At 66.7% G+C, this 57,158-nt stretch carries 54 protein-coding genes and 1 tRNA gene (1 of these 55 running past the window's edge); 14 read left to right on the top strand and 41 right to left on the bottom strand.

Annotated elements, in window-relative coordinates; genetic code table 11:
* The 22 genes from H0X91_RS24665 to H0X91_RS24560 all read right to left on the bottom strand — a co-directional run.
* A protein-coding gene (locus H0X91_RS24665; RefSeq protein WP_006484867.1) for a DUF2818 family protein crosses the window boundary here: on the bottom strand, positions 1–163 show its 5' portion. The gene continues 134 nt to the left of window position 1, outside the view; only the first 163 of its 297 coding nucleotides appear in the window; the start codon lies at positions 161–163; its stop codon lies beyond the left edge, outside the window.
* Entirely contained in the window at positions 163–1,617 is a 1,455-nt protein-coding gene (gene nuoN, locus H0X91_RS24660) for an NADH-quinone oxidoreductase subunit NuoN (RefSeq protein ID WP_171983970.1), read from the bottom strand. The genes H0X91_RS24665 and nuoN overlap by 1 nt, the downstream gene beginning before the upstream one ends.
* Before the next feature lie 36 nt (positions 1,618–1,653).
* On the bottom strand, positions 1,654–3,144 hold the full coding sequence (locus tag H0X91_RS24655) for an NADH-quinone oxidoreductase subunit M (protein WP_006484881.1): 1,491 nt from the start codon (positions 3,142–3,144) through the stop codon (positions 1,654–1,656).
* 16 nt (positions 3,145–3,160) lie between these two features.
* Entirely contained in the window at positions 3,161–5,215 is a 2,055-nt protein-coding gene (gene nuoL, locus H0X91_RS24650) for an NADH-quinone oxidoreductase subunit L (protein WP_006478273.1), read from the bottom strand.
* A 17-nt stretch (positions 5,216–5,232) separates the two neighbouring features.
* Complete coding sequence (nuoK, locus tag H0X91_RS24645; RefSeq protein WP_006478272.1) at positions 5,233–5,538, bottom strand: NADH-quinone oxidoreductase subunit NuoK; 306 nt, start codon at positions 5,536–5,538, stop codon at positions 5,233–5,235.
* 18 nt (positions 5,539–5,556) lie between these two features.
* Complete coding sequence (locus tag H0X91_RS24640; RefSeq protein WP_006484877.1) at positions 5,557–6,207, bottom strand: NADH-quinone oxidoreductase subunit J; 651 nt, start codon at positions 6,205–6,207, stop codon at positions 5,557–5,559.
* Positions 6,208–6,312: 105 nt separating this feature from the next.
* Positions 6,313–6,801, bottom strand: coding sequence for an NADH-quinone oxidoreductase subunit NuoI (gene nuoI / locus H0X91_RS24635; protein ID WP_006484869.1), 489 nt, complete (start codon positions 6,799–6,801; stop codon positions 6,313–6,315).
* 10 nt (positions 6,802–6,811) lie between these two features.
* Positions 6,812–7,879 (bottom strand): NADH-quinone oxidoreductase subunit NuoH, encoded by a 1,068-nt coding sequence (gene nuoH / locus H0X91_RS24630; protein ID WP_006484885.1) that lies wholly within the window; start codon positions 7,877–7,879, stop codon positions 6,812–6,814.
* Positions 7,880–10,210: an NADH-quinone oxidoreductase subunit NuoG gene (nuoG, locus tag H0X91_RS24625; RefSeq protein WP_058901652.1), complete on the bottom strand. Its 2,331-nt coding sequence runs from the start codon at positions 10,208–10,210 to the stop codon at positions 7,880–7,882.
* Between the two features lie 82 nt (positions 10,211–10,292).
* Positions 10,293–11,603 carry an NADH-quinone oxidoreductase subunit NuoF gene (nuoF, locus tag H0X91_RS24620; RefSeq protein WP_006478267.1) on the bottom strand — a complete coding sequence of 437 codons (1,311 nt, stop codon included), beginning with the start codon at positions 11,601–11,603 and terminating at the stop codon, positions 10,293–10,295.
* Entirely contained in the window at positions 11,600–12,085 is a 486-nt protein-coding gene (gene nuoE / locus H0X91_RS24615; RefSeq protein WP_006478266.1) for an NADH-quinone oxidoreductase subunit NuoE, read from the bottom strand. The genes nuoF and nuoE overlap by 4 nt, the downstream gene beginning before the upstream one ends.
* A gap of 172 nt (positions 12,086–12,257) precedes the next feature.
* Positions 12,258–13,511 carry an NADH-quinone oxidoreductase subunit D gene (locus tag H0X91_RS24610; protein ID WP_006478265.1) on the bottom strand — a complete coding sequence of 418 codons (1,254 nt, stop codon included), beginning with the start codon at positions 13,509–13,511 and terminating at the stop codon, positions 12,258–12,260.
* A gap of 9 nt (positions 13,512–13,520) precedes the next feature.
* The gene (locus tag H0X91_RS24605; RefSeq protein WP_006478264.1) at positions 13,521–14,123 is read right to left on the bottom strand and encodes an NADH-quinone oxidoreductase subunit C; all 603 of its coding nucleotides are present in this window, start codon (positions 14,121–14,123) and stop codon (positions 13,521–13,523) included.
* A gap of 21 nt (positions 14,124–14,144) precedes the next feature.
* Entirely contained in the window at positions 14,145–14,624 is a 480-nt protein-coding gene (locus tag H0X91_RS24600) for a NuoB/complex I 20 kDa subunit family protein (RefSeq protein ID WP_006398799.1), read from the bottom strand.
* Between the two features lie 62 nt (positions 14,625–14,686).
* Positions 14,687–15,046: an NADH-quinone oxidoreductase subunit A gene (locus H0X91_RS24595; RefSeq protein ID WP_006398798.1), complete on the bottom strand. Its 360-nt coding sequence runs from the start codon at positions 15,044–15,046 to the stop codon at positions 14,687–14,689.
* 153 nt (positions 15,047–15,199) lie between these two features.
* Positions 15,200–15,284: transfer RNA gene (locus H0X91_RS24590), tRNA-Leu, on the bottom strand.
* Between the two features lie 111 nt (positions 15,285–15,395).
* A complete protein-coding gene (secG, locus tag H0X91_RS24585) occupies positions 15,396–15,773 on the bottom strand; it encodes a preprotein translocase subunit SecG (protein ID WP_012492733.1) in 378 nt (125 codons plus the stop codon).
* A 72-nt stretch (positions 15,774–15,845) separates the two neighbouring features.
* Complete coding sequence (gene tpiA / locus H0X91_RS24580) at positions 15,846–16,601, bottom strand: triose-phosphate isomerase (RefSeq protein WP_006484882.1); 756 nt, start codon at positions 16,599–16,601, stop codon at positions 15,846–15,848.
* Positions 16,602–16,741: 140 nt separating this feature from the next.
* The gene (locus tag H0X91_RS24575; protein ID WP_059721339.1) at positions 16,742–17,761 is read right to left on the bottom strand and encodes an NAD(P)H-quinone oxidoreductase; all 1,020 of its coding nucleotides are present in this window, start codon (positions 17,759–17,761) and stop codon (positions 16,742–16,744) included.
* A gap of 148 nt (positions 17,762–17,909) precedes the next feature.
* On the bottom strand, positions 17,910–20,057 hold the full coding sequence (gene pnp, locus H0X91_RS24570; protein ID WP_034178497.1) for a polyribonucleotide nucleotidyltransferase: 2,148 nt from the start codon (positions 20,055–20,057) through the stop codon (positions 17,910–17,912).
* Between the two features lie 290 nt (positions 20,058–20,347).
* Positions 20,348–20,617 (bottom strand): 30S ribosomal protein S15, encoded by a 270-nt coding sequence (gene rpsO / locus H0X91_RS24565; RefSeq protein WP_006398792.1) that lies wholly within the window; start codon positions 20,615–20,617, stop codon positions 20,348–20,350.
* 107 nt (positions 20,618–20,724) lie between these two features.
* Positions 20,725–21,984 carry a branched-chain amino acid ABC transporter substrate-binding protein gene (locus tag H0X91_RS24560; protein WP_043205563.1) on the bottom strand — a complete coding sequence of 420 codons (1,260 nt, stop codon included), beginning with the start codon at positions 21,982–21,984 and terminating at the stop codon, positions 20,725–20,727.
* Positions 21,985–22,149: 165 nt separating this feature from the next.
* Between H0X91_RS24560 and H0X91_RS24555 the strand changes: the two genes are divergently transcribed.
* From H0X91_RS24555 to H0X91_RS24545, 3 genes are all read left to right on the top strand, one after another.
* Positions 22,150–22,662, top strand: a complete 513-nt coding sequence (locus tag H0X91_RS24555) for a hypothetical protein (RefSeq protein WP_006484895.1) — start codon at positions 22,150–22,152, stop codon at positions 22,660–22,662.
* Positions 22,663–23,045: 383 nt separating this feature from the next.
* Positions 23,046–23,687, top strand: coding sequence for a carbonic anhydrase (locus tag H0X91_RS24550; RefSeq protein WP_006497012.1), 642 nt, complete (start codon positions 23,046–23,048; stop codon positions 23,685–23,687).
* 40 nt (positions 23,688–23,727) lie between these two features.
* Entirely contained in the window at positions 23,728–25,278 is a 1,551-nt protein-coding gene (locus H0X91_RS24545; protein WP_006493526.1) for a SulP family inorganic anion transporter, read from the top strand.
* Between the two features lie 71 nt (positions 25,279–25,349).
* Here H0X91_RS24545 and H0X91_RS24540 read toward each other — a convergent pair whose 3' ends face one another.
* From H0X91_RS24540 to H0X91_RS24515, 6 genes are all read right to left on the bottom strand, one after another.
* The gene (locus tag H0X91_RS24540) at positions 25,350–26,894 is read right to left on the bottom strand and encodes a 2-isopropylmalate synthase (protein WP_006491031.1); all 1,545 of its coding nucleotides are present in this window, start codon (positions 26,892–26,894) and stop codon (positions 25,350–25,352) included.
* A 323-nt stretch (positions 26,895–27,217) separates the two neighbouring features.
* Positions 27,218–28,090 (bottom strand): CDP-diacylglycerol--serine O-phosphatidyltransferase, encoded by an 873-nt coding sequence (gene pssA, locus H0X91_RS24535; RefSeq protein WP_006491034.1) that lies wholly within the window; start codon positions 28,088–28,090, stop codon positions 27,218–27,220.
* A 15-nt stretch (positions 28,091–28,105) separates the two neighbouring features.
* The gene (locus H0X91_RS24530; RefSeq protein WP_006491035.1) at positions 28,106–28,750 is read right to left on the bottom strand and encodes a phosphatidylserine decarboxylase; all 645 of its coding nucleotides are present in this window, start codon (positions 28,748–28,750) and stop codon (positions 28,106–28,108) included.
* A 127-nt stretch (positions 28,751–28,877) separates the two neighbouring features.
* On the bottom strand, positions 28,878–29,894 hold the full coding sequence (gene ilvC / locus H0X91_RS24525; RefSeq protein ID WP_006491032.1) for a ketol-acid reductoisomerase: 1,017 nt from the start codon (positions 29,892–29,894) through the stop codon (positions 28,878–28,880).
* Between the two features lie 105 nt (positions 29,895–29,999).
* The gene (ilvN, locus tag H0X91_RS24520) at positions 30,000–30,491 is read right to left on the bottom strand and encodes an acetolactate synthase small subunit (protein ID WP_006398781.1); all 492 of its coding nucleotides are present in this window, start codon (positions 30,489–30,491) and stop codon (positions 30,000–30,002) included.
* Between the two features lie 111 nt (positions 30,492–30,602).
* Entirely contained in the window at positions 30,603–32,366 is a 1,764-nt protein-coding gene (locus tag H0X91_RS24515) for an acetolactate synthase 3 catalytic subunit (RefSeq protein ID WP_012492736.1), read from the bottom strand.
* A gap of 354 nt (positions 32,367–32,720) precedes the next feature.
* Between H0X91_RS24515 and H0X91_RS24510 the strand changes: the two genes are divergently transcribed.
* From H0X91_RS24510 to H0X91_RS24460, 11 genes are all read left to right on the top strand, one after another.
* The gene (locus H0X91_RS24510) at positions 32,721–33,284 is read left to right on the top strand and encodes an RNA polymerase sigma factor (RefSeq protein WP_006491033.1); all 564 of its coding nucleotides are present in this window, start codon (positions 32,721–32,723) and stop codon (positions 33,282–33,284) included.
* Positions 33,281–33,700 carry a DUF3619 family protein gene (locus tag H0X91_RS24505; protein ID WP_006497015.1) on the top strand — a complete coding sequence of 140 codons (420 nt, stop codon included), beginning with the start codon at positions 33,281–33,283 and terminating at the stop codon, positions 33,698–33,700. The genes H0X91_RS24510 and H0X91_RS24505 overlap by 4 nt, the downstream gene beginning before the upstream one ends.
* 26 nt (positions 33,701–33,726) lie before the next feature.
* Positions 33,727–34,494, top strand: a complete 768-nt coding sequence (locus H0X91_RS24500) for a DUF3106 domain-containing protein (RefSeq protein ID WP_020979871.1) — start codon at positions 33,727–33,729, stop codon at positions 34,492–34,494.
* Positions 34,495–34,500: 6 nt separating this feature from the next.
* On the top strand, positions 34,501–35,007 hold the full coding sequence (locus H0X91_RS24495) for an RDD family protein (protein WP_006488204.1): 507 nt from the start codon (positions 34,501–34,503) through the stop codon (positions 35,005–35,007).
* 226 nt (positions 35,008–35,233) lie between these two features.
* Positions 35,234–36,172: a UDP-2,3-diacylglucosamine diphosphatase gene (locus H0X91_RS24490; RefSeq protein ID WP_080331294.1), complete on the top strand. Its 939-nt coding sequence runs from the start codon at positions 35,234–35,236 to the stop codon at positions 36,170–36,172.
* 28 nt (positions 36,173–36,200) lie between these two features.
* Positions 36,201–37,235 carry a glycosyltransferase family 4 protein gene (locus tag H0X91_RS24485; RefSeq protein ID WP_006488194.1) on the top strand — a complete coding sequence of 345 codons (1,035 nt, stop codon included), beginning with the start codon at positions 36,201–36,203 and terminating at the stop codon, positions 37,233–37,235.
* Positions 37,232–37,765 carry a diacylglycerol kinase gene (locus tag H0X91_RS24480; protein ID WP_006488206.1) on the top strand — a complete coding sequence of 178 codons (534 nt, stop codon included), beginning with the start codon at positions 37,232–37,234 and terminating at the stop codon, positions 37,763–37,765. The genes H0X91_RS24485 and H0X91_RS24480 overlap by 4 nt, the downstream gene beginning before the upstream one ends.
* Positions 37,766–37,966: 201 nt before the next feature.
* Entirely contained in the window at positions 37,967–38,725 is a 759-nt protein-coding gene (locus H0X91_RS24475) for a TetR/AcrR family transcriptional regulator (RefSeq protein ID WP_006488215.1), read from the top strand.
* Complete coding sequence (locus tag H0X91_RS24470; protein ID WP_006497020.1) at positions 38,722–39,303, top strand: TIGR00730 family Rossman fold protein; 582 nt, start codon at positions 38,722–38,724, stop codon at positions 39,301–39,303. The genes H0X91_RS24475 and H0X91_RS24470 overlap by 4 nt, the downstream gene beginning before the upstream one ends.
* Before the next feature lie 22 nt (positions 39,304–39,325).
* On the top strand, positions 39,326–40,087 hold the full coding sequence (locus H0X91_RS24465) for an SDR family oxidoreductase (RefSeq protein WP_006488202.1): 762 nt from the start codon (positions 39,326–39,328) through the stop codon (positions 40,085–40,087).
* 233 nt (positions 40,088–40,320) lie between these two features.
* Complete coding sequence (locus H0X91_RS24460) at positions 40,321–42,213, top strand: ArnT family glycosyltransferase (protein ID WP_043205566.1); 1,893 nt, start codon at positions 40,321–40,323, stop codon at positions 42,211–42,213.
* A 171-nt stretch (positions 42,214–42,384) separates the two neighbouring features.
* On the opposite strand, the gene H0X91_RS24455 is transcribed toward H0X91_RS24460, so the two are convergent.
* The 13 genes from H0X91_RS24455 to kdpF all read right to left on the bottom strand — a co-directional run bounded on the left by H0X91_RS24455 (position 42,385) and on the right by kdpF (position 56,974).
* The gene (locus H0X91_RS24455) at positions 42,385–43,002 is read right to left on the bottom strand and encodes a DUF924 family protein (RefSeq protein WP_006488213.1); all 618 of its coding nucleotides are present in this window, start codon (positions 43,000–43,002) and stop codon (positions 42,385–42,387) included.
* Positions 42,999–43,730 carry an alanyl-tRNA editing protein gene (locus tag H0X91_RS24450; protein WP_006488196.1) on the bottom strand — a complete coding sequence of 244 codons (732 nt, stop codon included), beginning with the start codon at positions 43,728–43,730 and terminating at the stop codon, positions 42,999–43,001. The genes H0X91_RS24455 and H0X91_RS24450 overlap by 4 nt, the downstream gene beginning before the upstream one ends.
* A gap of 109 nt (positions 43,731–43,839) precedes the next feature.
* Positions 43,840–44,250, bottom strand: coding sequence for a group II truncated hemoglobin (locus H0X91_RS24445; RefSeq protein WP_006488211.1), 411 nt, complete (start codon positions 44,248–44,250; stop codon positions 43,840–43,842).
* Between the two features lie 43 nt (positions 44,251–44,293).
* Positions 44,294–46,909: an ABC transporter permease gene (locus tag H0X91_RS24440; RefSeq protein ID WP_058901661.1), complete on the bottom strand. Its 2,616-nt coding sequence runs from the start codon at positions 46,907–46,909 to the stop codon at positions 44,294–44,296.
* Positions 46,906–47,523, bottom strand: coding sequence for a DUF4126 domain-containing protein (locus H0X91_RS24435; RefSeq protein WP_006483514.1), 618 nt, complete (start codon positions 47,521–47,523; stop codon positions 46,906–46,908). The genes H0X91_RS24440 and H0X91_RS24435 overlap by 4 nt, the downstream gene beginning before the upstream one ends.
* A 217-nt stretch (positions 47,524–47,740) precedes the next feature.
* Positions 47,741–48,061 (bottom strand): quaternary ammonium compound efflux SMR transporter SugE, encoded by a 321-nt coding sequence (gene sugE / locus H0X91_RS24430; RefSeq protein ID WP_006497024.1) that lies wholly within the window; start codon positions 48,059–48,061, stop codon positions 47,741–47,743.
* A 153-nt stretch (positions 48,062–48,214) separates the two neighbouring features.
* Positions 48,215–48,496 (bottom strand): DUF333 domain-containing protein, encoded by a 282-nt coding sequence (locus tag H0X91_RS24425; protein ID WP_062884407.1) that lies wholly within the window; start codon positions 48,494–48,496, stop codon positions 48,215–48,217.
* Positions 48,497–48,646: 150 nt separating this feature from the next.
* Positions 48,647–49,345, bottom strand: a complete 699-nt coding sequence (gene kdpE, locus H0X91_RS24420; protein WP_006483513.1) for a two-component system response regulator KdpE — start codon at positions 49,343–49,345, stop codon at positions 48,647–48,649.
* The gene (locus tag H0X91_RS24415) at positions 49,338–52,181 is read right to left on the bottom strand and encodes a DUF4118 domain-containing protein (protein WP_084750497.1); all 2,844 of its coding nucleotides are present in this window, start codon (positions 52,179–52,181) and stop codon (positions 49,338–49,340) included. The genes kdpE and H0X91_RS24415 overlap by 8 nt, the downstream gene beginning before the upstream one ends.
* 152 nt (positions 52,182–52,333) lie before the next feature.
* The gene (gene kdpC, locus H0X91_RS24410) at positions 52,334–52,915 is read right to left on the bottom strand and encodes a potassium-transporting ATPase subunit KdpC (protein WP_084750500.1); all 582 of its coding nucleotides are present in this window, start codon (positions 52,913–52,915) and stop codon (positions 52,334–52,336) included.
* 25 nt (positions 52,916–52,940) lie between these two features.
* Positions 52,941–55,025 (bottom strand): potassium-transporting ATPase subunit KdpB, encoded by a 2,085-nt coding sequence (gene kdpB, locus H0X91_RS24405; protein ID WP_034201499.1) that lies wholly within the window; start codon positions 55,023–55,025, stop codon positions 52,941–52,943.
* A 54-nt stretch (positions 55,026–55,079) separates the two neighbouring features.
* Positions 55,080–56,885: a potassium-transporting ATPase subunit KdpA gene (gene kdpA, locus H0X91_RS24400; protein WP_006481875.1), complete on the bottom strand. Its 1,806-nt coding sequence runs from the start codon at positions 56,883–56,885 to the stop codon at positions 55,080–55,082.
* Positions 56,882–56,974 carry a K(+)-transporting ATPase subunit F gene (gene kdpF, locus H0X91_RS24395; RefSeq protein WP_006752209.1) on the bottom strand — a complete coding sequence of 31 codons (93 nt, stop codon included), beginning with the start codon at positions 56,972–56,974 and terminating at the stop codon, positions 56,882–56,884. Before kdpF ends, kdpA begins: the two co-directional genes overlap by 4 nt.
* Positions 56,975–57,158: the final 184 nt, after the last annotated feature.

Below are 57,158 nucleotides of genomic sequence, written 5' to 3'. Positions count from 1 at the left end.
GCGCGCCGACGATGAAGTACAGCACGATCAGCTCGCCGATCCGCACCCACGCGTTCTTCTTCGTCGCGCCGAACGGCACGACGGCGAAGAGGCGTTGGTTCAGGAACGGCAGGTTGGCGCAGACGAGCGCCAACAGCACGATGAACCAGCCGGCTGCCGACATTACAGCGGCAGCGTGTGACGGATTGCCTGCAGGCAGGCGGTCAGCAGCGGGCTCGGGATCAGGCCGAGCACGACGACCGCCAGGCCGTTCAGCACGAGGATCGTGCGCTTGCAGAAGTCGCCCGAGATCGGCGTCGAATCCTGCGGCGCATCGAAGTACATCAGCTTCACGATGCGCAGGTAGTAGAACGCGCCGAACAACGACGTGATCACGGCCAGCACGGCCAGCCACGTGAGGCCCGCGTTGACGGTCGCCTCGAGCACGGCCAGCTTCGCGTAGAAGCCGACGGTCGGCGGGATGCCGGCCAGCGAGAACATCATGACCATCATCACGAACGCGAACACCGGGCTGCGCTTGTTGAGGCCCTTGAAGTCGTCGATCGTTTCCGCTTCGAAATCGCGGCGCGCGAGCAGCATCACCACGCCGAACGAGCCGAGCGTCGTGATCAGGTAGACGATCGCGTAGAACATCGCCGAGCTGTAGGCGTTCGCCGGTGCCGCCGCGTCGCCCTTCACGATGCCCGCGAGCAGGCCGAGCAGCACGAAGCCCATGTTCGAGATCGCCGAGTACGCGAGCATCCGCTTGATGTTGCGCTGGACGATACCGGTGATGTTACCGACGATCAGCGACAGCGCGGCCAGGATCACGAGCGCGGTCTGCCAGTTCTGCGCGAGCGGCAGCAGGCCCATCACCAGGAAGCGCAGGCCCCACGCGAACGCGGCAACCTTCGGGCCGCCGCCGACGAACAGCGTCATCGCGGTCGGTGCGCCCTGGTAGACGTCAGGCACCCACATGTGGAACGGTACGGCGCCGAGCTTGAACGCGATACCGGCGACGATGAAGATCACGCCGAACATCAGCACGGCCGCGTCGGTGTTGCCGCCGACCGCCTTGTACACTTCGCCGAGCTCGAGCGAGCCTGTCGCGCCGTAGAGCATCGAGATGCCGTACAGCACGAAGCCCGACGCGAGCGCGCCCAGCACGTAGTACTTCATCGCGGCTTCGCTCGACTGCGCGGCATCGCGACGCAGCGCGATGACCGCATACAGCGACAGCGACATCAGTTCGAGACCGAGGTACAGCGTCAGGAAGTTGTTGCCCGACACCATGACCAGCTGACCGAGCAGCGAGAACATGCCGAGCAAGAACACGTCGCCGCGGAACATGTCGCGGTCTTCGAGGTACTTGCGCGAATAGACGAGCGAGACCGCGAAACCGAACGACACGACCGCCTTCATCATGCTCGCGAACGAGTCGACGACGACCATCTTCGAGAAGAAGTAGTACTGGTGCGGGTCGAGCGCCTGGACCGCGAACCACACGCCGGCGACGACCGACGAGACGACCGCGATCAGATAGGTCAGGCGGCGGCCGGAAGCACCGGTAAAGGTGTCGTTCAGCCATGCGACGACGATGGCGGCCATCACCAGCGCGTCAGGCAACAGGACATTCATAGGAGCGTTCATGATCTTGATTTCCTCCGCTCGCGATTACTGGGCCAGCGGCAGCTTCGACTGCGCGACGTGGGAGAGGAGGTTTTCGACGGAAACGTGCATCACGTCGGTGAAAGGCTTCGGATACAGGCCCATCAGCAGCGTGAACGCGGCGAGCACGGCCAGCATCAGGAATTCGCGACGGCCGATGTCCTTCAGCTTGGCAACGTGATCGTTCGCGACCGCGCCGAAATACACACGCTTGTACATCCACAGCGTGTAGGCCGCGCCGAGGATCAGCGTGAATGCCGCGCCGAATGCGATCCAGAAGTTGTACTGGACGGCCGCGAGAATCACCATGAACTCGCCAACGAAACCCGACGTACCCGGCAGGCCGCAGTTGGCCATCGAGAACAGCATCGCGAATGCCGCGAACTTCGGCATCACGTTGACGACGCCACCGTAATCGGCGATCTGGCGCGAGTGCACGCGGTCGTACAGCACACCGATGCAGAGGAACATCGCGCCCGACACGAAGCCGTGCGAGATCATCTGGATGATCGCGCCTTCGACGCCGAGCTGGTTGAAGATGAAGAAGCCGAGCGTGACGAAGCCCATGTGCGCGATCGACGAATACGCGACCAGCTTCTTCATGTCGGCCTGCACCATCGCGACGAGGCCGATGTAGATCACCGCGATCAGCGACAGCGTGATCACGACGGGTGCCAGGAAGTGGCTCGCGTCAGGCGTGATCGGCAGCGAGAAGCGCAGGAAACCGTACGCGCCGAGCTTCAGCATGATCGCGGCCAGCACGACCGAGCCGCCCGTCGGCGCTTCCACGTGCGCGTCCGGCAGCCACGTGTGCACCGGCCACATCGGCACCTTCACCGCGAACGCGAGGAAGAACGCAATGAACAGCAGGATCTGTGGCGTCATCGCGATCTTCGCGTTCTGCCACGTCGCGAGGTCGAACGAGTGCGTTTCCGTGTACAGGTAGATCAGCGCGACCAGCATCAGCAGCGAGCCGGCCAGCGTGTACAGGAAGAACTTGAACGCCGCATACACGCGGTTCGGGCCGCCCCACACGCCGATGATGATGTACATCGGGATCAGGGTCGCCTCGAAGAATACGTAGAACAGCAGGCCGTCGGCCGCCGAGAACACGCCGATCATGATCCCGGACAGGATCAGGAACGCCGCGAGGTACTGCGCGACGTTCTCGGTGATCACTTCCCACGCGGCGATCACGACGATCACGGTGATCAGCGCGGTCAGCACGACGAACCACATCGAGATGCCGTCGACGCCGAGGTGATACGCAATGTCGAAGCGTTCGATCCAGGTCGACTTCTCGACGAACTGCAGCGCAGCCGTGCTCGAGTCGAAGCCCGTGATCAGCGGGATCGTGACCGCGAGGCCGAGCAGCGCACCGATCAGCGCAACCCAGCGGGCCGTCCCCGGATTTTTGTCGTTACCTACCGCAAGCACGAGGAGGCCGAAAACGATCGGCAGCCAGATCGCGGTACTGAGAATCGGAAAAGCGTGCATTAGTTGTCCCCCCGCCTTATTTGCCGCCGAGCGTTACAAACAGGGTCAGGAGCCCCAGCATGCCGATGATCATGGCGAACGCGTAGTGATAGATGTAACCGGATTGGAGGAAGCGGATCACGCCGGCGAACCAGCCGATGAACCGGGCGCTGCCGTTGACGAGGCCGTCGATCACGACGACGTCGCCCTCCTTCCACAGGCCGCGGCCGATCGCCACCGAACCGCGGGCGAACACCACTTCGTTGATCTTGTCCATGTAGTACTTGTTGTCCAGCAGCGTGTAGATCGGGCCGAACGCGCGGCGGATCGACGCCGGCAGCTCCGGACGCTTCAAGTACAGGAACCACGCGACGACGACACCGGCGAGCGCCAGCCACACCGGCAGGCCCGACACCGAATGCAGGCCCATGCCGACCCAGCCGTGGAACTCTTCGGCCATCTCGGCCAGCGCCGGATGGTTTTCGCCGATGAAGATCACCTTGTCGAATGCAACGCCGTGCTGGAAGAAATCGCCGAACAGCATCGGGCTGATCGCGATCGCGCCGATGATCACCGACGGGATCGCCAGCAGGACCAGCGGCACCCACACGACCCACGGGGTCTCGTGCGGCTCGTGCGCGTGGTCGTCATGACCGTGGCCATGGCCGTGGTCGTCGTGGCCGTGCGCGGCCGCCATGCCCATCGGCGATTCCGGATGCTTCGGCTTGCGGAAGCGCTCTTCGCCGTGGAACACCAGGAAGTACATGCGGAACGAGTACAGCGCCGTGACGAACACGCTCGCGACGACCGCGAAGTACGCGAAGCCCGAACCCGGCAGGTGCGACAGCTTCACCGCGTCGATGATCGAGTCCTTCGAGTAGAAGCCCGAGAAGAACGGCGTACCGATCAGCGCGAGCGAGCCGACGAGCGACGTGATCCACGTGATCGGCATGTACTTGCGCAGGCCGCCCATGTTGCGCATGTCCTGGTCGTGGTGCATGCCCATGATCACCGAGCCGGCGCCGAGGAACAGCAGCGCCTTGAAGAACGCGTGCGTCATCAGGTGGAACACGGCGACCGGGTAAGCGGACACGCCGAGCGCGACGGTCATGTAGCCGAGCTGCGACAGCGTCGAGTACGCCACCACGCGCTTGATGTCGTTCTGGACGATGCCGAGGAAGCCCATGAAGAGCGCCGTGATCGCGCCGATCACCGTGATGAAGGACAGCGCGGTATCCGACAGCTCGAACAGCGGCGACATGCGCGAGACCATGAAGATGCCGGCCGTGACCATCGTCGCCGCGTGAATCAGCGCCGAGATCGGGGTCGGGCCTTCCATCGAGTCCGGCAGCCACACGTGCAGCGGGAACTGCGCCGACTTACCCATCGCGCCGATGAACAGGCAGATACAGGCAACGGTCAGCAGGCCCCAGTCGGTGCCCGGGAAGTGCAGGCTCGCGAGTTCCGCGCGCTTCGCGAACACTTCGCCGTAGTTCATCGAGCCGGCGAACGCGAGCAGCAGGCCGATGCCGAGCAGGAAGCCGAAGTCGCCCACGCGGTTCACGAGGAACGCCTTCATGTTCGCGTAGATCGCGCTCTCACGCGTGAAGTAGAAACCGATCAGCAGGTACGACACCAGACCCACCGCTTCCCAGCCGAAGAACAGCTGCAGGAAGTTGTTGCTCATCACGAGCATCAGCATCGAGAACGTGAACAGCGAGATGTACGAGAAGAAGCGCTGGTAGCCGTCCTCTTCCGCCATGTAGCCGATCGTGTACACGTGCACCATCAGCGAGACGAAGGTCACGACGACCATCATCATCGCGGTCAGCGAATCGACGAGGAAGCCGACTTCGAGCTTCAGCGAGCCGACGTTCATCCATTCGTAGACGGTCGCGTTGAAGCTCGCACCGCCCATCACGTCGAAGAAGACTTTCGCCGACAGGAGGAACGCGATCAATACGCCGAGGATCGTGATCCGGTGTGCGCCCTTGCGCCCGACTGCGTTCCCGAACAGCCCCGCAATCAGCGAGCCGGCCAGCGGAGCGAGCGGAATCGCCAGCAGCAGGTTTTCATTGAGTGTCGTTGACATAACAGCGTTGCCTGAAATTAACCTTTGAGCTGATCGAGATCCTCGACATTGATCGTGTCGAGCTTACGGAACAGGGTCACCAGAATCGCGAGACCGATCGCGGCTTCCGCTGCGGCGACGGTCAGCACGAAGAACACGAAGATCTGGCCGTGCACGTCACCCAGATAGTGCGAGAACGCGACGAAGTTGGTGTTCACCGCCAGCAGCATCAGTTCGATCGACATCAGGATGATGATGACGTTGCGGCGGTTCAGGAAAATCCCGACGATCGCGATCGCGAACAGGATCGCGCCGAGCACAAGGTAGTGAGCAAGAGTCAGCATGGTTTTCTTTTCCTCCGCTTAGCCGTTGGTGCCCGAACCGGCTTCGCTTTGCGCCGCTTCCGGCTGCGGCTTGTCCGCTTCCATCTTCACGAGGCGCACGCGGTCGTTGCGGCGCACCTTGACCTGATCCGACACACGCTGGCGCTTGCTGTCCTTGCCCTTGCGCTCGGTCAGCCCGATCGCGGCGATGATCGCGACCAGCAGCACGAGGCCGGCGATTTCGAACGCGAAGATGTAGTCGGTGTAGATCACCTTGCCGATCAGGCGCGTGTTCGACCAGTTGGCCATCTCGCCCGTCGCCATCGCATGCACGGTGTGCGTGTCGCCGTAACCGCGCCACAGGATCAGCGCGGTTTCGATCACGATGATCGCGCCGACCACGGTGGCCATCGGTACGAAGCGCTTGAAATCGCGGCGCAGGTAGTCGATGTTGATGTCCAGCATCATCACGACGAACAGGAACAGCACCATCACCGCGCCCACGTAGACCAGCACCAGCAGGATCGCGAGGAACTCCGCCTCCAGCAGCATCCAGATCGCGGCGGCGTTGAAGAACGCCAGCACAAGGAAAAGCGCAGACGCCACCGGGTTGCGCGAAGTGATCACCTTCAGCCCTGATACCACCAGGAGCAGCGCGAAGATGTAGAACAGTACGGTCGTGAATTCCATGATTACCGGTTCATCGTTAGGCCATAGTCAGGCGCGGCTTGCGGGACGCCCGCACCCGTCGCGGCGGCTCGGCCCGTTCATGCCGGGCCGGCACTGCAAACACAATCAACGATACGGCGCGTCGGCAGCCTTCGCCGCGGCGATGTCCTTCTCGTAGCGGTCGCCCACCGCGAGCAGCATATCCTTCGTGAAATACAGGTCGCCGCGCTTTTCGCCGTGGTACTCGAGAATCTGCGTCTCGACGATCGAATCGACCGGGCAGCTCTCTTCGCAGAAACCGCAGAAGATGCACTTCGTCAGGTCGATGTCGTAGCGCGTCGTGCGGCGCGTGTTGTCCGCGCGCGTTTCCGATTCGATCGTGATCGCCAGCGCGGGGCACACGGCCTCGCACAGCTTGCACGCGATGCAGCGCTCTTCGCCGTTCTCATAGCGGCGCAGCGCGTGCAGCCCGCGGAAACGCGGCGAAATCGGGGTCTTCTCTTCCGGGAACTGCACGGTGAACTTGCGCTTGAACGTGTAACGACCGGTCAGCGCGAGCCCCTTCAGCAGCTCGGTCAGGAAGAAAGTCTTAAAGAAGTGTTGGATAGCCGTCATGATTTCGTCCTTACTTCACCCAGATGTTCAGCGGCGACATCATCCAGCAGCCGACCACGACCACCCAGATCACCGTGACCGGCAGGAACACCTTCCAGCCCAGACGCATGATCTGGTCGTAACGGAAGCGCGGGAACGTCGCACGCACCCAGATGAACACCGACAGCAGTGCGAAGACCTTCAGCACCAGCCAGAAGATGCCCGGGATGAACGACAGGAATTCGAACGGGGCGTCCCAGCCGCCGAGGAACAGCGTCGCAGCCAGCGCCGAAATCACGATCATGTTGATGTACTCGGCGAGGAAGAACAGCGCGAACGCCATACCCGAGTAATCGATCATGTGACCCGCGACGATCTCCGACTCCCCTTCCACCACGTCGAACGGGTGACGGTTCGTTTCGGCGATGCCCGAGATGAAGTAGACGACGAACGCCGGCAGCAGCGGCAGCCAGTTCCACGACAGGAAGTTCACGCCGTGGCCGGCGAAGAAGCCGTGCTGTTGCGAGCCGACGATTTCCGACAGGTTCAGGCTGCCGGCCGTCATCAGCACCAGCACCAGCGCGAAGCCCATCGAGATTTCGTACGACACCATCTGTGCCGCGGCGCGCATCGCACCGAGGAACGCGTACTTCGAGTTCGACGCCCAGCCGGCGAGAATCACCGCGTACACGCCGATCGACGAGATCGCCATCGCGTACAGCAGGCCCGCGTTCACGTTCGCGAGCACGGCTTCGGCCTGGAACGGGATCACCGCCCACACGGCGAACGCCGGCACGACGGTCATGATCGGCGCGATCAGGTACAGCCAGCGGCTGGCGGCGGTCGGCTGGATGACTTCCTTCAGCAGCAGCTTCAGCACGTCGGCGATCGGCTGCAGCAGGCCGCCGGGGCCGACGCGGTTCGGGCCGAGACGTACGTGCATCCAGCCGATCAGCTTGCGTTCCCACAGAATCAGGTACGCGACGCACAGCAGGATGACGACGGAGACGACGAGGATGCGCACGACTGCCCACACCGTCGGCCACGCGAAGCCGAGAAGCTGGGCCCCGCCCGCGTTGATCGTATCGAACAAGCTCATTTACGCCTTCTCCACCACCAGTTCACCGGACAGGCTGCCGAGCGCTGCGCCGGCAGGCGTCGCCGCCGACACGCGAACGACCGTCTCCGCAAGATTCGCGTCGCGCACGGCCGGCAACTGCACCGCACGCTCGCCCTGGCGCACGCGCACCGCGTCGCCTTCCTTCAAGCCCAGCTTGTCGAACAGCGCGGCCGGCAGGGCTGCGACGTTCGCCGCCTTCGCGGCGGCCGTCAAGTGCAGCGCACCTGCTCGGCGCACGAGTGCGTCGGCGTGATAGATCGGCACATCGGCCAGGCGCTCGAAACCACCGTTCGCGGCGTTCGCCGTGGCACGGGCCGGCGCGACCGACGTCTGGTTCGACAGGCGACCCGCGACGCCGGCGTCGCCGAGCGCGGCGACACGCACTTCTTCCGCGGTCTCGTATTCGAAGTTCGGCAGACCGAGCAGGCTGCCGAGCACGCGCAGCACCTTCCACGCCGGACGCGTGTCGCCGAGCGGGCGCACGACGCCGTTGAAGCTCTGCACGGTGCCTTCCGCGTTGACGAACGTACCGGCCGTTTCGGTGAACGGCGCAACCGGCAGCAGCACGTCGGCGTAGTCGAGGCCGTGCTTGAACGGCGACATCACGACGACCATCTCCGCCTGGTTCAGCGCGGCCAGTGCCTGCGCCGGGTCGGCCGTATCGAATTCCGGTTCGACGTTCAGCAGCACGTAGCCCTTGCGCGGCTGCGCGAACGCTTCGCGTGCGTTCAGGCCACCTTCGCCCGGCAGTGCGCCGACCACGTGCGCGCCGACCGTGTTCGCCGCTTCCGTCAGGAAGCCGAACGTGGCGCCGGTGTTGTCAGCGATCCACTGGGCGACGGCGTGCAGCTTCGCGAATTGCGGATGACGGACCGCGACGTTGCCGAGCAGCACCGCGCGGCGTTCGCCGTTCGCGAGCGACTGCGCGACAGCCTGGGCGGCCGGCGATGCCGTGACGCCCGCGAGCGCGTCGGGCAGCGCGACGCCGCGCAGTTGCGCGACGGCCGCGGCGATGCCGGCCAGCTCGTCGAGCCATGCGGACGGCGCGGCGACGATGCGTTGCGCGGTCGGGATCAGCGAATCGTCGCCGGTCGCGTGCAGGAAGTGCAGCTTCGCACCGTTCTTCGCAGCCTGACGCAGGCGCGATGCGAACAGCGGGTGGTCGCGGCGCAGGAACGACCCGACGACGAACGCGGCGTCCACGTTCGACAGATCGGCGATCGGCATGCCGAGCCACGGCGCGCCCTGGACCGGTGCCGAGAAATCCTGCTGACGCAGACGGAAGTCGACGTTCGGCGTTTTCAGTTCGTTGGCGAGCTGCTTCACGAGGAACAGCTCTTCGGCCGTGCTGTGCGCGCTCGCGAGCATCGCCAGCGCGTTCGCGCCGTGATCCGCGGCGATGCCCTTCAGGCCCTTCGCGACGTATTCGAGCGCGGTCTGCCAGTCGGTCTCGATCCACTGGCCGCCCTGCTTCAGCATCGGCTTCGTCAGGCGCTCTTCACTGTTGAGGCCTTCATACGAGAAGCGGTCCTTGTCCGAGATCCAGCATTCGTTGATCGCTTCGTTCTCGAACGGCAGCACGCGCATCACGCGGTTGTTCTTCACCTGCACGACGAGGTTCGCGCCGACGGAATCGTGCGGGCTCACCGACTTGCGACGCGACAGTTCCCAGGTACGGGCGCTGTAGCGGAACGGCTTGCTGGTCAGCGCGCCGACCGGGCACAGGTCGATCATGTTGCCCGACATTTCGGAGTCGACCGTCTTGCCGACGAACGTCGTGATTTCCGAATGCTCGCCGCGGCCCAGCATGCCGAACTCCATCACGCCGGCGATTTCCTGGCCGAAGCGGACGCAGCGCGTGCAGTGGATGCAGCGCGACATTTCTTCCATCGAGATCAGCGGGCCCACGTTCTTGTGGAACACCACGCGCTTTTCTTCCGAGTAGCGCGACGACGACTTGCCGTAGCCGACCGCCAGATCCTGCAGCTGGCATTCGCCGCCCTGATCGCAGATCGGGCAATCGAGCGGGTGATTGATGAGGAGGAATTCCATCACCGACTGCTGCGCCTTCACAGCCTTGTCGGACTGCGTGCGGACGATCATGCCGGCCGACACGGGGGTCGCGCAGGCAGGCACGGCCTTCGGCATCTTCTCGACTTCGACGAGACACATCCGGCAGTTGGCCGCAACCGACAGTTTCTTGTGATAGCAGAAGTGAGGAATGTACGTATCCGCCTTGTGCGCAGCCTGGATCACCATGCTGCCTTCGGGCACCTCGACCTTCTTGCCGTCTATTTCAAGTTCAACCATGATGGTGAATGGTCCTTAACCTATTTCCGCCCGTTCGCGCCTTCGCCCGACCGTGCGCTCAAATTCCGCAACCGGGTGCGCTTCAGGCTGCCGCCGCGTGCGCGTGGCCGCCGACCATGCAGTGCTTGTGCTCGACGTGGTACGCGAATTCGTCCCAGTAGTGCTTCAGCATCCCGCGTACCGGCATCGCCGCCGCATCGCCGAGCGCACAGATCGTGCGGCCCATGATGTTCTCGGCCACCGAGTTCAGCAGGTCCAGATCTTCCTGGCGGCCTTCGCCGTGCTCGATACGGTTCACGACGCGATACAGCCAGCCGGTGCCTTCACGGCACGGCGTGCACTGACCGCACGATTCCTCGTAGTAGAAGTACGACAGGCGCAGCAGCGAGCGCACCATGCAGCGCGTCTCGTCCATCACGATCACCGCGCCGGAACCGAGCATCGAGCCCGCCTTCGCGATCGAGTCGTAGTCGAGATCGGTCTGCATCATGATGTCGCCCGGGATCACCGGCGCCGACGAACCGCCCGGAATCACGGCCTTGATCTTCTTGCCGCCGCGCATCCCGCCGGCGAGCTCCATCAGCGTCGCGAACGGCGTGCCGAGCGGCACCTCGTAGTTGCCCGGGCGCTCGACGTCGCCCGACACCGAGAAAATCTTCGTGCCGCCGTTGTTCGGCTTGCCGATCTCGAGGTAATTCTGCGGCCCGATGGACAGCAGGAACGGCACCGCGGCGAACGTCTCGGTGTTGTTGATCGTGGTCGGCTTGCCGTACACGCCGAAGCTCGCCGGGAACGGCGGCTTGAAGCGCGGCTGGCCCTTCTTGCCTTCGAGCGACTCGAGCAGCGCCGTTTCCTCGCCGCAGATGTACGCGCCGTAACCGTGGTGCGCGTGCAGCTGGAACGAGAATTCCGAGCCCATGATGTTGTCGCCGAGGAACCCGGCGGCGCGTGCCTCATCGAGCGCGGCTTCGAAGCGTCGATACACTTCGAAGATTTCGCCGTGGATGTAGTTGTAGCCGACGGTGATGCCCATCGCGTACGCGCCGATGGCCATGCCTTCGATCAGCGCATGCGGGTTCCAGCGCAGGATGTCGCGATCCTTGAACGTGCCCGGCTCGCCTTCGTCCGAGTTGCAGACGAGGTACTTCTGCCCCGGGAACTGGCGCGGCATGAAGCTCCACTTCAGGCCGGTCGGGAAGCCCGCACCGCCGCGACCGCGCAGGCCCGACGCCTTCACGTCGGCGATCACCTGCTCGGGCGGAATCTTTTCTTCGAGAATGCGGCGCAGCTGCTTGTAGCCGCCGCGCGCAACGTAGTCTTCGAGGTGCCAGTTCTCGCCGTTCAGACCAGCGAGGATCAGCGGTTTGATGTGACGGTCGTGGAGGGACGTCATTTCGAGAGCTCCTCAAGCAGCTGGTCGATCTTCTCGCGGCTCATGAAGCTGCACATTCTGTGATTGTTCACCAGCAGCACCGGCGCATCGCCGCACGAGCCCATGCATTCGCCTTCCTTCAGCGTGAACTTGCCGTCGGGCGTGGTCTCGCCGAAGCCGATGCCCAGCTTCTGTTTCAGGTAGTCGGCAGTCGCTTCCGCGCCGCCGTGCGGGCCGAGCTGGCACGGCAGGTTCGTGCAGAGCGTGATCTTGTGCTTGCCGACCGGTTTGAGCTCGTACATCGTGTAGAACGTCGCGACTTCCTGCACGGCAACGGCCGGCATGCCGAGATAGTCCGCAACGAACTGCATCAGTTCGGGCGACAGCCAGCCGTGCTCTTCTTGAGCCACGGCCAACGCCGACATCACGGCGGACTGTTTCTGATCGGCGGGATACTTCGTCAACGCTCGATCGATTTCCTTCAGGCCTTCAGCTGAGATCATTTTCAGACACGACTCTTTCAATTCCTACCGAACGAACAACCTGCCGCACACTGGGGTGCATGGACGGCAGACCTGGCGCTCACTCTGTTGACAGCTTGCGAAGCCGCGCCGGTTCAGCGCGCATCGCGTGTGACTTACTGCTCGCCGCCCGCGCTCGCGGGCGGCGCAACCATTAGCGATCGATTTCGCCGAACACGATGTCCTGCGTACCGATGATCGTGACGGCGTCGGCGATCATGTGACCGCGCGCCATTTCGTCGAGCGACGCCAGGTGCGCGAAACCCGGTGCGCGAATCTTGAGGCGATACGGCTTGTTGGCGCCGTCCGACACGAGGTAGATGCCGAATTCACCCTTCGGATGCTCGACCGCCGCGTACGCTTCGCCTTCCGGCACATGGAAACCTTCGGTGAAGAGCTTGAAGTGGTGAATCAAGTCTTCCATGTTGGTCTTCATGCCGACGCGCGACGGCGGGGCAACCTTGTGATTGTCCGTCATCACCGGGCCCGGATTCTTGCGGAGCCACTCAATACACTGTTTCGCGATGCGGATCGACTGGCGCATTTCTTCGACGCGCACCAGATAGCGGTCGTAGCAATCGCCGTTCACGCCGACCGGCACGTCGAAATCCATCCGATCGTACACTTCGTAGGGCTGCTTCTTGCGCAGGTCCCACGCGATGCCCGAGCCGCGCAGCATCGGGCCCGTCAGGCCCATCTGCAGCGCACGTTCCGGGCTCACCACGCCGATCCCGACCAGACGCTGTTTCCAGATCCGGTTGTCGGTCAGCAGCGTTTCGTATTCGTCGACGCACTTCGGGAAGCGCGTGAAGAAATCGTCGATGAAGTCGAGCACCGAACCACTGCGCGCTTCGTTCATCTTCGCGAGCGCCTTCTCGTTGCGAATCTTCGACGCCTTGTATTGCGGCATTGCGTCAGGCAGATCGCGATAGACGCCGCCCGGACGATAGTAGGCCGCGTGCATCCGGGCGCCGGACACCGCTTCGTACACGTCCATCAGGTCTTCGCGCTCGCGGAACGCGTACAGGAACACGGCCATCGCGCCGACGTCGAGTGCGTGCGCGCCGATCCACATCAGGTGGTTCAGCACGCGCGTGATTTCGTCGAACAGCACGCGGATGTACTGCGCGCGCTCCGGCACTTCGATGCCGAGCAGCTTTTCGATCGCGAGCACGTAGCCGTGCTCGTTGACCATCATCGACACGTAGTCGAGACGGTCCATGTACGGCACGGACTGGATGAAGGTCTTGGATTCCGCGAGCTTTTCCGTCGCGCGGTGCAGCAGGCCGATGTGCGGATCGGCACGCTGGATGACTTCGCCGTCGAGCTCGAGCACGAGGCGCAGCACGCCGTGCGCTGCCGGGTGCTGCGGGCCGAAGTTGAGCGTGTAGTTCTTGATTTCTGCCATGACGCCCCCTTAATGTTTCAGACCGCCATAGCGATCCTCGCGGATCACGCGCGGCGTGATTTCGCGCGGCTCGATCGTCACCGGCTGGTACACGACCCGCTTCTCTTCCGGGTCGTAACGCATTTCGACGTAGCCCGACACCGGGAAGTCCTTGCGGAACGGGTGACCGATGAAGCCGTAGTCGGTGAGGATGCGGCGCAGGTCGGGGTGGCCTTCGAACACGATGCCGTACAGGTCGAACGCTTCGCGCTCGTACCAGTTCGCCGAGGTCCAGATGTCGACCAGCGACGCCACGATCGGCAGATCGTCGTCCGGCGCGAATGCGCGCAGGCGCAGGCGCCAGTTGTTCGTGACCGACAGCAGGTGCGACACGGCCGCGAAGCGCGGGCCGTCGTAGGCGCCGTCGCCGAAGGTCTGGTAGTCGACGCCGCACAGGTCGATCAGTTGCTCGAAACGGAGCTTCGGATCGTCGCGCAGCGTCTTTGCGACTTCGAGGTAATCGCTCGCCTTCACGACGAGCGTCAGTTCACCGATCGCTTCGGTGAGGCTCACCACGCGCGCGCCGAGCGCGGCTTCGAGGTTTGCCTTGAGGGTCTCGATTTTGCTTGCCATATTGAGGGGACGCTCGGGGCTTTATTGACGGGCGATGGTATTGGTGCGGCGGATCTTCGCCTGAAGCTGGATCACGCCGTAGACCAGCGCCTCGGCCGTGGGCGGACAGCCCGGCACGTAGACGTCGACCGGCACGATCCGGTCGCAGCCGCGGACCACCGAGTACGAGTAGTGGTAGTAACCACCCCCGTTTGCGCACGACCCCATCGAGATCACCCAGCGCGGCTCGGCCATCTGGTCGTACACGCGGCGCAGCGCGGGCGCCATCTTGTTGCACAGCGTGCCGGCCACGATCATCACGTCCGACTGACGCGGGCTCGGACGGAACACGACGCCGAACCGGTCCAGATCGTAACGGGCCGCGCCCGCATGCATCATCTCGACGGCGCAACACGCGAGCCCGAACGTCATCGGCCACAGCGAGCCGGTACGCGTCCAGTTGATCAGCTTGTCAGCCGTCGTGGTGACAAACCCTTCCTTCAAGACCCCTTCGATACTCATTTGCTTTCCACTCCAGACGAGCGACCGAGCGTGGCCGCCCATGCAAACCGGCGATTAACCCATCACTCCCAGTCGAGGCCGCCTTTCTTCCAGATATAGGCAAAGCCCAGCAGGAATTCGAGCAGAAAAATCATCATTGCGATGAAACCCGGCCAGCCGATGTCCCGGAGCGCGACGCCCCACGGAAACAGGAATGCGGTTTCGAGATCGAAGATGATGAACAGGATGGCGACGAGGTAATACCGAACGTCGAATTTCATCCGGGCGTCTTCAAAGGCTTCGAAGCCGCACTCGTACGGTGCGTTCTTCTCGACGTCCGGCTTGTTGGGACCAAGGAGCTTGCCGATGCTGACCAGCGCTATACCTAAACCAGTGCCCACGAGGAGGAACAACAAGACGGGGTAATAGGCTGCGAGGTTCAAGGCAATCCTCTATCGGTTGGTTCTGAGCGTCCGGAGAATACCACTTCCGGCGGAAGGAATCATTTCGGAGTACAGGCGATCGCAAGACAACCGCAAGCACACCCCAGAAATGAAAAATGCCAGCCACTAGAAGCGGCTGGCATTGAGTAACTTTGGTGCCGACGGCGAGACTCGAACTCGCACAGCTTTCGCCACTACCCCCTCAAGATAGCGTGTCTACCAATTTCACCACGTCGGCACTGCATGCAACTCGGGTTGTGCTGCTCGTTTCCCGCGAATCGCTTCAAGAATTAAATTCTAACCCGAGTTCCAGATTTGTTCAACGCACAAACGCAAAAAATTTAACTTTTTATTTCGGGACATCCTGGCCCGGCACGCTTGCGGCCGAACCGGCGGCAGCGGACGCCGCGACGGCCGGTGCCGACGCTGCAGGTGCCGATGCCGGCGCGGTCACGGCCGTGCCGAGCACGCCCGCCGACGGCGTCGACTTGTACGAACCGAGGTACGTCAGTGCGAGCGTCGCGACGAAGAAGATCGTCGCGAGAATGCCCGTCGTACGCGACAGGAAGTTCGCCGAGCCCGTCGCACCGAACAGGCTGCCCGACGCGCCGCTGCCGAACGCGGCGCCCATGTCGGCCCCCTTGCCGTGCTGCAGCAGCACGAGCCCAATCACACCGAGTGCAGACAGCACCTGCACCACAATAATCAGCGTCTTGAATAACAGCATCACACCCACCCGATTGGATCGGGCGACCGGACCGACCGGCCGCCGTCATGGTTCAATTCGATCTCGGACCGCTCAACGCGCGGCCCGGCAGATCGCCAGGAAATCTTCCGCCTTCAGCGACGCGCCGCCGATCAGGCCGCCGTCGATGTCCGGCTGCGCGAACAGCTCTTCCGCGTTGTCCGGCTTCACGCTGCCGCCGTACAGCACGGACACGTCCGCCGCCCCCTTTGCCGCAAGACGCGTACGCAGGAACGCGTGCACGTCCTGCGCCTGCGCCGACGTCGCGCTCTTGCCCGTGCCGATCGCCCAGACCGGCTCGTACGCGACGACGATGCGCGCGGCCTCGTCAGCCGTCAGCACGGCCAGCACCGCGTCGAGCTGCGCACCGACGACCTGCTCGGTCGCACCCGACTCGCGCTCGTCGAGCGTCTCGCCGACGCACACGACCGGCGTGAGGCCCGCCGCGAGCGCGCGCTGCGTCTTCGCCGCGACCGTCTCGCTGCTTTCGCCGTGATACGCGCGACGCTCCGAATGGCCGACGATCGCGTACCGCGCGCCGAACTCCGCCACCATCGCGGCCGCCACTTCGCCGGTGAACGCGCCTTGCTCGTGCGCGGACACGTCCTGCGCACCGAACGCGACACGGCCACCGCCGAGTTGCGCCTGAACCTGCGCGAGATACGGGAACGGCACGCACACGCCAATCGACGTTTCAGCCGCCACCGCGCCCGCACCCTGCACCACTTCGTTCAGCAGCGCCTGGTTGCCGGCCAGCCGGCCGTGCATCTTCCAGTTGCCGATCACTCGCTTTGTTCGTTGTTTCGACATCGTGTCCGTCTCGTCACTATCTTGTCATTAACGTGCCGGAACCCGGCCGTCAGGTTGGATCTGGCGAAGCAAACCCGCGATTTTACTGCGCGGGGCTTGAACCGGTCAAACCGCGCATGTCAAGCCCGCCGCACGGGGCGTCAGGCGTTCGACCCCCAATCGAGCACGATCTTGCCGGTATGCTCGCTGCTTTCCATCAGCGCATGCGCCTGCGCGGCGTCCGCGGCGGGCAGCACGCGATAGATCACCGGCTTGATGCGGCCGTCGGCGAGCAGCGGCCATACGCGCGCCTTCAGCTGCGCGGCGATACGGGCCTTGAATTCGACCGGGCGCGGGCGCAGCGTCGAACCGGTGATCGTCAGCCGGCGGCGCAGGATCTCGCCGAGGTTGACGTCGGCCTTCGCGCCGCCAAGCAGCGCGATCAGCACGAGACGGCCGCCGTCCGCGAGCGCGGACAGCTCGCGCGGCACGTACGAGCCCGCCACCATGTCGAGGATCACGTCGACGCCGCGATCGTGCGTCAGCGACTTCACGACTTCGACGAAGTCTTCGGTCTTGTAGTTGATCGCGCGCTCGGCGCCGAGCGCCTCGCACGCACGGCACTTGTCGGCGGTGCCGGCCGTCGCGAACACGCGAAAACCGAGCGCATGCGCGATCTGGATCGCCGTCACGCCGATGCCGCTGGAGCCGCCCTGCACGAGCAGCGTCTCGTGCTCGCCGCCCTCGCCCGCGCCGAGCTGCGCACGGTCGAACACGTTGCTCCACACGGTGAAAAACGTTTCGGGCAGCGACGCGGCCTCGATATCGGTGAGGCCGCCCGGCACCGGCAGGCACTGCGGCAGCGGCGCGACCGCATATTCGGCATAGCCGCCGCCCGCGAGCAACGCGCACACGCGGTCGCCGAGCTTCAGGCCGAACGGGTTCAGCACCGCATCGGACAGATCGCCGCCGACGATCTCGCCCGCGACCTCGAGGCCCGGCAGATCCGACGCACCCGGCGGCGGCGCATAGGCGCCCTTGCGCTGGAACACGTCGGGCCGGTTCACGCCGGAAGCCGCCACCTTGATCAGCACCTCGCCGCGCTTCGGTTCGGGGCGCGGACGCTCCGCGAGCTTCAGCACGTCGGGGGCGCCGAATTCGGTGATTTCGATGGCTTTCATGGTGAAAATCGCTCCAGGATCGGAATCGGATGGCACGCCCGCGCGCACGGCGTGGACGCCTCGCCGGCGCTGCTGCGCCGCACAACGATGCTACAGAAAAAACGGCCGGCACGCTTTCGCACTGCCGGCCGTTGATCCGCCTGTCCGCTTACTGCTGCGGCGGCGTATCCGACTGCGCTGCAGCCGCTGCTTCATTCAGCAGCGCCTTGGCCGACAGACGCACGCGCCCCTTCTCGTCCGTCTGGATCACCTTGACCTTCACCTGCTGACCTTCCTTCAGGTAGTCGTTGATGTCCTTCACGCGCTCGTTGACGATTTCCGAGATGTGCAGCAGGCCGTCCTTGCCCGGCAGCAGGTTCACGATCGCGCCGAAATCGAGCAGCTTGAGCACCGTGCCTTCGTACACCTGGCCGACTTCGATCTCGGCCGTGATCTGCTCGATGCGCTTCTTCGCTTCGGCCATGCCGTCGCTGCTCGTGCTCGCGATCGTCACGACGCCGTCGTCCGAGATGTCGATGGTCGTGCCCGTTTCTTCCGTCAGCGCGCGGATCACCGAACCGCCCTTGCCGATCACGTCGCGGATCTTTTCCGGGTTGATCTTGATGGTGATCATGCGCGGCGCGAATTCCGACAGTTGCGTGTTCGCACCCGACACCGCCGAGGTCATCTTGCCGAGGATGTGCATGCGGCCTTCCTTCGCCTGCGCGAGCGCGACCTGCATGATTTCCTTCGTGATGCCCTGGATCTTGATGTCCATCTGCAGCGCCGTCACGCCTTGCTCGGTGCCGGCCACCTTGAAGTCCATGTCGCCGAGGTGGTCTTCGTCGCCGAGGATGTCGGTCAGCACCGCGAACTTGTTGCCTTCGAGGATCAGGCCCATCGCGATACCCGCGACGTGCGCTTTCATCGGCACGCCGGCGTCCATCAGCGCGAGGCAGCCGCCGCACACCGATGCCATCGACGACGAACCGTTCGATTCGGTGATTTCCGACACGACGCGGATCGAGTAGCCGAATTCGTCGGCGCTCGGCAGGCACTTGACCAGCGCGCGCTTGGCCAGCCGGCCGTGGCCGATTTCGCGGCGCTTCGGCGAACCGACGCGGCCCGTTTCGCCGGTCGCGAACGGGGGCATGTTGTAGTGAAGCATGAAGCGCTCGCGGTATTCGCCTTCGAGCGCGTCGATGATCTGCTCGTCACCCTTCGTGCCGAGCGTCGCGACGACCAGCGCCTGCGTCTCGCCGCGCGTGAACAGCGCCGAGCCGTGGGTACGCGGCAGCACGCCGGTGCGGATTTCGATCGGGCGCACGGTGCGCGTGTCGCGGCCGTCGATGCGCGGCTCGCCGTTCAGGATCTGCGAGCGGACGATCTTCGCTTCGATGTCGAACAGGATATTGCCGACGGTGGCCTTGTCGGCCGCGACCGTGCCGGCCGCCAGCGCGTCTTCCTCGAGCTTCGCCGAGGTCGCCGCGTAGACTTCCTTCAGCTTCGCCGAACGTGCCTGCTTGTCGCGCAGCTGGTAAGCGGCGAGCAGATCGTTCTGCGCCAGCTCGGTCACGCGTGCGATCAGCGCCTCGTTCTTCGGCGCCGGCTGCCAGTCCCACTCGGGCTTGCCGCCGTCGCGCACCAGTTCGTGGATCGCGTCGATCGCGATCTGCATCTGCTCGTGGCCGAACACCACCGCGCCCAGCATCACGTCTTCCGACAGTTGGTCGGCTTCCGATTCGACCATCAGCACGGCGCGCTCGGTACCCGCGACGACGAGGTCGAGGCTCGATGCCTTGATCTGGTCACGCGTCGGGTTCAGCACGTACGCGTTGTCGATGTACGCGACGCGTGCGGCGCCGACCGGGCCGTTGAACGGCAGGCCCGACACGGCGAGCGCAGCCGATGCGCCGATCAGCGCGGGGATGTCCGCCGGGATTTCCGGGTTCACGGACAGCACGTGGATCACGACCTGGACTTCGTTGTAGAAGCCTTCCGGGAACAGCGGGCGCAGCGGACGGTCGATCAGGCGCGACGTCAGCGTCTCGTGCTCCGACGGACGGCCTTCGCGGCGGAAGAAGCCGCCCGGGATCTTGCCGGCCGAATAGGTTTTCTCGAGGTAGTCGACGGTCAGCGGGAAGAAGTCCTGGCCCGGCTTCGCCGACTTCGCGCCGACGACGGTCGCGAGCACGACGGTGTCTTCGACGTCGACGATCACGGCGCCGCTCGCCTGGCGAGCGACTTCACCGGTTTCGAGGCGCACCTTGTGCTGGCCCCACTGGAATTCCTTCACGACCTTGTTGAACATGGACATGGTTGCTCCTTTGTATTCATGCATTTCATTCGCCGCGCCGGCGATCCCGCGCGGCGGCGTCCCGACCGAATCACCCGGAGCAAGGTGTGTTTTTTATGCCATTCCAGCGCGGCGCTCAGGCAGCGACGCGCTGGAATGACACAAATCCCGCCCCGGTATCGATCGTTGCGGCAGGCCGGCACGAACGTGCCGGACAGCCTGCGATGCGTGTGACGCTACGCACCGCGCAAAAACAAAATGCCTGTATCAGCGGACTGACACAGGCATCTTGCTGGCGGCAATCGCCTCGATTACTTACGCAGACCCAGCTTCTCGATCAGTGCGCGGTAACGGTCGGCATCCTTGCCCTTGAGGTAGTCGAGCAGCTTGCGGCGGCGGCTCACCATGCGCAGCAGGCCGCGGCGGCTGTGGTGATCCTTCGCGTGGGTCTTGAAGTGACCCGTCAGTTCGACGATACGTGCGGTCAGCAGTGCGACCTGGACTTCGGGCGACCCCGTGTCGTTGGTACCGCGGGCGAACTGAGCAACGACTTCCGACTTCTTGATATCTGCAACAGACATGTGATTTCCTTTCTAACTGAACAGGCGGACACGGAAGAATGGCCGTGCCGTGACTTACAACCGGCGCGCATTGTAGCACAACTCGATGCCGTTCTTACCGCCTCCCGTCACGGACGCGTCATCGAACACGTCGACGGCATCTCCGTGCGCTGCGCCGGCACCGCGAGCACCGTCCGGAAGCCGTAGCCCGACCCTTCGTTGTCGAAGCGCACGCCCGGCGCGCCGACCTTGTCCATGTCCATCACGTAAAGGGGCTGGATCAGCTGGTGATCCTGCGCGCGCATCCGCGACGCGTGGAAGCCGTCGTCGAACGACAGGCCTTCGAGCGCACGCGCGACCGCGACCGGGTCGGCCGACCCCGCGCGGGTCATCGCGGCGGCCAGCATCTCGATCATCTGGCTCATCCGCCGCACCGGATAGTCGTCCTGCGCGGCCGGGAAACGGGTCCGGAACGCGCGGTAGAACGCGTCGGATTTGGCCCCGCCCGCGTTCGGATGCCAGTCGGCCACGGCCACCACGCGGCCGACGCCCGCGTCGCCCAGGGCCGCCGGCGCGCCGAGGCTGTTGCCGTAGAACGTATAGAACTTCGCGTCGAGCCCCTGTTCGCGCGCCGCCTTCACGAGCAGCGTGAGGTCGTTGCCCCAGTTGCCGGTCACGACGGCGTCCGCGCCGCTGGCGCGGATCTTCGCGATATACGGCGAGAAATCCTTGATCCGGCCGATCGGGTGGAATTCGTCGCCCGCGATCGTCACGTCCGGGCGCCGCGCGGCCAGCGCTTGCCGTGCGAGGGTGCTGACGTCGTGGCCGAAGCTGTAGTCCTGGTTCAGCAGATAGACCTTGCGCAGCGCGCGATCGCGCGCCATCACGTCCGCGAGCGCGGCCATCCGCATGCCGGCATGCGCATCGAAGCGGAAATGCCAGAAACTGCAACGCGCGCCGGTCAGCGCCGGATCGTCGGCCGAATAGTTCAGGAACAGCATCCGGCTGTCCGGATTGCGCGCGTTCAGCTTGTCGAGCGCCGCGACGAGCGCGGCCGCGACGGCCGAGCTGTTGCCCTGCGCGACAAAGCCGATATGGCGGTCGGCCGCCGCGCGCAACTGCACGAGCGCCTCCTCCGGGCTGCCCTTGCTGTCGAGCACGACGAGTTCGAGCGGATGCGCGCCATCGCGCAGCTTCACGCCGCCCGCCGCGTTGACCTGCTCGACACCGAAACGCAGGTTGCGCTCGACCGCCGCCCCCGCGTTCGCGAACGGGCCCGACATCCCTTCGATTAGCGCGATCCGCACCGGCTCGCCACCGGCAAACGCGGACGACGCCAGCATCCACCCCGCGCTCCACGCGAGCGCGCACCGCTTCCAACCCTGCATCGGCCACCTGCCCTTCAATCTGCCCGAGAAGCGCGGATCATAGGCCGCCGCGACCGCCGCCCGCAAGCGCGACAGCTGCGATCCGCACCGATTTTTCGCATGCGATGCGCCGTCGCGCGCCGTCCGTGATAAAACGGGACTTGTTTCCGTGTTCTGGAGAATCCGATGCGCATTCGCATTCCCGCGCGCCTGCCGGTGCTGGCCGTCTGCGCTACCGCGCTGCTGGCCGGTTGCGCGCAACCGTGGCAGCAATACCAGGCCGGCCAGGACGAGTCGGCGATCGTCGCACGCATGGGCCCGCCGCGCGAGATCTACGACCTGCCCGGCGGCGGCAAGCGCCTGATGTGGCCGACCCAGCCAATGGGCGAAATCACGGTCGCGGCCGACGTCGATGCGGCCCACCGGATCGTCAACGTGCGTCAGGTGCTGCAGCCGAGCGAGTTCTATCGCGCGGAGATCGGCAAGTGGACGAAGACCGACGTCCTCGTCAATTTCGGACGCCCGGTCGAGACGTCCTACTTCCCGCTGATGAAACGCGAGGTGTGGACGTACCGGTATCTCGAGGACAACGTCTGGTACATGATGTACAGCTTCTACTTCGATCCGCAGGGCATCCTGCGCACCACGCAGAAAACGCCGGACCCGCTGCACGATCCCGATCGCCGCACCCTGTTCTGACCGATTGCGCATTCAAGCGCAATTGTCGCAATGGCCATTTACGAATTATTGCGTGAATGGCCATTTCATTTTTTCCGTCGTCTTATTTAATTCGAAGAACAAGACGGAAATCTTTTCCGATTCCTGACATTCCGATGGCAAGCCGCTGAACGCCCCGTCATGCGGGCCACTGCGCGCATACAGGCATGGGCCGTGCATGTCATGCGTCGCGCTGGTGCATGCAATGCACTATGCCCAATCAATTTGAAACAATTTGTTTCAGTTCACCCGGAGTGCTAGGGCATACCCCTAATATCAGTCGAAATTCAACCTTTCAATTTAGAAAGAATGCGCTTGCGCCATTTCGGCCGATATTTATTTGCCTTTATCACAAAGGAGTCCTCATGAATCGCCCCAAGAGCATGCTGGTTGCCAACATTGCCTGGGCCCGCGAGACGCGCGAACACACGCCCGGCTTCTTCGACGCGCTCGCGCGCGGCCAGAACCCGCGCGTCCTGTGGATCGGCTGCGCCGACAGCCGCGTGCCGGCGGAAACCATCACGCACTGCGCGCCCGGCGAGCTGTTCGTCCATCGCAACATCGCGAACCTGTTCCATCCCGACGACGACAATTCCGCCAGCGTGCTCGAGTACGCGGTGCGGGTGCTGAAGGTCGATCACGTGATCGTGTGCGGCCACTACGGATGCGGCGGCGTGCGCGCATCGCTGCTGCCGCCGCCCGCCGACCTGCCGCACGTCGCGCGCCGCATCGCACCGCTCTGCGCGCTCGCGCGGCGCCATCGCGACACGCTCGACGGGCTCGACGACATGGCCGCCGCCGACCGCCTCGCCGAGCTGAACGTGCTCGAACAGGTGCGGCTGCTGCGCGCGTCGCCGATCGTGCGCGGTCGCGAACGGCCGCCGCTCGTGCACGGCTGGATCTTTTCGCTCGCCGACGGCCGCCTGAAGGAGCTCGATTCCGGCTATGCGGCATTGCCGACCGAAGCCGAGCCCGAACCTGTCGCGACCGCCGCCGCGCTCGGTTGACCCGCGCCCTGCCCTTCCTGCCAACGAAACCACCCCAACCATGAAACTGAACGAGCGCCTGTCCACCCTGCCGCGCGACATCGTCGCCGGCATCGTCGTTTTCCTCGTTGCGCTACCGCTCTGTCTCGGTATCGCCAACGCCTCCGGCGTCGAGCCGTTCGCCGGGCTCGTGTCGGGCATCGTCGGCGGCATCGTCGTCGCGCTGCTGAGCGGCTCGTCGCTGTCCGTCAGCGGACCGGCCGCCGGCCTCGTCGTGATCGTCGTCGAAGGGATCGCGCAACTCGGCAGCTTCTCCGCGTTCCTGCTCGCGGTGCTGCTGTCCGGCGTGCTGCAGTTCGGCTTCGGCATGCTGCGCGCCGGCCGCTTCGCCGCCTACGTGCCGTCGCCCGTCATCAAGGGCATGCTCGCCGCGATCGGCCTGCTGCTGATCGTGAAGCAGATTCCGTTCGCCTTCGGCATTGGCGGCTCGGCCGCGCAATCGTTTGCGAACTGGCCGGGGCTGCCGGTCGCATGGGCCGCCACGGCCATCGCGCTCGCGTCGCTCGCGCTGCTGGTGGCATGGGACACCCCCGCGCTGCGCCGCTTCGCGCTGGTGCGCTCGGTGCCCGCGCCGCTCGCGGTGGTCGTGCTCGGCATCGGCGCGACGCTGGTGCTGGGTGTCGTCGCGCCCGCGGTCGCGCCGGGCGCCGCCCACCGCGTCACCTTGCCCGAACTCGGATCGTTCACCGCCTTCGCGGCATCGCTCAAGCACGCGGAGCTCGGCCCCAACTTCGCGCAGCTCGTCAATCCGGACGTGTGGCGCGTCGCGATCACGCTCGCGGTCGTCGCCAGTCTCGAAACCCTGCTGAGCCTCGAAGCGGTCGAACAGATCGACCCGAAGCGCCGGCCGGTGCAACCCGACCGCGAACTGAAGGCCCAGGGCGTCGGCAATCTCGTCGCGGGCGCGGTCGGCGGCCTGCCGATCACGTCGGTGATCGTGCGCAGCTCGGTGAACGTCAACGCGGGCGCGCAAAGCCGGATGTCGGCGATCGTCCACGGGGTGCTGCTGCTCGCCAGCGTGTTCGCGCTCACCGGGCTGATCAACCTGATCCCGCTCGCGAGCCTCGCCGCGATCCTGATCCACACGGGCTTCAAGCTGGCGAAGCCGGCGCTGTTCCGCTCGGTGATGAAACAGGGGCCGGCCGCGTTCGTGCCGTTCGCCGCGACGATCGTCGGCGTGCTGGCGGTCGACCTGCTGTTCGGCATCGCGCTCGGCCTCGCGTGCAGCGTGCTCGCCGTCGCCGTCGCGAACCTGAAGAGCCCCGTCACGCTCGCGCAGCATGACGACCACTTCCTGCTGTCGTTCCGCAAGGACGTGTCGTTTCTGGGCAAGGTACAGGTCAAGCACCATCTGCGGCACATTCCGGACCGCGCGGCGGTGATCATCGACGCGACGCGCGCCGACTACATCGATCACGACGTGCTCGAACTGCTCGATGCGTTCGTCGCCGATGCGCCGCGGCGCGGGATCGCGGTCGAGTTCCGCCGGCGCCAGCCGGCGCCACGCACGGCGGCGCGCCGCTGGCTGTTCCGCGCGCCGGCCGCCGAATGAGCGGCCGATGAAAAAACACCCCGGCGGCGCAGGGCCGCACGGGGCGTTTCGGGCAACGTGACGCGCGGCGCTTACGAGCGCTGCGGGTTGACCTTGTCGTCCTTCGAGTGCAGCTTGTTCAGCGCGGAAATGTACGCCTTCGCGGACGCGGCGACGATATCCGGATCGGTGCCGACGCCGTTGACGATCCGCCCGCTCTTCGACAGCCGGACGGTCACTTCGCCCTGCGCCTGCGTGCCGGTCGTGATCGCGTTCACCGAGTACAGCAGCAGCTCGGACCCGCTGCCGACCTCACCCTCGATCGCATTGAACGTCGCATCGACCGGGCCGTTGCCGCGCGCCTCGCCGGTCACTTCCTTGCCTTCGACCGCGAACACGACCTTCGCCTGCGGCTGCTCGCCCGTTTCCGAACGCTGCGACAGCGACACGAACTTGAAGTGCTCCTGCTCCTGCGCGAGCGCCGACTCCTCGGACACGATCGCGATGATGTCCTCGTCGAAGATCTCCGCCTTGCGGTCGGCCAGATCCTTGAAGCGCATGAACGCGGCATTCAATTCCGCTTCGCTGTCGAGCGACACGCCGAGCTCCTGCAGGCGCTGCTTGAACGCGTTGCGGCCCGACAACTTGCCGAGCACGATCTTGTTCGCGGTCCAGCCCACGTCTTCCGCGCGCATGATCTCGTAGGTGTCGCGCGCCTTCAGCACGCCGTCCTGGTGAATGCCCGACGCGTGCGCGAATGCGTTCGCGCCGACCACCGCCTTGTTCGGCTGCACGACGAAGCCGGTGATCTGCGACACGAGCTTCGACGTCGGCACGATCTGCGACGTGTCGATGCCGACGTCGAGGCCGAAATAGTCCTTGCGGGTCTTCACGGCCATCACGATTTCCTCGAGCGACGTATTGCCCGCGCGCTCGCCGAGACCGTTGATCGTGCACTCGACCTGACGCGCGCCGCCGATCTTCACGCCGGCGAGCGAGTTCGCGACCGCCATCCCGAGGTCGTTGTGGCAGTGCACCGAAAAGATCGCCTTGTCCGAGTTCGGAATGCGCTCGCGCAGCGTCTTCACGAGGTTGCCGTAGAGTTCCGGCACGCCGTAGCCGACCGTATCGGCGATGTTGATCGTCGTCGCGCCTTCCGCGATCACGGCTTCCAGCACGCGGCACAGGAAATCCATGTCCGAGCGGCTGCCGTCTTCCGGCGAGAACTCGACGTTGTCGGTGAACTTGCGTGCGAAACGCACCGCGAGGCGCGCCTGCTCGAACACCTGGTCGGGCGTCATCCGCAGCTTCTTCTCCATGTGCAGCGGCGACGTCGCGATGAACGTGTGGATCCGGAAGCTGTTGGCCGGCTTCAGCGCGTCGGCCGCGCGCTGGATGTCCTTGTCGTTGGCCCGCGCCAGCGAGCAGATCGTGCTGTCCTTCACGAGACCGGCGATCGTGTGGATCGCGTCGAAATCGCCGTTCGAGCTGGCGGCGAAGCCGGCCTCGATCACGTCGACCTTCATCCGCTCGAGATTCTTCGCGATACGGATTTTCTCTTCCTTCGTCATCGATGCACCGGGCGATTGCTCGCCGTCACGCAACGTCGTATCGAAAATGATCAGCTTGTCTGTCATGGGGGGCTCCAGGGCTCTTTTATACGGAAGTCAAACGTAACGAGATCGCGCCACCGCTGGCGACGCTCAACAACAGACGAGGCTTGAGACGGAGGGCGAGAACGGTCAGCGCGGCAGGCGCGCCAAAGCTGGCGCGCGTAGCGGCGCACCGGCTAGAAGGAGGGAGAGGCGGGGAAATGCAGTCATGCCAAAGACTATAGCGACATTCGGTTGGCCGCGCAATCGGACGGCACCCGGGGATCGACGCGCCCCCGGCTCGAAAAAGGGGCACATGAAAACGGCGGCCCCGAGGCCGCCGTTTTCGGGCAAATCGCGCGCCGGCGTCAGTGATCGCGCTGCGACGAGCGCGCCGGATTGGCGCGCCCGCGGATGGCCTGGTAGGCCCAGAACACGTAGCCGGACAGCCCGTACAACACGAACAGGCAGAACAGCATCAGCGGCGGATCGGACGACACGAGCACGAACGCGACCACGACGAGCAGGATGGCCGCGAACGGCACACGGTGCCGCACGTCGAGCGCCTTGCCGCTGTAGAACGGCGCGTTCGACACCATCGTCACGCCCGCGTAGATCGTCAGCGCGAACGCGACCCACGGCAGCCAGCCGAGCTTCATCGGCACGCGGTTGTCGGTCGCGAGCCACACGAAGCCCGCGATCAGCGCGGCGGCGGCCGGGCTCGGCAGCCCCTGGAAGAAGCGCTTGTCGACCACGCCGATGTTCGTGTTGAAGCGCGCGAGGCGCAGCGCGGCGCCCGAGCAATAGACGAACGCGGCGAGCCAGCCCCAGCGGCCCAGATCCTTCAGTACCCACTCGTACATCACGAGCGCGGGCGCGACGCCGAACGACACCATGTCCGACAGGCTGTCGAACTGCTCGCCGAACGCGCTCTGCGTATGGGTCATGCGCGCGACGCGCCCGTCCATCCCGTCGAGCACCATCGCGACGAAAATCGCGATCGCGGCGATCTCGAAGCGCACGTTCATCGCCTGCACGACCGCGAAGAAGCCGCAGAACAGCGCGGCGGTCGTGAATGCGTTCGGCAGCAGATAGATGCCGCGCGTCTTTAGGAACCGCTGGCGCGCGGCGCGGCGGCTTTCGAGCGGCGCCGGATCGGGCGCCATCACCTTGTTGCGGCGGAACGGGCGTGGCGTCTGGCCGGAGCCGTTGCGCGGCCGACGCGGTTTGAATGCGGCCATCGTGCGCCCCGCCGCTTACTGCTCGAGCTCGGCGAGGATCGTCGACGACGCGTAGACCTTCTCGCCGATCGACACCTTCGCGCGGCTGCCGAGCGGCAGGTACACGTCGACGCGCGAACCGAAGCGGATGAAACCGTAGCGCTGGCCGCGCGACAGCGGCTCGCCGGCGCGCACGTAGCAGAGGATCCGGCGCGCGATCAGGCCGGCGATCTGCACCGAGGTGACGGTCTTGCCGCTCGCCGTCTGGATCACGACCGCATTGCGCTCGTTCTCGGTCGACGCCTTGTCGATCGCCGCATTCAGGAACGCGCCCGGGAAGTACTCGACCTTGCTGATCGCGCCATCGACCGGCGAGCGCTGCGAATGGACATTGAAGACATTCATGAACACGCTGATCTTCAGCGCTTCGCGGTTCGCGTACGGATCCTGCGCGGTCTCGACCGCGACGATGCGGCCGTCCGCCGGGCACAGCACCGCGTTCGGCTGCGCCGGGATCGGGCGCTGCGGGTCACGGAAGAACTGGACGACGAAGACGAGCAGCAGCCAGAACGGCCACGCGAAGCCGAAGCCCCCGACGGCATGGATCAACAGCGCGATGACGGCTGCAATCGCGATGAACGGCCAGCCTTCGCGCGCGATGATCGGATGAGGATAGTTCATGGATTCGTTCTGTGTTCGGTGAATTGCAAAGCCCGTAGCATAACAAAAGCCGCCCGGGGCACTGCTGCCTTCGGACGGCTTTTTGATGCCGGCCCTTCGCTCGAAGGGCCGGAACAGCACGGGATGCTCAGTTCTTCGTCTGGTCGACGAGCTTGTTCTTCGCGATCCACGGCATCATCGCACGCAGCTTCGCACCGACCTGCTCGATCTGGTGCTCGGCCGTCAGGCGGCGGCGCGACTGCAGCGTCGGGGCGCCTGCCTTGTTCTCGAGAATGAAGCTCTTCGCGTACTCGCCCGTCTGGATGTCGGTCAGGCACTGCTTCATCGCCTTCTTCGTCTCTTCCGTGACGATGCGCGGGCCCGTCACGTACTCGCCGTACTCGGCGTTGTTCGAGATCGAGTAGTTCATGTTCGCGATGCCGCCTTCGTAGATCAGGTCGACGATCAGCTTCAGTTCGTGCAGGCACTCGAAGTACGCCATTTCCGGCGCGTAGCCGGCTTCGACCAGCGTCTCGAAACCTGCCTTGATCAGTTCGACCGTGCCGCCGCACAGCACGGCCTGCTCGCCGAACAGGTCGGTTTCGGTTTCTTCACGGAAGTTCGTCTCGATGATGCCGGCACGGCCGCCGCCGTTCGCTGCCGCGTACGACAGCGCGATGTCGCGCGCCGCGCCCGACTTGTTCTGCGCAACCGCGATCAGGTGCGGCACGCCGCCACCTTGCGAGTACGTGCCGCGCACGGTGTGGCCCGGTGCCTTCGGCGCGATCATGATCACGTCGAGGTCGGCGCGCGGGATCACCGCGCCGTAGTGGACGTTGAAGCCGTGCGCGAACGCGAGCGCCGCGCCCTGCTTGATGTTCGCGTGGACTTCCTTCGCGTACACGTCGGCGATCTGCTCGTCCGGCAGCAGCATCATGACGACGTCCGCGCCCTTCACCGCTTCCGCGACTTCCTTGACCGACAGGCCGGCGTTCTCGGCCTTGCTCCACGACGCGCCGCCCTTGCGCAGGCCGACCGTCACGTTCACGCCGCTGTCCTTCAGGTTCAGCGCGTGTGCATGGCCTTGCGAGCCGTAGCCGATGATCGTGACTTGCTTGCCCTTGATGAGGGAGAGGTCAGCGTCTTTGTCGTAGAAAACGTTCATGATGGTTCCTTCGCTAATTCAAAAAATTCAATAATTCGTTCGGATGGAGTACTGCGGGCCGGGACATGACGGCGCACCCGGCGTGCCTCTTTGGCTATGTCGGCATCACACCTTCAGGATGCGCTCGCCGCGTCCGATGCCGGAGCTGCCGGTGCGCACGGTCTCGAGGATCGCGCCCGCGTCCAGCCCCTGGATGAATGCGTCGAGCTTGTCGCTCGCGCCCGTCAATTCGATCGTGTAGGTCTTCTCGGTCACGTCGATGATGCGGCCGCGGAAAATGTCCGACATCCGCTTCATTTCTTCGCGCTCCTTGCCCACTGCACGTACCTTGATCAGCATCAGCTCGCGTTCGATGTGTGCACCGTCGGTCAGGTCCACCACTTTCACCACCTCGATAAGGCGGTTCAGATGCTTCGTGATCTGTTCGATCACGTCGTCGGAGCCAATGGAAACGATGGTGAGCCGCGACAGCGATTGATCTTCGGTCGGCGCCACCGTCAAGGTTTCGATGTTGTAGCCGCGTGCGGAAAACAGGCCGACCACGCGCGACAGCGCGCCCGGTTCGTTCTCCAGCAGGACGGAAATGATGTGTCTCATGTTCGCTTCTTCCAGAATGTGTCCGTGTCGATTCACTCGCGCCGCGCGCCGCCGCGTGCCGCACCGCCCTTCGTGAAGGCGGCCGCATCGGGCCGGGCGCGCGTCGCGCCGTTACAGATCTTCCGATCCGAGCAGCATCTCGGTGATGCCCTTGCCGGCCTGTACCATCGGCCAGACGTTTTCGGTCGGATCGGTCTGGAAGTCGAGAAACACGGTGCGGTCCTTCAGGCGCAGCGCTTCCTTCAGCGCCGGCTCCACATCCGAAGTCTTTTCGATCCGCATGCCGACATGGCCGTACGCTTCGGCGAGCTTCACGAAATCCGGCAGCGCATCCATGTACGAATGCGAATAGCGCTTGCTGTATTCGATCTGCTGCCACTGGCGGACCATGCCGAGGTAGCGGTTGTTCAGCGAAATGATCTTCACGGGCGTGTCGTACTGCAGGCAGGTCGACAGTTCCTGGATGCACATCTGGATCGAGCCTTCGCCCGTGATGCACAGCACGTCGTCGTCCGGATGGGCCATCTTGACGCCCATCGCCGCCGGCAGGCCGAAGCCCATCGTGCCGAGGCCGCCGGAGTTGATCCAGCGACGCGGCTTGTTGAAACGGTAGAACTGCGCGGCCCACATCTGGTGCTGGCCGACGTCCGAGCACACGAACGCATTGCCGTCCGTCAGCTCCCACGCCTTCTCGACCACGTACTGCGGCTTGATGATCTCGCTTTCGCGGTCGTACTTCAGGCAGTCCTTCGCGCGCCAGCCTTCGATGTCCTTCCACCATTGCGCGAGCGCTTCGGTGTCGGGGCCATGCTCGGCCGTCTGCAGCTGCTCGATCAGCTCCTTCAGCACTTCCTTCACGTCGCCGACGATCGGGATGTCGACCTTCACGCGCTTCGAGATCGACGACGGGTCGATGTCGATGTGAATGATCTTGCGCGGGCGCGACGCGAAGTGCGCCGGGTCGCCGATCACGCGGTCGTCGAAGCGGGCGCCGATCGCGATCAGCACGTCGCAGTGCTGCATCGCCATGTTCGCTTCGTAGGTGCCGTGCATGCCGAGCATGCCGAGGAATTTCTTGTCCGACGCGCGATAGCCGCCGAGGCCCATCAGCGTGTTCGTGACCGGGTAGCCGAGCAGGTCCGCGAACTGGTTCAGTTCACGCGACGCGTCGGCGAGGATGATGCCGCCCCCCGTGTAGATGTACGGACGCTTCGCCGTCAGCAGCAGCGACACGGCCTTGCGGATCTGACCCGAATGGCCCTTCGTGACGGGGTTGTACGAACGCAGCGACACGCTCTTGATCGGCTCGTACTGGCACGGCGTCTTCGAGATGTCCTTCGGGATGTCGATCAGCACCGGGCCCGGACGGCCGGTGCGGGCGATATAGAACGCCTTCTTGACGGTTTCCGCGAGGTCGCGCACGTCCTTCACGAGGAAGTTGTGCTTCACGCACGGACGCGTGATGCCGACGGTGTCGCATTCCTGGAACGCATCCTGACCGATCGCGGCCGTCGGCACTTGGCCGCTGATCACGACCATCGGGATCGAATCCATGTAGGCCGTTGCGATGCCGGTCACCGCATTGGTGACACCGGGGCCCGACGTCACGAGGCAGACGCCGACGTTGCCGGTGGAGCGCGCATACGCATCGGCTGCGTGCACGGCCGCCTGTTCATGGCGCACCAGCACGTGCTGAATCTTGTCCTGCTTGTACAGCTCGTCGTAGATGTAGAGAACCGAGCCGCCGGGGTAGCCCCAGATGAATTCGACGTTTTCGTCGGCCAGTGCCTTCATGAGCACGGTGCCGCCGATGGAGTCGCTATCGGGAGGGGAAAGGGGTTCCGACGTGGAGAATTCCGCGCTGGGCATGTTCATTTTGACCTTTCGAATTTTCGGCAAAAAATTGATCGGGTGCTCTCTGCCGGGCTTGTGGCTCGGGTTCAAGCGGCGCGTCCAGTTTGAAGGGCGGGCTTCTTGGGCCAGCCTCAAATGAGACCATCACTTCATGTTGCGAATCGCTGACGATAGCGGGTCGTGATGGGGCCGTCAAGCAAAATATCCCGCAGCGCATCATGGGCGCCGCCCGGCGCCCCGCCGGCGCGGCTCGCGCGCAACTGCGGCGCCCGACCCGGTGCCAAGCCGCGCGAAAATTTGATAGCATCCGCGGGTTTTACGAAATTTTTCGACCTTTTACACCACGCAGCGGGCCGCAGCGCATACCTTCACGGAATGGCATCAGACAAGGAACTCGCCGACTTTCTGGCGGGCGTCGAAAGGCGCGCGTTCAAGCAGGCTGCGTACGCCGTGCGTGACGACGATGCATCGCTCGACATCGTGCAGGACGCGATGATCAAGCTCGCGGAGAAGTACGGCGACCGGCCGTCGGCCGAGCTGCCGCTGCTGTTTCAGCGGATCCTGCAGAACGCGATCCACGACTGGTTCCGCCGGCAGAAGGTCCGCAATACGTGGGTGACGCTCTTCTCGTCGCTGAACAACACCGACGACGACGACTTCGACCCGCTCGAAACGCTCGAATCCGCGGATGACAACGCGGGCGTCGAAAGCAGCGAGCACCGCCTCGAAAGAGAGCAGGTTCTGGCCCTGATCGACGAAGAAATCCAGAAGCTTCCGACGCGTCAACGGGAAGCGTTCCTGATGCGTTATTGGGAAGATATGGATGTCGCCGAGACTGCCGCCGCAATGGGGTGCTCCGAGGGCAGCGTGAAGACGCACTGCTCGCGAGCCACTCACACCCTGGCGCAAGCGCTCAAGGCCAAAGGAATCACGCTATGAGCTCCGCAAACCGAGAACACGAATTCGCGCTGAAGGTGCGCCGCGCGCTGGACGAGCGCGCGGCCGCCCTGCCTGCCGCGACCACCGATCGGCTGGCCGTCGCCCGCCGGGCCGCGCTCGCGCGCAAGAAGCCCGAAGCCGCGACCGCGCCGGTGTTCGTGCCGGCCTTCGCCGGCGCGGCCGGTGCCTACGGCCCGACGCCCGCGAATCGCCGGCCGACGTCGTTCGCGCGCCGCCTGCTGCGCGCGTGGCCGCTCGCATTGCTGCTCGCGGGGCTCGTCGGCATCGCGTACTGGGAAGACATGCAGCGCACCGCCGAACTCGCCGACATCGACGCGGCGATGCTCAGCGACGACCTGCCGCTCAACGCGTATCTCGACCACGGGTTCAACGCGTATCTTTCACGCGCTCACTAACAGACAATAACGAGGGGATCGTACGGGTGAGTCAGAAGCGCGGCCTGGCCGTATTTTTCGGATGCGTGATCGCGATCGCCGTTTCCTACGTCGCCACGTATCCCCGATTCCACCCGGCCCCCGCGACGACGCCCGTCGCGACCGCCAACCCTGCCGCGCCGGCATCGGCCGCGGCCGGACTCACCACCGAACTGCCCCCGCTGCCCCTGCCCTTGCCGCTGCCGGCCGCCGCCGGCCCGCTGGCGTGGGCGCGCCTCACGCCGGCGCAGCACGCGGCCCTCGCGCCGTTCGCCGACCAGTGGGACGGCTTCAGCGATGCTCGCAAGCGAAAATGGCTGAAGATCGCATCGCGTTTCGCGAAGTTGTCGCCGGATGACCAGAAGCGCCTGCAGGAGCGCATGGCCGAGTGGGCGAAGATGACGCCCGAGCAGCGCCGCGTCGCGCGCGAGAACTACCAGAGCGCGAAGGAGCTGTCCGCGCAGGCGCGCGAGCGCGCATGGAAGGCCTACCAGCAACTCCCCGAGGAGCAGAAGGAACGGCTTGCCGCCGCCGAGCGCCGCCGCAAGCCGAGCGTCGTCAGCGCGCCGCCGACCGTCGCGGACCGCGACGTCCGCCGCCTCGTCAACTCGCACGAACACCCGGCGAGCGGCGCGGCCGCCGCTCCGGCGCCCGCGTCGACCGGCGCCGCCGCGCAGCCGGTGCCCGCGTCGTCGACGTCCGGCACCGCATCGGCCCCGGCCGCCGTGGCGCCGGTGTCGCCCGCCGACGCGCCTTCGCTGTTCAAGGGCTCCTGAGCGGCCGTGGCGAACGCCCGCGCTTCCGAGACCCCGGCCGCCGCGCCGTCCGTGCGGCGGCGCCTCGCCGCGCTGCTCTACGAAGGCGTGCTGCTGTTCGGCGTCGTGTTCTTCGCGGGGCTCGCGTTCAGCCTCGCGACGCAGCAACGCAACGGCCTCGTTCATCACAACCTGCTTGCCGCGTGGATCGCGCTCGTCGTCGGCGCGTATTTCGTCTGGTTCTGGACACACGGCGGCCAGACGCTGCCGATGAAAACCTGGCGGCTGCGGCTCGAATCGGCGAACGGCCGGCCGTTGAGCGCCGGCCACGCGCTCGTCCGCTACGTGCTCGGCTGGCTGTGGTTCCTGCCGCCGCTCGCGCTGCATCCGCTCCTGGGCCTGTCGGTACCCGTCACGCTTGCGCTCGCCGCCGCATGGGTCGTCGCGTGGGCCGGCGCCGCCCGGTTGCACGCCGGACGCCAGTTCCCGCACGACCGGATCGCCCGCACGCGCGTCGTCGCGATACCACGCTGACGCGTCGCCGCATTCACCAGACGAAAGCCCCTCGCCCGGCGCCCTCATCGAGCCGCGGAGCCTGGCCTGACACGCCCCGAGCGTTCAGTGCGACAGGTTACGCAACGCCCGTTCATTCACTGCTAAACACCCTTCGACGGTCGTAATAAGAACGTCTCGTGACTGTCACGGCACAGTCACGCCCGCATGGCGGAATGCCGGTAATGTCAACCGGCGCGAGTCATGCATGGGCCAGAAAACGTCCGCGACCTCACTGTTTCGTCACCCCATCGGCGCCCGCGCCGCCACTGCGTTCCTGTCCGGCTCGGGGGCAACCGACGGCGTGGTGTCGCACAAGCCGCCCGTTGCGCACACCACCCAGCACGAGGACCCGGAGCCGTCCGCCCACCGCTACCGCACCATCTGGCTGTCCGACATCCACCTCGGCTCGAGCGGCTGTCAGGCGCCCTACCTGCTGGATTTCCTGCGTCACAACGATTCGGAATACCTGTACCTCGTCGGCGACATCATCGACGGCTGGCAGCTGAAGAAAGGCTGGTACTGGCCGCAGGCGCACAACGACGTCGTGCAGAAGATCCTGCGCAAGGCGCGCAAGGGCACGCAGGTCGTCTACATCCCCGGCAACCACGACGAAGGCGCGCGGCAGTTCTGCGATCTCGCGTTCGGCGACATCCAGGTGCGCAGCGAGGCATTTCACACGACGCTCGCAGGCAAACGTTTGTGGATCGTGCACGGCGACCTGTTCGACGGCGTGATCCAGCACGCGAAATGGCTCGCGTACCTCGGTGACACGCTCTACACGCTGATCCTCGTGCTGAACCGCTGGTTCAACCGGATCCGCAGCCGGCTCGGCTTCCAGTACTGGTCGCTGTCGCAGTACCTGAAGCACCAGGTCAAGAACGCGGTCAATTTCATCTCGCAGTTCGAGACCGTGATGACCGACGAGGCGCGCCGCCGCGGCTGCGACGGCGTCGTGTGCGGCCACATCCACAAGGCCGAGATCCGCGACATCGACGGCGTGCTGTACTGCAACGACGGCGACTGGGTCGAAAGCCTGTCCGCGCTCGTCGAAACGATGGAAGGCGAACTGAAGATCGTCTACTGGACGGTGATGCGCACCGCACCGTCGGAGACCACGTCGCGCAAGGCCAAGGCCGCTGCCTGACACAACCCTACTTACAGGACATGCCGCGATGAAGATCATGATCGTCACCGACGCGTGGGAACCGCAGGTCAACGGCGTCGTGCGTACGCTGAAGAGCACGTCTCGCGAACTCACGGCGCTCGGCCACCGCGTCGAGCTGCTGACGCCGCTGGAATTCCGCACGGTGCCCTGCCCGACCTACCCCGAGATCCGCCTGTCGATCCTGCCGTACCGCAAGCTGCGCGCACGGATCGATGCGTTCGCACCCGACGCGCTGCACATCGCGACCGAAGGCCCGCTCGGCCTCGCCGCACGGCGCTATGCGCGCGCCCGCAAGCTGCCGTACACGACCGCGTATCACACCCGCTTTCCGGAATACGTGCAGGCGCGCTTCGGCATCCCGCTCGCGGCGACCTACCGCTTCCTGCACTGGTTCCACGGCCCGTCGCTCGCGGTGATGGCGCCGACCCCGGTCGTCAAGCAGGACCTCGAGAAGTTCGGCTTCACGAACGTCGTGCTGTGGACCCGCGGCGTCGACCTCGACATCTTCCGGCCGATGGAATCGAAGGTGCTCAACACCGCGCGGCCGATCTTCCTGTACGTGGGCCGCGTCGCGATCGAGAAGAACGTCGAGGCGTTCCTGCGCCTCGACCTGCCCGGCTCGAAGTGGGTCGCGGGCGAAGGCCCCGCGCTCGCGGAACTGAAGTCGCGCTACCCGGAGGCGAACTATCTCGGCGTGCTGTCACAGGCTGAGCTCGCGAAGGTGTATGCTGCGGCCGACGTGTTCGTATTCCCGAGTCGCACCGACACGTTCGGCCTCGTGCTGCTCGAAGCCCTCGCCTGCGGCACGCCGGTGGCCGCGTATCCCGTCACGGGTCCGATCGACGTGCTCGGCGAAGGCAATGCCGGCGCGATGCACGAGGATCTGCAGGAAGCCTGCCTCGAGGCGCTGAAGATCGAACGCACGACTGCGCGCGCGTGGGCCGAACGCTTCTCGTGGCGCGCGGCATCCGAGCAGTTCGCGTCGCATCTGAAGCCGCTGCCGAAGACCGCGTACTCGCCAGCCGAAGGTGCCGCCGTTTGAAACGAGACCTGAACGACAAGATCCCGCCCCCCGCCGCGACGCCGCGGCACCGCCCGTTCGACGAGGAAGAGCCGCACGCCGACGCGGACGTGCACGCGCACGAACCGCTCGGCCCCGACGACCGGCTCGCGCCGCTGCCGCCGAACCCGTACAAGCGCCACCGCGGCATCACCCGCGCGTGGTTCGCCCTCAAGCATTCGCTGAACGGGTTTCGCGTCGCGATCCGCGAGGAAAGCGCGTTTCGCCAGGAGCTCACGCTCGCCGCGCTGATGCTGCCGATCGGCGCATTCGCGCCGGTGCCGGCCGCGTCGCGCGCGCTGCTGATCGGCTCGGTGCTGCTGGTGCTGATCGTCGAGCTGCTGAACTCGAGCGTCGAAGCCGCGATCGACCGCATCTCGCTCGAACGTCACGAACTGTCGAAACGCGCGAAGGACCTCGGCAGCGCGGCCGTGACGGTCGCGCTGTTCGCGTGCGTGACGACCTGGGGCTTCGTGCTCGGGCCGGTCGTCGCACGCTGGCTCGGCTTCTAGGCAACCGCCCGGCGCCATTCCCGCTGCCCGCGTGCGGCGCTGCACCATGCGCCGCGCGGGGCCGCGATCACGAAATGCCCCGATGTGGCGAAACCCCGGTTTATAATCGTCCGCTAGACATAGAACAGCAACCCGCGCCGGACGAATCACGCAGCATCGATTGCAGCGCCCGCCAGTCCGGCACACACAGGGCCGGACGACATGGAAGCGAAACCTCCCCGCCGCACCCGCGAACGGATTCTCGAGTTGTCGTTGAAACTCTTCAACGAGATCGGCGAGCCGAACGTCACCACCACGACGATCGCCGAGGAAATGGAAATCAGTCCAGGCAACCTGTACTACCATTTCCGCAACAAGGACGACATCATCAACAGCATCTTCGCGCAGTTCGAGCAGCAGATCGAACGGCGGCTGCGCTTCCCCGAAGATCACCGTCCGACGATCGACGAAACCTGGTCGTACCTGCAGTACATGGCCGATTTCATGTGGACCTACCGGTTCCTGTATCGCGACCTCAACGACCTGCTCGCACGCAACCGCACGCTCGAGACACACTTCAAGCAGATCATCAGCCACAAGGTGCGCTTCGCACACGACATGTGCGAGCTGCTCGTCTCCGATGCCGAAATGGTCGCGACGCCCGCCGAGATCGAAGTCATCGCCACCAACATGGCCGTGATCTCGACGTACTGGCTGTCGTATCAGTACGTGATGCATCCGCGCAAATACAACGACCAGGACGCGATCCGCGAAGAGCTGCACCAGGTGAGCATGCACGTGATCTCGATCATGGCCCCGTACCTGCGCGGCCGTTCGCGCCAGCTGTTCGACGACCTCGTCTCCGGCAAGCTGCCCAAGCGCCAGTTCACCGACTACCTGCCGCCGCGCGACGGTTCGCCGCGCCCGGCCGGCAGCCCCGTCTCCGGTGGGCAGGCCCCCGCCAAGGACGCGAAGCAATGAAGGCAGTCTGCGTTTACTGCGGTTCGTCGTCCGGCGTGCGGCCGGTCTATGCCGATGCCGCGCGCGCGTTCGGCCGCGCGCTCGTCGACGCGGGCCTCACGCTCGTGTACGGCGGCGGCCGCGTCGGCCTGATGGGCGTGATCGCCGACGAAGTGATGGCGGCCGGCGGCCGTGCGGTCGGCGTGATCCCCGAGCTGCTCGTCGACAAGGAAGTCGGCCATACGGGGCTGTCGGAACTGCACGTCGTGCCCGACATGCACCATCGCAAGAAAATGATGGCCGACCTCTCCGACGCGTTCGTCGCGATGCCCGGCGGCGCCGGCACGCTCGAGGAGCTCTTCGAGGTCTACACGTGGGCGCAGCTCGGCTATCACCGCAAGCCCGTCGCGCTCTACAACATCGATTCGTTCTACGATCCGCTGATCGCGCTGCTGCGCCATACGGTCGACGAAGGCTTCATGCGGCCGGCCTATTTCGACGCGCTGTGCGTCGAATCCGAACCCGTCGCGCTGATCGAGCGGCTGCGCCGCTACCAGCCGCCCGCCCGCGACAAGTGGGCGCCCGACGCAGCGAAGTGACCCTCACCGGAACCCGCACGCGATGACCGCATCGTCCGACCGCAAGGCCGTCCTCATCACCGGCGCGAGCCGCGGCATCGGCCGCGCGACCGCCGTGCTCGCGGCCGAACGCGGCTGGGACGTCGGCATCAACTACGCGCGCGACGCGGCGGCGGCCGAACTGACCGCGCAGGCCGTGCGCGACGCGGGCGGCCGCGCGTGCATCGTCGCGGGCGATGTCGCGAACGAGGCGGACGTCGTCGCGATGTTCGATACCGTTGCGGCCGCGTTCGGACGCCTCGACGCGCTCGTCAACAACGCAGGCATCGTCGCGCCGTCGATGCCGCTCGCCGACATGCCGGTCGACCGGTTGCGGCGGATGTTCGATACCAACGTGCTCGGCGCCTACCTGTGCGCGCGCGAAGCCGCGCGCCGGCTGTCGACCGACCGCGGCGGCCGCGGCGGCGCGATCGTCAACGTGTCGTCGATCGCATCGCGGCTCGGCTCGCCGAACGAGTACGTCGACTACGCGGGCTCGAAAGGCGCGGTCGATTCGCTGACGATCGGCCTCGCCAAGGAACTCGGCCCGCACGGCGTGCGCGTCAACGCGGTACGCCCCGGCCTGATCGAGACCGACATTCATGCAAGCGGCGGCCAGCCGGGCCGTGCGGCCCGCCTCGGCGCGCAAACGCCGCTCGGCCGCGCGGGCGAAGCGCAGGAAGTCGCCGAGGCGATCGTCTGGCTGCTCGGCGATACGGCCTCCTACACGACGGGCGCCCTGCTCGACGTCGGCGGCGGCCGCTGAGCTGACGCGCCGCGCCGCGCAACAATACGGCGGTCGACAACGCCGCGTGGTCACGCCGCCACAAATCTCCACAATTCCGTGACAGTTTCAGTAAACATCCGTAACAATTCCGTGCTCTACTAGCGGTCATTCAGACAGGTGTCTTAAACATCCTGTCCGTTAGCCGGATGTAATCCCCTTATCGGTCCAGCCCATGTCGCCGGACCGGCTCGACTCGACCCGAGATCTTTTCCATGCCTGGAACCGCAGCGCCCAGCCGGCGACGCACGTCCGTGCCCGCCTCGGCCGCGCACACCCGCTCGACCGCCGATACCGACGTCATCGCGACGCTCGACGTTGCCGGCACGCCCGTTGCCGCATCGACCGCGGCCGCCAGCCCCGCGCGCGACCGCGCGCTGCTGCTCGGCTGGCGCGCCTGGTTGTTCGTTGCCGCCCTGGTGTGCGCGTACACGCTGCCCGGCGTGCTCGGCCACGATCCGTGGAAACAGGACGAAACCTACACGTTCGGCATCATCCAGCACATGCTCGAGACCGGCGACTTCGTCGTGCCGACCAATGCCGGCCTGCCCTTCATGGAAAAGCCGCCGCTTTACGCGTGGGTCGCGACCAGCCTCGCGTGGCTGCTGCAGCGCGTGATGCCGCTGCACGACGCGGCGCGCCTGGCGAGCGCCCTGTTCGCCGCGCTCGCGTTCGGCTTCATCGCACGTGCGGCCCGCGTGGCCAGCCGGACGGAGAACTGGTTCGACCTGCGCGTGCTCGGCCCGGTCGTGCTGAGCGCGGGCACGCTCGTCGTCATCAAGCACGTGCACGACATGATGACGGACGTCGCATTGTTTGCCGGTACGGCAATGGGGTTCTGCGGACTGCTCGAACTCGTGATGCAGCACGTCGCGCGCGCGCAGCAGATGCGGCACGGGCTGCCGGTGCACCCGGCGAGCCGCTGGGCCGCGCCGCTCTTCGGCGCGGGCGTCGGCATCGCGCTGATGGCGAAGGGGCTGTTCGTGCCGCTCGTGTTCGCGGCCACGCTCGTCTGCACACTGGTGCTCTACCCGGCCTGCCGCACCCGCTCGTTCGCACGCGCGCTCGGCATTGCCGCGCTCGTGTTCGCGCCGTTCGCGCTGATCTGGCCGACCGCGCTGTTCCTGCGCTCGGAGACGCTGTTCATGAAGTGGTTCTGGGACAACAACGTCGGCCGCTTCTTCGGTTTCTCCGTCCCCGAGCTCGGGGCAGAAAACGACAAGCCGCTCTTCATTCTCCGCGCGTTCCTGACCGTCGGTTTCCCGATCGCACCGCTCGCGATCGTCGCGCTCGCACGCGGCGCATGGCGTGACTGGCGCGTGCCGTCTGTCGCGCTGCCCGTGCTGTTCGCCGGTATCGGGCTCGTGGTGCTGCAAATATCCGCGACGTCGCGCCAGCTCTACATCCTGCCGTTCTTCGCACCGCTCGCACTGGTCGCCGCGCAGGCGATCGAGCGCCTGCCGCGCCGGCTGCATCTCGCCTGGGATTACCTGAGCCGCCTCCTGTTCGGCACGGTCGTCGTGCTCGCGTGGGCGATCTGGGCGGTGATGGCCGATCCGGCCGCGTCGCGCGCCGATCTCGCGCTGCTCGGCCGCTGGCTGCCGCTCGACTGGACGATGCCGATCCAGCCCGCGCTCGTGACCGGCGCGCTCGCACTGACGGTCGGCTGGCTGACGCTGCTGCCGAAGTTGCGCACGACGGGCCGGTGGCGCGGCGCGCTGTCGTGGGGCGCCGGCGCGCTCGTCGCGTGGGGGCTCGTCTACACGCTGCTGCTGCCGTGGCTCGATGCCGCGAAGAGCTACCGCTCGGTGTTCGACGACCTGAACGCGCATCTGGCGCTCGAATGGAACGACGGCGACTGCATGGCGAGCCTGCCCGGGTTCGGCGAATCGGAGGCGCCGATGATGTACTACTTCTCCGGCATCCAGCACACGCCGATCGACGACGCGAAGACGACGCGCTGCACATGGATGATCGTGCAGGGCGTGCGGGCCGTCGAGCCGGCGCCCGGCAGCGAGTGGAAGCTGTTCTGGACGGGCGCCCGCCCGGGCGACAACGACGAGTTGCTGCGCGTTTACGTGCGCACGCCCGAACAGCACCTGCAGTGACGCCGGGCGGCGCGATGCGCCGTCCTGCCCGCCTTCGTTTTCTTCTTCGGCAATGGCCGCGCTCATCCGCCCGGCCGGTGCGCAGCCCTTGCGCGATGCCGGCGCCGGTCCGAGCCCGCCAGCGCCCCAACGGTCGCCGCCCCTTCCGTCATCACGTCGACATTCGGATCGTCAGAACGACGAGCCGGGCTCTCGCAAAAACGCCGTTTCCTCGTCGGTCGACGCGCGGCCGAGAATCGCGTTCCGGTGCGGAAAGCGCCCGAAGCGCTCGACGACCGCCGCATGCAGCAATGCGAAGCGGTGATAGCTCTCGCACCCGGCCTCGTCGCGGATGCCCGCGCACAGACGCACGGCCTCGCGCTGGCTCTCGACCGACTCGTCGTGCTCGAACGGCAGATACGCGAACGCACGGTGATGGCCGCTCGGCAACCGCGCGTCCCAGCCGGCCGCGACGACGCGGCGCGCGAGCGCGAGCGCCTTCGAATCGGCGGCAAACGCGCGCGGCGTGCCGCGATGGATGTTGCGCGAGAACTGGTCGAGCACGACGATCAACGCGAGTGCGCCCGACGGCGAATCGGCCCAGTGATCGCAAGCGCCGTCGCATGCAGCGTCGAGCAGCGCGCCATAGCGCGTACGCAGCACGTCGTCGAATGCCGCGCCGCCATTGAACCAGACCGTGCGGTTCTGCCCGAATTCGGCCGAGCCCGGCGCGCCGAACCAGAAATCGAGAATCTCCCGTGCCTGCGGATCGAGCGCCGCCGCGCCTGCTTTCCCGGTATCGATCGTCATGCAAACTCCAGTACGAGGCGCCGTGTGCGCGCACTCTTCTTTTCCAGTTTCGCGACCCGCAGCCCACCGATTTCGGACGTGTTGCGCACATGCGTGCCGCCGCACGGCTGCAGGTCGACGTTTTCGATGCGCAGCAGCCGCACGCGGCCGAGGCCCATCGGCGGCTTCACGCTCATCGTGCGCACGAGTTCGGGCCGCTCGGCCATCTCGTCGTCGGTGATCCATTCGGTCGTGACCGGATGCGCGCCGACGACGAAGCCCGCGAGGCGCCGCTCGACGTCGTCGCGGTCGATCGCGTCGGACGTCGCGAAATCGAGCCGCACGTAGTCGGCCGTCACGCTGCAGCCGTCGACCGCATACGGCAGCACCGCGCACATCAGGTGCGCGGCCGTATGCAGGCGCATGTGCCGGTAGCGGCGCAGCCAGTCGATCGCCGCGACCACGCGCGTGCCGGGGGCGAGCGTCGCGACGCTCGCCTCCTGGTCCGGCGCGGGCACGTGCACGGCGTCGTCGGGCGTCGCACCGTCGAACTTCGCCTTGCGCGTGTCAGCGATCGCGATCGTGCTGCCGTCGGGCAGCGTCAGCGTGCCGGTGTCGCCGGCCTGGCCGCCGCCGAGCGGATAGAACACCGTGCGGTCGAGCCGGATGCCGTCGTCGCCGACGGCCTGGACGATCGCCTCGCATTGCGTGAGGTACGCGTCTTCGCGAAACAGCGCTTGTGTCGTCATCGGGCGAGCCTCGTATCGATGGGGGAATGGAAACGGCCAGTGTCGCGCCGGGCGGCACGGGCGCCCAGACGCAGATCGTCCCGCGCGCGGGCAGCGGCGTACCGGTCGATCAACCGGGCCGGTTGCGCATCCAGTCGGCCGTGTCGTAGAACGAATGCATGAGCCGCTCGCGCAGCGGCTCCGGCAACCCGACATCCTCCATCGCCCACGCCATGCAGCGCAGCCACTGGTCGCGCTCGACCGACGCGATCGGGAACGGCAGGTGCCGCGCGCGCAGCCGCGGATGGCCGAACCGGCTGATGTAGTGGTCGGGGCCGCCGAGCCAGCCGCACAGGAACCAGAACAGCTTGTCGCGCGAACCGTCGAGCGACGGCGGATGCAGCGCGCGAATCTGCGCGAACTCCGGCTCGAGGTCCATCAGGTCGTAGAAGCGGTCCACCATTTCGCGCACGCGGGCTTCGCCGCCCACGAGCTCGAACGCCGTCGGCTGCGACGGCGCATCGTCATTCACATCGGTCATACGGATAGTCGGGAAACGGGATCTTCGGGGCCGCGGGCGACGCTCAGGCGTCGCGCAGCGACTGCAGCGCGGGGCGCCGCAACACATTATGCAGGCTCAGCCAGCCGGCCGCACCGGCGCAGACGACACCGGCCGCGATGCCGGCCGGCACGAGCCAAGGATCGACGGCGAGCTGGAAGTCGAACACGCGCGCGGCGAGCACCCAGCCGACCGCGATCGCGCCCGCCGATGCCAGCACGCCGGCCAGCGCGCCGACCACGACGAATTCCGCGCGCTGCACCGCGTTCACCTGCGCGCGCGACGCGCCGAGCGCGCGCAGCAGCGCGGCCTCGCGCACGCGCTCGTCGCGCGAGCCGGCGAGCGCCGTGTACAGCACGAGCACCCCGGCCGCGAGCGTGAACGCGAACAGGAACTGCACCGCCCCGACCACCTGCAGCATCATCCGCTGCAACTGCGCGAGGATCGGCGCGACATCGATCGCGGTCAGGTTCGGGTAGCGCGCGATCAGCGGATCGAGCAGCGCGGCGTCCGAGGCCGGCAGATGGAAGCTGGTCAGGTAGACGGCCGGGAAATCCTTCAGCACGGGCGGCGGCATCAGCACGAAGAAGTTGACGCGGAACGAGCCCCAGTCGAGCTTGCGCACGCTGGTGACGGGCGCGTCGACCGTCAGTCCCGTCACGTCGAAGCGCAGCGTGTCGCCCGGTTTCACGTTCAGCGTCTTCGCGAGGCCGGCTTCGATCGAGATCTGCGGCGTGGCCGCGGTGCCGAACCAGTCGCCTTCGACGATCCGGTTGTCGGACGGCAGCTCGGTCGTATACGACAGGTTGAACTCGCGATCGACGAGCCGGCGCGCCTCTTCGGACGGGTACGCGTCCGGATTCACCGGCTTGCCGTTGATCGCGACGAGGCGGCCGCGCACCATCGGCGCGGGCTCGGCGTCGCGCACGCCGTGCGCGGCCAGATAGGCCGCGACATCGGCGCGCTGGTCGGGCTGGATGTCGATCAGGAACTGGTTCGGCGCATCGGGCGGTGTCGACTGCCGCCAGCCCGCCACGAGGTCGTTGCGCGTGATCGCGATCAGCAGCAGGCACATCAGGCCGAGCGCGAGCGCGGTGATCTGCAGCGCGCTGGCCGTGCCGCGTCGGTGCAGCGACGCCAGCGCGTAACGCCAGCCGACGCCCGCGGCCACGCGCGCATTGCGCACCGCGCGCGCGGCGGCGAACAGCACGAGCCGGGCGATCAGCGCGAAACCGACCAGCGCACCGGCAAAGCCGCCCGCGACGATCAGGCCGAGCTTCAGGTTGCCGGCGGCCACGATCAGCAGCCCCGCGAACAGCACGACGCCGATCGCGTACGCGGCCCACGCGGTGCGCGACGCGTCGCCCCACTCGCGCCGCAGCACGCGCACCGGCGGCACGCGCGTGAGCGGCACGAGCGGCGGCAGCGCGAAACCGAGCAGCAGCACGAGCGCGGCGCCCATGCCGATCAGCGCCGGCCACAACGTCGGCGGCGGCAGCACGACGTCGATCAGGCTGCCGAGCGCGGCCAGCAACGCCCAGTGGCCGGCATAGCCGAGCACCGCGCCCGCGGCGCCCGACACGATGCCGACGCCGGCGAATTCCAGCGCGAACAGCGCGCCGAGCGTGCGGCGGCTCACGCCAAGACAGCGCATCGTCGCGCAGCCGTCGAGATGACGCCGCATGTAGCGCTGCGCGGCCATCGCGATCGCGACCGCCGCGAGCAGCGCGGTCAGCAGCGCGACGAGCGTCAGGAAATGGCGCGCGCGATCCAGCGTCTGCCGCACCTGCGGCTGCCCTTCCTGCAACGACTCGAGCCCGACGCCGCGCAGCTTCCCGCCGTCGACGCGCGCGTGCGCATACGTTTCGAAGCGCGCGATGGCCGGAGCATCGCCGGCGACCAGCAGCCGGTACGTGACGCGGCTGCCGTAGCCGGTGAGCCCCGTCGCGGCGAGCTCGTCCGCGCGCATCATCAGCCGCGGCGAAAAATTGACGAACGAAAAGCCGCGATCGAGTTCGCGGGTGATCGCGGCGGCGACCGTAAATGTACGCAGCCCGACCCGCACCGTATCGCCGGCCTTCAGGTGCAGCGCGTCGAGCAGCGCCGGGTCGGCCCATACGGTGCCGGGCGCGGGAATCGCGGCCGCCTTCTGCGCAGTGGCGGCACCGGCCGGCAGAATCTCGACCGCGCCGCGCAGCGGATACCCGGGCGACACGGCCTTCACGGCCGCGAGGCGCGACGGTGCCGCGTCGGCCGCCTGCCCGCCCGCGGCGGCCGCGATCATGCTCGGAAAAATGGCGGTCGTCGCGGTACGCAGGCCGAGCGCGCGGGCCTGCCGGTCGAACGACGGATCGACCGGATGATCGGCGCGCACGACGAAATCGGCGCCGAGCATCTGACGCGCGTCGCGCTCGAGCCCCTGGCGCAGGCGATCGGCGAGAAAGCCGACGCTCGTCAGCGCCGCGACCGCGAGCACCAGCGCGAGGACGAGCAGCGTCAGTTCGCCCGCGCGCCAGTCGCGCGCGGTCATCCGGGCAGCCTGGTGGATCAGGTCGCGCAGACCGAAGCGGCCGGCATGCGCGCGCCCGTCATGGCCGGATGGCCCGGCCGGCGGCTGCGCCGCGTGTTGCGGCCCCTTCAATCGCGTTTCCCTCCGATCGAGTTGAGCCGCGACACCATGTGGTTCGCCATCCCGCGAAAACCGCCCGACACGCCGCGCCACAGACGCGGCAGCGCCCACGCCGACGCCGCGATGAACGCGGCGAGCAGCACGAGGAACGCGAGCGGAACGAAGAACGCGAGGACGAGCCCGCCGACCACGAGACCGTCCTCGGTCGACGACGCGACCCAGTTCGAAATCGGTTCGGGAGACAGGTTGATCAGCGCGCGCGTGCCGGCCTTCGCCACGTGCGCGGCGCCGGCGAGCGAGCCGCCGGCGAGCCCCGCGACCGCCAGCATGGTCGGGTCGGCATGGCCGAGCGCGCCGGCCGCGAGCACGGCCCCGGCCGGGATGCGGATGAAGGTATGCACGGCATCCCACAGCGAGTCGAACGCGGGGATCTTGTCGGCAAGGAACTCGGTCACGGTGAGCACGGCCGCGGCGCCGATCACCCACGGCGACATCAGCACGGCCAGCGTGTCGGGTAGATGGAGCCAGCCGAACCGCGCCAGCACGCCGGCGATCAGGACCGTCAGGTACAGGCGCAGGCCGCTCGCCCACGCGAGCCCCGCGCCGAGCGAAATGGCTTCGATCATGGCCCTCTCCTTGCACTTTCCGTGCGTTTTGCCGATTGATCGGATCGGGTCGGACAGATTGGCCGCGCGGCGCGTGGCGACCGGCACCGCGTGCCGCGAGAAGCACGACGGGATTCAGGCCCGAATGCGTTCCATTATAGACAGGCTGGGCGGGCGACCGGCGCAATTCCGCGGGGCAAGGCGGCGCCCGGGCGCCTGCGCACCCGGGATACCGTCGTCAGGCGGCCGACGACAGCTTCAGGCCGACCAGCCCCGCGACGATCAGCGCCGCGCTCGCGACGCGCGCGACGGTCAGCGCCTCGCCCATCATCACGATGCCGAACACGAACGCGCCGACCGCGCCGATGCCCGTCCACACCGCGTACGCGGTACCGAGCGGCAACTGGCGCATCGCGACCGCGAGCAGCCCGAAGCTGGCCAGCGCCGTCACGATCGTAAACACCGACGGACCGAGCTTCGTGAAGCCGTCCGACGATTTCAAGCCGGCCGCCCAGGCCACTTCCAGCAAACCGGCGATCAACAACCATACCCACGCCATCTCGACGTACTCCGTATCGGATGGGGCCGTCCCCGTTGAAGCGAATGACCCGGGGTCGTCCCCGGGCGGCGCCGAGTATAACAAGAGGCTTACGGACCTGCCGGCTGCCTGCCACGTCGGTGGCCGATGCGGGGCGCGATCGGCCGGCCGCGCTCAGTTCGCCACGCGCTTCGGCGCACCGCCGCCGACGCAGCGGTCGTCGCGGTACAGCGCCCACTCCTCGCACACGCGGCCATCCTTGAACATGCACATGCCGACCTGCCCGCTCGACAGGTTGCGGATCACGTGGCGACCGCCGAGCTTCTCGCAGTTGACCGACGCGGGATTGGCCAGCGCCACCTGCGCGGGCGGCTGCTGCCCGGGCGGCAACGGTTGGGCGAACGCGCCGGGCGCGACCAGCGCCAGCGCACAGAGGACGACCAGACGGACGGACATTGCACGCTCCTCGTTTTCGTTCGCGGAACGGTCAGGATAGCGGGGATCGCGCAGCCGGTGTGCAAGGCCGGCGGCAGTCGCGAGACTGTCGCGCCGGCGCAACCGTGCCGGCGCGCGGGGTCATGGCCGTGTGCGCCGCCGCGCCCGTCGTCACACGGCGCCGACGAGCCGGTAGCCGACGCCCGTCTCGGTGACGATGTGCTCGGGCTGCGCGGGATCGGCCTCGAGCTTCTGGCGCAGGTGCGCCATGTAGATGCGCAGATAGTGATGGCTCTCGACGTGCGACGGCCCCCACACGTCGCGCAGCAGCTGGCGGTGCGTGAGCACGCGCCCCGCGTGACGCACGAGCGTCGCGAGCAGCCGGTATTCGAGCGGCGTCAGGTGCACGATCGCATCGTCGCGCCATACCTGGCGCAGCGCGAGATCGACGGTCACGCTGCCGAAGGTCACCTTCGGCGACTCGTTCGCGCCGCCCTGGTTGCGCCGGCGCAGTTGCGCGCGCATCCGCGCACGCAGTTCGGACACGCCGAACGGCTTGGTCAGGTAGTCGTCGGCGCCCGCGTCGAGCGCCGCGACCTTCTCCTCTTCCTGCGTGCGGGCGGACAGCACGATCACCGGCACCTCGGACCAGCCGCGCAGTTCGCGGATCACGTCGAGGCCGTCGGTATCGGGCAGCCCGAGGTCGACGATCACGAGGTCGGGCTTGCGCGTCGCCGCGTCGATCAGCCCCTGCTTGCCCGTCTCGGCCTCGAACACCGCGATGTCCTCCTCTTCGAGCGCGGCGCGCACGAAGCGGCGGATCTGCTTTTCGTCCTCGATCAGGACGACGGTCAGGCTGGGTTCACTCATGGTCTGGCAATGACTCGGATGGGGGCGATGCGCCCGGCAGGTCGGGTTCGTCGTCGGGCACGGCCGGCGCGGCCGGCGGCGTGTCGACCGGCAGCGTGAACCAGAAGCGCGCGCCCGTCACGTGGCCGTCGGGCGCGGTGCGGTTCAGCGCGCCGATTTTACCGCCGTGCGCCTCGACGATCGCGCGGCAGATCGCGAGGCCGAGCCCGATGCCCGGCGTCGCCGATTCCTTCTCCCCGCGCGTGAACTTGTCGAAGATCCGCGTTTCCATGCCGGCCGGCAGGCCCGGGCCGTGATCGTCGACGCGCACGCGCACGAATGGCTGCCCGTCGTCGGTCACGCGCTCGGCGCCGATGTCGAGCGACGTATCGGGCGGCGTGTACTTCGCCGCGTTCTCGAACAGGTTGGTGAACAGCCGCTCCATCAGCACCGCGTCCATCTGCAGCAGCGGCAGGTCGGCCGGCAGCGCAACGCGCGCCGGATGGCGGGCGAGCACCCGCCGGCAGGCGGCGAGCGCGGCGCCGACGGTTTCCTCGAGCAGCGACCACTGGCGCTTGAGCTGCAGGCTGCCGGCCTGCAGCCGCGCCATGTCGAGCAGGTTCGTGACGATGCCCGTCATGCGCAGCGCCTCGTCGTGGATCGCGTCGACGAGTTCGCCCTCGCGCTGCGCGAGCCGCGCGGCCGCCGCGGCGTCGCCCGCCTGCGCGGCCGCGCGCCCGTTCGCGAGCATCGACGAGAAGCCGACGATCGTCGTGAGCGGCGTGCGCAGGTCGTGCGAGATCGCCGACAGCAGCGAGTTGCGCAGCCGTTCGGATTCCATGTTGACGAGCGCGTCGCGCGCGATCTCGACGTAGTGCACGCGCTCCAGCGCGAGCGCGATCTGCGCGGCGAATGCGTCGAGCATCCGCTGCTGCTCGGGCACCTCGAGTTCGCGCGGCTCGCGCGACGCGACCGCGAGCACGCCGCGCGTGCGCATCGGCGCCTTCAGCGGCAGGTACAGCGCGGCCGTCGCCGGCAGCGTATCGGTGCCGCGGCCGGCCGGCTTCTGCTGGTCGTACACCCACTGGCCGACGTCGCTGTCGAGCTCCGCGCCCGTCAGCGTGACGGCCGCGTCGGGCTCCTCGATCTTCTGCCGCACCTGGTCCGCGCTGTCGGGCAGCAGGAACGCGACACGCGCGCGGAACACCTCGCCGACGTGGCGGCTGCCGATCTCGACGATCTGCTCGGTCGTCAGCGCCGCGCCGAGTTCGCGCGCCATCGCGTAGATCGCGCCGGTGCGGCGCTCGCGGCGCTGCGCGACGCTGGCCTGGCGCGTCAGCGTCGATGTCAGGTGGCTGATCACGAGCGACGTCAGCAGCATCCCGAAGAAGGTCAGCAGGTATTGCGTGTCGCTGACCGAGAACGACATGCGCGGCGGCACGAAGAAGAAATCGAACGCGGCCACCGACAGGAACGACTGCAGCACGCCCGGGCCGCGCCCGAGCCGCACGGCCGAGAACACCACGCCGAGCAGGTACAGCATCACGAGATTCGTGAGGTCGAGTCGCCCGGACACGACACTCGCGACGACGGTGATCGCCGCGCAGATCGCGGCCGCATACGCGTAATGGCGCGGCGGCGAGCGGTGCGTGCCGAACTGCGCGAACGCATCGCGCCAGTCGCGCGCCCGCGCGTCGAGCGGCGCGGCGCGCGCCTCGTCGCTCGCGGATGCGCGAATCAGCATCAGGTCGACGTCGCCCGCGCGTTCCGCTAGCTGCTCGCCGAACGGCCGCGCGAAGCGGCGCGCGAGCCCCACCTTCGGCGAGCCGCCCGCGACCAGCTTCGACACGTTGCGCACCTTCGCATAGCCGATCAGCGCGGCGACCGCGTCGGCGCCGGCGAGCGTGGCCGTCTCCGCGCCGAGCTCGGCCGCGAGCTTCAGCGCGTCGAGGGTGCGCTGCCGCCGCGCGTCGGGCAGCCGCTGCAGGCGCGGCGTCTCGACGTACACGGCGATCCAGTCGGCCTTCAGGCTCGCCGCGAGCCGCGCGGCCGCGCGCACCAGCGTCGGCGCTTCGGGGCCGGGCCCGACGCACACCAGCAACCGCTCGCGCGCCTGCCAGATGCGCTGGATCGAACGGTCGGCGCGGTACTCGCGCATCTGCGCGTCGACGCGATCGGCCGTGCGCCGCAGCGCGAGTTCGCGCAGCGCGATCAGGTTGCCCTTGCGGAAGAAGTTGCGCACCGCGCGCTCGGCCTGCTGCGCGAGATAGACCTTGCCGTCGCGCATCCGCTCGAGCAGTTCCTCGGCCGGCAGGTCGACGAGCGTGACTTCGTCGGCCGCGTCGAACACGCGATCGGGCACGGTCTCCCACACGCGGATGCCGGTGATCGCGCCGACCACGTCGTTCAGGCTTTCGAGATGCTGGACGTTGACGGTCGTATAGACGTCGATGCCCGCGTCGAGCAGCTCGTAGACGTCCTGCCAGCGCTTCAGGTGGCGTGCGCCCTGCACGTTCGAATGCGCGAGCTCGTCGACGAGGATCAGTTGCGGCGCTCGCGCGAGCGCGCCGTCCAGATCGAATTCGGCGAGCGTGCGGCCGCGATAGTCGATGCGGGCGGGCGGCAGCACGTCGAGGCCGTCGAGCAGCGCGGCGGTCTCGCTGCGGCCGTGGGTCTCGACGATGCCGACGACGACGTCGACGCCTTCCTGCCGGCGCTGGCGCGCGGCCTGCAGCATCGCGTAGGTCTTGCCGACGCCGGCGGACGCGCCGAAGAAGATCTTGAGCTGGCCGCGCCGCTGCTTTTCTTCATCTCGCTGCAGCTTGTCGAGAAGTTGGTCTGGATCGGGACGGTTCATGCGTGAGGAAAGCGGAGCGCCCGGATGCGCGCGAGTACGAGCATTGTGGTTCCAAATCGCCGCAAAAGGCAAAGACGGCGCAAGCGCCGTCGGGAAAAGCGCGTCCGGCGCGGCCCAGGCCGCGCCGGACGCCGGTCGGCACGCGCGATCGGTCAGTGCGCGGCCTGCGCCGCGTCGAGCGCGAGATTCAGCTTCAGCACGTTCACGCGCGGCTCGCCGAGCACGCCGAACTGGCGGCCCGTCGTGTTCACGGCGACGAGTTGCGCGACCACGTCCGGCGCCAGATGGCGCGCCTTCGCGACGCGCTCGACCTGGTACGCGGCGGCCGCCGGCGTGATTTCCGGATCGAGGCCGCTCGCCGACGCGGTCACGAGGTCGATCGGCACCGGTTTCGACAGGTCGGTCCCGGCGTCGCGCAACGCGGCGATGCGCGCCTTCACCTGGTCGGGGAGCGACGGGTTCAGCGGCCCGAAGTTCGAGCCGCCCGAGCCGGCCGCGTTGTACGGCATCGGCGCGGTGGCCGACAGCCGGCCCCAGAAATACTTCGGCGCATCGAACGGCTGGCCGATCAGCGCGGAGCCGACGACCTTGCCGTCCTGCTCGATCAGGCTGCCGTTGGCCTGCGACGGAAACACGGCCTGACCGAACACGGTCATCACGGCTGGGTAAGCGAGCCCCGTCACGGCGGTCAGGATGACGAACAGCACGACGAGCGGGCGAATCAACGATTTCATGATGGTTCCTTCCAGTGCGGCCGGCTCAGGCCCAGCCGAGCGCGGCGAGCGTCATGTCGATCAGCTTGATGAACGGGAACGGCAGCAGCACGCCGCCGAGGCCGTAGACCAGCAGGTTGCGGCGCAGCAGCGACGCGGCGCCGAGCGGCCGATAGGTCACGCCCTTCAGCGCGAGCGGAATCAGCGCGACGATGATCAGCGCATTGAAGATCACGGCAGACAGGATCGCGGACGCCGGCGACGTCAGGTGCATGATGTCGAGCACGCGCAGTTGCGGGTAGGTCGTCACGAACGCGGCCGGGATGATCGCGAAATATTTCGCGATGTCGTTCGCGATCGAGAACGTCGTCAGCGACCCGCGCGTCATCAGCATCTGCTTGCCGATCTCGACGATCTCGATCAGCTTGGTCGGGTTCGAATCGAGGTCGACCATGTTGCCGGCTTCCTTCGCCGCCTGCGTGCCGGTGTTCATCGCCACCGCGACGTCGGCCTGCGCGAGCGCCGGCGCGTCGTTGGTGCCGTCGCCCGTCATCGCGACGAGGCGCCCGGCCGCCTGATGCTCGCGAATCGTCGCGAGCTTGGTTTCCGGCGTCGCTTCCGCGAGGAAATCGTCGACGCCCGCTTCCGCCGCGATCGCCGCGGCCGTCAGCCGGTTGTCGCCCGTCACCATCACGGTCTTGATGCCCATCTTGCGCAGTTCCGCGAAGCGCTCCTTGATGCCGCCCTTCACGATGTCCTTCAGCTCGATCACGCCGAGCACGCGCGCCGCCCCGTCCTGCAGGTCGGCGACGACGAGCGGCGTGCTGCCGCGGCGCGCGACGTCGTCCACCGCGCGGCGCACTTCCTCGGGGAAGCGGCTGCCGTGGGTTTCGACGTAGCGGCGGATCGCGTCGGCCGCGCCCTTGCGGATCTCGCGACCGGGCAGGTCGACGCCGCTCATCCGCGTCTGCGCGGAAAAGCCGAGGAACGTCGCGTGCAGTTGCGCCATGTCGCGCTGGCGGATGTTGAAGCGCTCCTTCGCGAGCACGACGATGCTGCGCCCTTCCGGCGTTTCGTCGGCGAGCGACGACAGTTGCGCGGCATCGGCCAGCGCTTCCTCGGTCACGCCCGGCGCCGGCACGAACGTCGACGCCTGACGGTTGCCGAGCGTGATCGTGCCGGTCTTGTCGAGCAGCAGCACGTCGACGTCGCCGGCCGCTTCCACCGCGCGGCCCGACGTCGCGATCACGTTCGCCTGCATCATCCGGCTCATCCCGGCCACGCCGATCGCGGACAGCAGCCCGCCGATCGTCGTCGGGATCAGGCACACGAGCAGCGCGACCAGCGCGGTGATCGTCACCACGTGGCCGGCCTTCATCGCGTCGACCGAGAACATCGAGAACGGCAGCAGCGTCGCGGTCGCGAGCAGCATCACGATCGTCAGCGCGACGAGCAGGATCGTCAGCGCGATCTCGTTCGGCGTTTTCTTGCGCTTCGCGCCTTCGACCATCGCGATCATCCGGTCGAGGAACGCCTCGCCGGGGTTCGCGGTGACCTTGACGACGATCCAGTCGGACAGCACACGCGTGCCACCCGTCACCGACGAGAAGTCGCCGCCCGATTCGCGGATCACCGGTGCGGATTCGCCGGTGATCGCCGATTCGTCGACCGACGCGACGCCGTCGACGACCTCGCCGTCGGCCGGGATCACGTCGCCGGTCTCGACCAGCACGACGTCGCCTTTGCGCAGGTCGGACGCGGTCATGATGCGGATCGGCGACTTCGGATGCGGCTCGTTGAGCTTCTTCGCCATCACGTCCTTCTTCGCGCTGCGCAGCGATGCGGCCTGCGCCTTCGAACGTCCTTCGGCGAGCGCTTCGGCGAAGTTCGCGAACAGCACCGTGAACCACAGCCACAGCGTGACCGCGAGGATGAAGCCCGCGGGCGCCTCGGCCTGGCCGGCGAGCGCCGCGATCCACAGGATCGTGGTCAGGATGCTGCCGACGTACACGCAGAACATCACCGGGTTGCGGAACTGCGTGCGCGGCGTGAGTTTCTTGAACGAGTCCACGATCGCCGGGCGCAGCAGCGCCGGGTCGAACATGGACCGTGTTGCGGAATGTTGAGTCATTGCGATCTCTTCAAGCTCTTCAGTCTTTTCAACGTGTCGCCATGCGGGCGCGCATCACGCGCCCAGCCACATCATCAGGTGCTCGACGCCCGGGCCGAGCGCGAGCGCCGGCACGTAGGTCAGCGCGCCCACCAGCAGCACGGTGCCGAGCAGCAGCACGACGAACAGCGGCCCGTGGGTCGGCAGCGTGCCGCTCGTCACCGCGATGCGCTTCTTCGCGGCGAGGGAACCGGCGATCGCCAGCACCGGCACGATCGTGCCGAAGCGGCCGAACCACATCGCGATCGCGGTCATCCAGTTGTAGAACGGCGTGCTGACCGTCAGGCCCGCGAACGCGCTGCCGTTGTTGTTCGCGGCCGAGCTGAACGCATAGAGGATTTCCGAGAAGCCGTGCGGGCCGGGGTTCGCGATGCCGGCCTTGCCCGCATCGGCGAGCACGGCGATCGACGTGCCGACCAGCACGAGCAGCGGCGTGAGCAGCACGACGATCGACACCATCTTCATCTCGTACGACTCGATCTTCTTGCCGACGTATTCCGGCGTGCGGCCGATCATCAGGCCGGCGACGAACACCGCGAGCAGCGCGAACACGAGCATCCCGTAGAGACCCGAGCCAACGCCGCCGTAGACCACTTCGCCGAGTTGCATCAGCAGCATTGGCACGAGACCGCCGACCGGCGTCAGCGAATCGTGCATCGCGTCGACCGCGCCGCACGACGCCGCCGTGGTCGCGACCGTGAAGATGCCGGTCTGCGCGATCCCGAAGCGCGTTTCCTTGCCTTCCATGTTGCCGCCCGACTGCAGCGCGCCCGCCGACTGGTCGACGTGCAGCGCGGCGAGCGTCGGGTTGCCGGCCTGCTCGGCACTCACCTCGACGCCGATCGCGATCGTGAACGCGACCGTCATCGCCGCGAGCACCGCGACGCCCTGCCGGCGGTCGCCGATCATGCGGCCGAACACCAGGCACAGCGCGGCCGGGATGATCAGGATCGCGAAGATCTCGATGAAGTTCGCGAACGGCGTCGGGTTCTCGTACGGGTGCGCGGAGTTCGCATTGAAGAAACCGCCGCCGTTGGTGCCGAGCATCTTGATCGCTTCCTGCGACGCAACCGGGCCCATCGCGAGCGTCTGCTTCGTGAGCGGGGTCGGCACCGTGACCGCGTTGCCCTTGTCGTCCTTCACCGGGTTGCCCTGCGCATCGAGCTTCGGCGCCGCGTAGGTGCTCGCCTGCAACACCGGCACGTCCTGGTACGCCTTCATGTTCTGCAGCACGCCCTGGCTCATCAGCAGCGCGGCGACGAGCGCAGCCATCGGCACGAGCACGTACAGCGTCACGCGCGTGAGGTCGACCCAGAAGTTGCCGATCGTCTGCGCGGTGTGGCGCGCGAAGCCGCGGATCAGCGCGATCACGACGACGATGCCGGTCGCTGCCGACAGGAAGTTCTGCACCGTCAGGCCGAGCATCTGCGACAGATAGCTGACGGTCTGCTCGGGCGCGTAGTCCTGCCAGTTCGTGTTGGCGACGAAGCTGACGGCCGTGTTGAACGCGCCGTCGGGCGTCATCGCGCCGAACTGCTGCGGGTTGCCGGGCAGGAAGCCCTGCAGGCGCAGCAGCCCGTAAAGGAACAGCACGCCGAGCGCGTTGAACGCGATCGTCGCGACCGCATACTGCTTCCAGTTCATCTCGGTGCCGGCGTCGACGCCGGCCACGCGGTACAGCGCGCGTTCGAGCGGCCCGAACACGCGCACGACGCGCGAACTGCCGTCCATCACCGCGCTCAGGTAGCGCGCGACCGGCACGGCCGCCGCCAGCAGCACGACGATGAACAGCAGCGTCTGCAACAGGTTGTTCGCGTTCATTCGATGTCCTCCGCGCGCAGCAGCGCAAAGACGAGATACGCGAACAGCAGCGCGGTGGACGCACCAGCCAGCCAAAGCATCCAGGTCATGCCCGCCCCCCGCGACCGTATTGCGCGAGCGTGTCGCAACCGGCAAGCAAACCGAGGGTCAGCGCGGTGAAGAGCACCAGTGCGCCGATGAAAACCCCATCCATTTTTATGTTCTCCGTCGTCGAAATCGGACGACTAGAACCTTATGGGAACGCGCGTAAAGGGCGGGTCAAAGGTATCGGGG

It is taken from the genome of Burkholderia sp. 9777_1386, assembly GCF_015712265.1.
In the GTDB taxonomy this organism is placed as follows: Bacteria; Pseudomonadota; Gammaproteobacteria; order Burkholderiales; family Burkholderiaceae; genus Burkholderia; species Burkholderia cenocepacia.
This window is presented reverse-complemented; position numbering and strand designations above follow the sequence as displayed.

Coding starts and splice junctions, on each gene's coding strand:
- nuoN (WP_171983970.1), bottom strand. CDS start 1,617: ATGAATGTCCTGTTGCCTGACGCGCTGGTGATGGCCGCCATCGTCGTC.
- H0X91_RS24655 (WP_006484881.1), bottom strand. CDS start 3,144: ATGCACGCTTTTCCGATTCTCAGTACCGCGATCTGGCTGCCGATCGTT.
- nuoL (WP_006478273.1), bottom strand. CDS start 5,215: ATGTCAACGACACTCAATGAAAACCTGCTGCTGGCGATTCCGCTCGCT.
- nuoK (WP_006478272.1), bottom strand. CDS start 5,538: ATGCTGACTCTTGCTCACTACCTTGTGCTCGGCGCGATCCTGTTCGCG.
- H0X91_RS24640 (WP_006484877.1), bottom strand. CDS start 6,207: ATGGAATTCACGACCGTACTGTTCTACATCTTCGCGCTGCTCCTGGTG.
- nuoI (WP_006484869.1), bottom strand. CDS start 6,801: ATGACGGCTATCCAACACTTCTTTAAGACTTTCTTCCTGACCGAGCTG.
- nuoH (WP_006484885.1), bottom strand. CDS start 7,879: ATGAGCTTGTTCGATACGATCAACGCGGGCGGGGCCCAGCTTCTCGGC.
- nuoG (WP_058901652.1), bottom strand. CDS start 10,210: ATGGTTGAACTTGAAATAGACGGCAAGAAGGTCGAGGTGCCCGAAGGC.
- nuoF (WP_006478267.1), bottom strand. CDS start 11,603: ATGACGTCCCTCCACGACCGTCACATCAAACCGCTGATCCTCGCTGGT.
- nuoE (WP_006478266.1), bottom strand. CDS start 12,085: ATGATCTCAGCTGAAGGCCTGAAGGAAATCGATCGAGCGTTGACGAAG.
- H0X91_RS24610 (WP_006478265.1), bottom strand. CDS start 13,511: ATGGCAGAAATCAAGAACTACACGCTCAACTTCGGCCCGCAGCACCCG.
- H0X91_RS24605 (WP_006478264.1), bottom strand. CDS start 14,123: ATGGCAAGCAAAATCGAGACCCTCAAGGCAAACCTCGAAGCCGCGCTC.
- H0X91_RS24600 (WP_006398799.1), bottom strand. CDS start 14,624: ATGAGTATCGAAGGGGTCTTGAAGGAAGGGTTTGTCACCACGACGGCT.
- secG (WP_012492733.1), bottom strand. CDS start 15,773: ATGCTGTTATTCAAGACGCTGATTATTGTGGTGCAGGTGCTGTCTGCA.
- tpiA (WP_006484882.1), bottom strand. CDS start 16,601: ATGTCGAAACAACGAACAAAGCGAGTGATCGGCAACTGGAAGATGCAC.
- H0X91_RS24575 (WP_059721339.1), bottom strand. CDS start 17,761: ATGAAAGCCATCGAAATCACCGAATTCGGCGCCCCCGACGTGCTGAAG.
- pnp (WP_034178497.1), bottom strand. CDS start 20,057: ATGTCCATGTTCAACAAGGTCGTGAAGGAATTCCAGTGGGGCCAGCAC.
- rpsO (WP_006398792.1), bottom strand. CDS start 20,617: ATGTCTGTTGCAGATATCAAGAAGTCGGAAGTCGTTGCTCAGTTCGCC.
- H0X91_RS24560 (WP_043205563.1), bottom strand. CDS start 21,984: ATGCAGGGTTGGAAGCGGTGCGCGCTCGCGTGGAGCGCGGGGTGGATG.
- H0X91_RS24555 (WP_006484895.1), top strand. CDS start 22,150: ATGCGCATTCGCATTCCCGCGCGCCTGCCGGTGCTGGCCGTCTGCGCT.
- H0X91_RS24550 (WP_006497012.1), top strand. CDS start 23,046: ATGAATCGCCCCAAGAGCATGCTGGTTGCCAACATTGCCTGGGCCCGC.
- H0X91_RS24545 (WP_006493526.1), top strand. CDS start 23,728: ATGAAACTGAACGAGCGCCTGTCCACCCTGCCGCGCGACATCGTCGCC.
- H0X91_RS24540 (WP_006491031.1), bottom strand. CDS start 26,894: ATGACAGACAAGCTGATCATTTTCGATACGACGTTGCGTGACGGCGAG.
- pssA (WP_006491034.1), bottom strand. CDS start 28,090: ATGGCCGCATTCAAACCGCGTCGGCCGCGCAACGGCTCCGGCCAGACG.
- H0X91_RS24530 (WP_006491035.1), bottom strand. CDS start 28,750: ATGAACTATCCTCATCCGATCATCGCGCGCGAAGGCTGGCCGTTCATC.
- ilvC (WP_006491032.1), bottom strand. CDS start 29,894: ATGAACGTTTTCTACGACAAAGACGCTGACCTCTCCCTCATCAAGGGC.
- ilvN (WP_006398781.1), bottom strand. CDS start 30,491: ATGAGACACATCATTTCCGTCCTGCTGGAGAACGAACCGGGCGCGCTG.
- H0X91_RS24515 (WP_012492736.1), bottom strand. CDS start 32,366: ATGAACATGCCCAGCGCGGAATTCTCCACGTCGGAACCCCTTTCCCCT.
- H0X91_RS24510 (WP_006491033.1), top strand. CDS start 32,721: ATGGCATCAGACAAGGAACTCGCCGACTTTCTGGCGGGCGTCGAAAGG.
- H0X91_RS24505 (WP_006497015.1), top strand. CDS start 33,281: ATGAGCTCCGCAAACCGAGAACACGAATTCGCGCTGAAGGTGCGCCGC.
- H0X91_RS24490 (WP_080331294.1), top strand. CDS start 35,234: ATGGGCCAGAAAACGTCCGCGACCTCACTGTTTCGTCACCCCATCGGC.
- H0X91_RS24485 (WP_006488194.1), top strand. CDS start 36,201: ATGAAGATCATGATCGTCACCGACGCGTGGGAACCGCAGGTCAACGGC.
- H0X91_RS24475 (WP_006488215.1), top strand. CDS start 37,967: ATGGAAGCGAAACCTCCCCGCCGCACCCGCGAACGGATTCTCGAGTTG.
- H0X91_RS24470 (WP_006497020.1), top strand. CDS start 38,722: ATGAAGGCAGTCTGCGTTTACTGCGGTTCGTCGTCCGGCGTGCGGCCG.
- H0X91_RS24465 (WP_006488202.1), top strand. CDS start 39,326: ATGACCGCATCGTCCGACCGCAAGGCCGTCCTCATCACCGGCGCGAGC.
- H0X91_RS24460 (WP_043205566.1), top strand. CDS start 40,321: ATGCCTGGAACCGCAGCGCCCAGCCGGCGACGCACGTCCGTGCCCGCC.
- H0X91_RS24455 (WP_006488213.1), bottom strand. CDS start 43,002: ATGACGATCGATACCGGGAAAGCAGGCGCGGCGGCGCTCGATCCGCAG.
- H0X91_RS24450 (WP_006488196.1), bottom strand. CDS start 43,730: ATGACGACACAAGCGCTGTTTCGCGAAGACGCGTACCTCACGCAATGC.
- H0X91_RS24445 (WP_006488211.1), bottom strand. CDS start 44,250: ATGACCGATGTGAATGACGATGCGCCGTCGCAGCCGACGGCGTTCGAG.
- H0X91_RS24435 (WP_006483514.1), bottom strand. CDS start 47,523: ATGATCGAAGCCATTTCGCTCGGCGCGGGGCTCGCGTGGGCGAGCGGC.
- sugE (WP_006497024.1), bottom strand. CDS start 48,061: ATGGCGTGGGTATGGTTGTTGATCGCCGGTTTGCTGGAAGTGGCCTGG.
- H0X91_RS24425 (WP_062884407.1), bottom strand. CDS start 48,496: ATGTCCGTCCGTCTGGTCGTCCTCTGTGCGCTGGCGCTGGTCGCGCCC.
- kdpE (WP_006483513.1), bottom strand. CDS start 49,345: ATGAGTGAACCCAGCCTGACCGTCGTCCTGATCGAGGACGAAAAGCAG.
- H0X91_RS24415 (WP_084750497.1), bottom strand. CDS start 52,181: ATGAACCGTCCCGATCCAGACCAACTTCTCGACAAGCTGCAGCGAGAT.
- kdpC (WP_084750500.1), bottom strand. CDS start 52,915: ATGAAATCGTTGATTCGCCCGCTCGTCGTGCTGTTCGTCATCCTGACC.
- kdpB (WP_034201499.1), bottom strand. CDS start 55,025: ATGACTCAACATTCCGCAACACGGTCCATGTTCGACCCGGCGCTGCTG.
- kdpA (WP_006481875.1), bottom strand. CDS start 56,885: ATGAACGCGAACAACCTGTTGCAGACGCTGCTGTTCATCGTCGTGCTG.
- kdpF (WP_006752209.1), bottom strand. CDS start 56,974: ATGACCTGGATGCTTTGGCTGGCTGGTGCGTCCACCGCGCTGCTGTTC.